Annotated in this window: 52 protein-coding genes, 1 pseudogene and 1 riboswitch (2 of these 54 only partly in view); of the genes and pseudogenes, 24 read left to right on the top strand and 29 right to left on the bottom strand. The window is 72.4% G+C overall.

The window, feature by feature from the left end; all coding sequences use genetic code 11:
• The 7 genes from AB0B35_RS01380 to AB0B35_RS01350 form a co-directional block, all read left to right on the top strand.
• On the top strand, positions 1-594 hold the 3' portion of the coding sequence (locus tag AB0B35_RS01380) for a maleylpyruvate isomerase N-terminal domain-containing protein (protein WP_361039307.1). The gene continues 45 nt to the left of window position 1, outside the view; the window shows 594 of its 639 coding nt (coding positions 46-639); its start codon lies beyond the left edge, outside the window; the stop codon is at positions 592-594.
• Positions 595-617: 23 nt separating this feature from the next.
• Complete coding sequence (locus tag AB0B35_RS01375; protein ID WP_360535907.1) at positions 618-1,016, top strand: GntR family transcriptional regulator; 399 nt, start codon at positions 618-620, stop codon at positions 1,014-1,016.
• 69 nt (positions 1,017-1,085) lie between these two features.
• Positions 1,086-1,427, top strand: coding sequence for a YciI family protein (locus tag AB0B35_RS01370; protein ID WP_361039304.1), 342 nt, complete (start codon positions 1,086-1,088; stop codon positions 1,425-1,427).
• A gap of 134 nt (positions 1,428-1,561) precedes the next feature.
• Positions 1,562-3,379 (top strand): glycoside hydrolase family 15 protein, encoded by a 1,818-nt coding sequence (locus AB0B35_RS01365; protein WP_361039301.1) that lies wholly within the window; start codon positions 1,562-1,564, stop codon positions 3,377-3,379.
• A 152-nt stretch (positions 3,380-3,531) separates the two neighbouring features.
• A riboswitch (ZMP/ZTP riboswitch) is annotated at positions 3,532-3,622 on the top strand.
• A gap of 20 nt (positions 3,623-3,642) precedes the next feature.
• Positions 3,643-5,085 (top strand): glycine hydroxymethyltransferase, encoded by a 1,443-nt coding sequence (locus AB0B35_RS01360; RefSeq protein ID WP_361039299.1) that lies wholly within the window; start codon positions 3,643-3,645, stop codon positions 5,083-5,085.
• A gap of 82 nt (positions 5,086-5,167) precedes the next feature.
• Entirely contained in the window at positions 5,168-5,401 is a 234-nt protein-coding gene (locus AB0B35_RS01355; protein WP_361039297.1) for a hypothetical protein, read from the top strand.
• Positions 5,402-5,440: 39 nt separating this feature from the next.
• Positions 5,441-5,809, top strand: a complete 369-nt coding sequence (locus AB0B35_RS01350) for a hypothetical protein (protein WP_361039293.1) — start codon at positions 5,441-5,443, stop codon at positions 5,807-5,809.
• 65 nt (positions 5,810-5,874) lie between these two features.
• Here AB0B35_RS01350 and AB0B35_RS01345 read toward each other — a convergent pair whose 3' ends face one another.
• The 3 genes from AB0B35_RS01345 to AB0B35_RS01335 form a co-directional block, all read right to left on the bottom strand.
• The gene (locus AB0B35_RS01345) at positions 5,875-8,649 is read right to left on the bottom strand and encodes a PQQ-dependent sugar dehydrogenase (protein ID WP_361039290.1); all 2,775 of its coding nucleotides are present in this window, start codon (positions 8,647-8,649) and stop codon (positions 5,875-5,877) included.
• 187 nt (positions 8,650-8,836) lie between these two features.
• Positions 8,837-9,526, bottom strand: a complete 690-nt coding sequence (locus AB0B35_RS01340; RefSeq protein WP_361039288.1) for a hypothetical protein — start codon at positions 9,524-9,526, stop codon at positions 8,837-8,839.
• Entirely contained in the window at positions 9,523-10,137 is a 615-nt protein-coding gene (locus AB0B35_RS01335) for a sigma-70 family RNA polymerase sigma factor (RefSeq protein WP_361039286.1), read from the bottom strand. Before AB0B35_RS01335 ends, AB0B35_RS01340 begins: the two co-directional genes overlap by 4 nt.
• Before the next feature lie 202 nt (positions 10,138-10,339).
• Here AB0B35_RS01335 and AB0B35_RS01330 point away from each other — a divergent pair, with 202 nt between their 5' ends.
• Positions 10,340-10,723, top strand: coding sequence for a hypothetical protein (locus AB0B35_RS01330; RefSeq protein WP_361039283.1), 384 nt, complete (start codon positions 10,340-10,342; stop codon positions 10,721-10,723).
• A 2-nt stretch (positions 10,724-10,725) separates the two neighbouring features.
• Entirely contained in the window at positions 10,726-12,858 is a 2,133-nt protein-coding gene (locus tag AB0B35_RS01325; protein WP_361039281.1) for a bifunctional polysaccharide deacetylase/glycosyltransferase family 2 protein, read from the top strand.
• Positions 12,859-13,085: 227 nt separating this feature from the next.
• Here AB0B35_RS01325 and AB0B35_RS01320 read toward each other — a convergent pair whose 3' ends face one another.
• Positions 13,086-14,033 carry a zinc metalloprotease gene (locus tag AB0B35_RS01320; protein ID WP_361039278.1) on the bottom strand — a complete coding sequence of 316 codons (948 nt, stop codon included), beginning with the start codon at positions 14,031-14,033 and terminating at the stop codon, positions 13,086-13,088.
• A gap of 191 nt (positions 14,034-14,224) precedes the next feature.
• Positions 14,225-15,277 (bottom strand): DUF6348 family protein, encoded by a 1,053-nt coding sequence (locus tag AB0B35_RS01315; protein WP_361039276.1) that lies wholly within the window; start codon positions 15,275-15,277, stop codon positions 14,225-14,227.
• 334 nt (positions 15,278-15,611) lie between these two features.
• Here AB0B35_RS01315 and ligD point away from each other — a divergent pair, with 334 nt between their 5' ends.
• Complete coding sequence (gene ligD, locus AB0B35_RS01310) at positions 15,612-17,051, top strand: non-homologous end-joining DNA ligase (protein ID WP_361039274.1); 1,440 nt, start codon at positions 15,612-15,614, stop codon at positions 17,049-17,051.
• Between the two features lie 229 nt (positions 17,052-17,280).
• Here ligD and AB0B35_RS01305 read toward each other — a convergent pair whose 3' ends face one another.
• Entirely contained in the window at positions 17,281-17,814 is a 534-nt protein-coding gene (locus AB0B35_RS01305) for an EF-hand domain-containing protein (protein WP_191841069.1), read from the bottom strand.
• A 210-nt stretch (positions 17,815-18,024) separates the two neighbouring features.
• On the opposite strand from AB0B35_RS01305, the pseudogene AB0B35_RS01300 reads away from it, so the two are divergent.
• Positions 18,025-19,269: pseudogene (locus AB0B35_RS01300) on the top strand (NAD(P)/FAD-dependent oxidoreductase); the annotation flags it as partial.
• A gap of 220 nt (positions 19,270-19,489) precedes the next feature.
• On the opposite strand, the gene AB0B35_RS01295 reads toward AB0B35_RS01300, so the two are convergent.
• The 3 genes from AB0B35_RS01295 to AB0B35_RS01285 all read right to left on the bottom strand — a co-directional run bounded on the left by AB0B35_RS01295 (position 19,490) and on the right by AB0B35_RS01285 (position 22,217).
• A complete protein-coding gene (locus tag AB0B35_RS01295; protein WP_361039271.1) occupies positions 19,490-20,947 on the bottom strand; it encodes an MFS transporter in 1,458 nt (485 codons plus the stop codon).
• Positions 20,948-21,030: 83 nt separating this feature from the next.
• Positions 21,031-21,510, bottom strand: a complete 480-nt coding sequence (locus AB0B35_RS01290) for a MarR family winged helix-turn-helix transcriptional regulator (protein WP_361039269.1) — start codon at positions 21,508-21,510, stop codon at positions 21,031-21,033.
• A 35-nt stretch (positions 21,511-21,545) separates the two neighbouring features.
• Complete coding sequence (locus AB0B35_RS01285) at positions 21,546-22,217, bottom strand: nucleoside monophosphate kinase (RefSeq protein WP_361039267.1); 672 nt, start codon at positions 22,215-22,217, stop codon at positions 21,546-21,548.
• An 80-nt stretch (positions 22,218-22,297) separates the two neighbouring features.
• On the opposite strand from AB0B35_RS01285, the gene AB0B35_RS01280 reads away from it, so the two are divergent.
• Entirely contained in the window at positions 22,298-23,659 is a 1,362-nt protein-coding gene (locus tag AB0B35_RS01280) for an FAD-binding oxidoreductase (protein WP_361039265.1), read from the top strand.
• Between the two features lie 7 nt (positions 23,660-23,666).
• Positions 23,667-24,902, top strand: a complete 1,236-nt coding sequence (locus tag AB0B35_RS01275; protein WP_361039262.1) for a cyclopropane-fatty-acyl-phospholipid synthase family protein — start codon at positions 23,667-23,669, stop codon at positions 24,900-24,902.
• A 1-nt stretch (position 24,903) separates the two neighbouring features.
• Here the strand turns inward: AB0B35_RS01275 and AB0B35_RS01270 are convergent, their stop codons facing one another.
• The 4 genes from AB0B35_RS01270 to AB0B35_RS01255 form a co-directional block, all read right to left on the bottom strand.
• Positions 24,904-25,368 carry an ATP-binding protein gene (locus tag AB0B35_RS01270; RefSeq protein ID WP_361039259.1) on the bottom strand — a complete coding sequence of 155 codons (465 nt, stop codon included), beginning with the start codon at positions 25,366-25,368 and terminating at the stop codon, positions 24,904-24,906.
• Between the two features lie 192 nt (positions 25,369-25,560).
• Positions 25,561-26,667 carry an amidohydrolase family protein gene (locus AB0B35_RS01265; protein WP_361039256.1) on the bottom strand — a complete coding sequence of 369 codons (1,107 nt, stop codon included), beginning with the start codon at positions 26,665-26,667 and terminating at the stop codon, positions 25,561-25,563.
• On the bottom strand, positions 26,655-28,016 hold the full coding sequence (locus AB0B35_RS01260; RefSeq protein WP_361039254.1) for a glutamine synthetase family protein: 1,362 nt from the start codon (positions 28,014-28,016) through the stop codon (positions 26,655-26,657). The genes AB0B35_RS01265 and AB0B35_RS01260 overlap by 13 nt, the downstream gene beginning before the upstream one ends.
• 153 nt (positions 28,017-28,169) lie before the next feature.
• Entirely contained in the window at positions 28,170-30,113 is a 1,944-nt protein-coding gene (locus tag AB0B35_RS01255; RefSeq protein WP_361039251.1) for a hypothetical protein, read from the bottom strand.
• 211 nt (positions 30,114-30,324) lie between these two features.
• Here AB0B35_RS01255 and AB0B35_RS01250 point away from each other — a divergent pair, with 211 nt between their 5' ends.
• The 3 genes from AB0B35_RS01250 to AB0B35_RS01240 all read left to right on the top strand — a co-directional run bounded on the left by AB0B35_RS01250 (position 30,325) and on the right by AB0B35_RS01240 (position 34,143).
• Complete coding sequence (locus tag AB0B35_RS01250) at positions 30,325-32,403, top strand: PQQ-dependent sugar dehydrogenase (RefSeq protein WP_361039249.1); 2,079 nt, start codon at positions 30,325-30,327, stop codon at positions 32,401-32,403.
• A 208-nt stretch (positions 32,404-32,611) separates the two neighbouring features.
• Positions 32,612-33,673: an N-acetylmuramoyl-L-alanine amidase gene (locus tag AB0B35_RS01245; protein WP_361039246.1), complete on the top strand. Its 1,062-nt coding sequence runs from the start codon at positions 32,612-32,614 to the stop codon at positions 33,671-33,673.
• Between the two features lie 68 nt (positions 33,674-33,741).
• A complete protein-coding gene (locus AB0B35_RS01240; RefSeq protein ID WP_361039244.1) occupies positions 33,742-34,143 on the top strand; it encodes a PPOX class F420-dependent oxidoreductase in 402 nt (133 codons plus the stop codon).
• 4 nt (positions 34,144-34,147) lie between these two features.
• Here the strand turns inward: AB0B35_RS01240 and AB0B35_RS01235 are convergent, their stop codons facing one another.
• A complete protein-coding gene (locus AB0B35_RS01235; RefSeq protein ID WP_361039241.1) occupies positions 34,148-34,549 on the bottom strand; it encodes an ATP-binding protein in 402 nt (133 codons plus the stop codon).
• A gap of 104 nt (positions 34,550-34,653) precedes the next feature.
• Here AB0B35_RS01235 and AB0B35_RS01230 point away from each other — a divergent pair, with 104 nt between their 5' ends.
• Together AB0B35_RS01230 and AB0B35_RS01225 are read left to right on the top strand one after the other, a co-directional pair.
• Positions 34,654-35,652, top strand: a complete 999-nt coding sequence (locus AB0B35_RS01230) for a chlorophyllase (RefSeq protein WP_361039239.1) — start codon at positions 34,654-34,656, stop codon at positions 35,650-35,652.
• Positions 35,649-36,359: a 4'-phosphopantetheinyl transferase superfamily protein gene (locus tag AB0B35_RS01225; RefSeq protein WP_361039236.1), complete on the top strand. Its 711-nt coding sequence runs from the start codon at positions 35,649-35,651 to the stop codon at positions 36,357-36,359. The genes AB0B35_RS01230 and AB0B35_RS01225 overlap by 4 nt, the downstream gene beginning before the upstream one ends.
• Here AB0B35_RS01225 and AB0B35_RS01220 read toward each other — a convergent pair.
• The 6 genes from AB0B35_RS01220 to AB0B35_RS01195 form a co-directional block, all read right to left on the bottom strand.
• Positions 36,338-37,789 (bottom strand): SDR family NAD(P)-dependent oxidoreductase, encoded by a 1,452-nt coding sequence (locus AB0B35_RS01220; RefSeq protein WP_361039233.1) that lies wholly within the window; start codon positions 37,787-37,789, stop codon positions 36,338-36,340. The genes AB0B35_RS01225 and AB0B35_RS01220 overlap by 22 nt on opposite strands.
• A gap of 169 nt (positions 37,790-37,958) precedes the next feature.
• Positions 37,959-38,183 carry a ferredoxin gene (locus AB0B35_RS01215; RefSeq protein ID WP_361039231.1) on the bottom strand — a complete coding sequence of 75 codons (225 nt, stop codon included), beginning with the start codon at positions 38,181-38,183 and terminating at the stop codon, positions 37,959-37,961.
• On the bottom strand, positions 38,180-39,418 hold the full coding sequence (locus AB0B35_RS01210; protein WP_361039229.1) for a cytochrome P450: 1,239 nt from the start codon (positions 39,416-39,418) through the stop codon (positions 38,180-38,182). The genes AB0B35_RS01215 and AB0B35_RS01210 overlap by 4 nt, the downstream gene beginning before the upstream one ends.
• 85 nt (positions 39,419-39,503) lie before the next feature.
• Positions 39,504-40,637 (bottom strand): serine hydrolase domain-containing protein, encoded by a 1,134-nt coding sequence (locus tag AB0B35_RS01205; protein WP_361039226.1) that lies wholly within the window; start codon positions 40,635-40,637, stop codon positions 39,504-39,506.
• Positions 40,634-41,245 (bottom strand): TetR-like C-terminal domain-containing protein, encoded by a 612-nt coding sequence (locus tag AB0B35_RS01200; protein WP_361039224.1) that lies wholly within the window; start codon positions 41,243-41,245, stop codon positions 40,634-40,636. The genes AB0B35_RS01205 and AB0B35_RS01200 overlap by 4 nt, the downstream gene beginning before the upstream one ends.
• Before the next feature lie 43 nt (positions 41,246-41,288).
• The gene (locus AB0B35_RS01195) at positions 41,289-41,462 is read right to left on the bottom strand and encodes a hypothetical protein (RefSeq protein WP_203696223.1); all 174 of its coding nucleotides are present in this window, start codon (positions 41,460-41,462) and stop codon (positions 41,289-41,291) included.
• A gap of 210 nt (positions 41,463-41,672) precedes the next feature.
• On the opposite strand from AB0B35_RS01195, the gene AB0B35_RS01190 reads away from it, so the two are divergent.
• On the top strand, positions 41,673-42,434 hold the full coding sequence (locus AB0B35_RS01190; RefSeq protein ID WP_361039221.1) for a class I SAM-dependent methyltransferase: 762 nt from the start codon (positions 41,673-41,675) through the stop codon (positions 42,432-42,434).
• A 133-nt stretch (positions 42,435-42,567) separates the two neighbouring features.
• Here AB0B35_RS01190 and AB0B35_RS01185 read toward each other — a convergent pair whose 3' ends face one another.
• Positions 42,568-43,137 (bottom strand): XRE family transcriptional regulator, encoded by a 570-nt coding sequence (locus AB0B35_RS01185; RefSeq protein WP_361039219.1) that lies wholly within the window; start codon positions 43,135-43,137, stop codon positions 42,568-42,570.
• A 65-nt stretch (positions 43,138-43,202) separates the two neighbouring features.
• Here AB0B35_RS01185 and AB0B35_RS01180 point away from each other — a divergent pair, with 65 nt between their 5' ends.
• The gene (locus AB0B35_RS01180; protein WP_361039217.1) at positions 43,203-44,438 is read left to right on the top strand and encodes a benzoate/H(+) symporter BenE family transporter; all 1,236 of its coding nucleotides are present in this window, start codon (positions 43,203-43,205) and stop codon (positions 44,436-44,438) included.
• Here the strand turns inward: AB0B35_RS01180 and AB0B35_RS01175 are convergent.
• From AB0B35_RS01175 to AB0B35_RS01165, 3 genes are all read right to left on the bottom strand, one after another.
• On the bottom strand, positions 44,326-45,075 hold the full coding sequence (locus AB0B35_RS01175; protein WP_361039657.1) for an alpha/beta hydrolase: 750 nt from the start codon (positions 45,073-45,075) through the stop codon (positions 44,326-44,328). The genes AB0B35_RS01180 and AB0B35_RS01175 overlap by 113 nt on opposite strands.
• Positions 45,076-45,277: 202 nt before the next feature.
• Positions 45,278-45,961, bottom strand: a complete 684-nt coding sequence (locus tag AB0B35_RS01170) for a hypothetical protein (protein WP_361039214.1) — start codon at positions 45,959-45,961, stop codon at positions 45,278-45,280.
• Positions 45,958-46,695: an ABC transporter ATP-binding protein gene (locus AB0B35_RS01165; protein ID WP_361039212.1), complete on the bottom strand. Its 738-nt coding sequence runs from the start codon at positions 46,693-46,695 to the stop codon at positions 45,958-45,960. The genes AB0B35_RS01170 and AB0B35_RS01165 overlap by 4 nt, the downstream gene beginning before the upstream one ends.
• Positions 46,696-46,842: 147 nt before the next feature.
• Between AB0B35_RS01165 and AB0B35_RS01160 the strand changes: the two genes are divergently transcribed.
• A complete protein-coding gene (locus AB0B35_RS01160) occupies positions 46,843-47,736 on the top strand; it encodes an LLM class F420-dependent oxidoreductase (protein WP_361039210.1) in 894 nt (297 codons plus the stop codon).
• 4 nt (positions 47,737-47,740) lie between these two features.
• On the opposite strand, the gene AB0B35_RS01155 is transcribed toward AB0B35_RS01160, so the two are convergent.
• Positions 47,741-48,391, bottom strand: coding sequence for an HAD family phosphatase (locus AB0B35_RS01155; RefSeq protein WP_361039208.1), 651 nt, complete (start codon positions 48,389-48,391; stop codon positions 47,741-47,743).
• A gap of 138 nt (positions 48,392-48,529) precedes the next feature.
• Between AB0B35_RS01155 and AB0B35_RS01150 the strand changes: the two genes are divergently transcribed.
• The 3 genes from AB0B35_RS01150 to AB0B35_RS01140 all read left to right on the top strand — a co-directional run bounded on the left by AB0B35_RS01150 (position 48,530) and on the right by AB0B35_RS01140 (position 51,652).
• Entirely contained in the window at positions 48,530-49,684 is a 1,155-nt protein-coding gene (locus AB0B35_RS01150; RefSeq protein WP_361039206.1) for an ABC transporter substrate-binding protein, read from the top strand.
• Between the two features lie 41 nt (positions 49,685-49,725).
• Positions 49,726-50,181 (top strand): HIT family protein, encoded by a 456-nt coding sequence (locus AB0B35_RS01145; protein WP_361039204.1) that lies wholly within the window; start codon positions 49,726-49,728, stop codon positions 50,179-50,181.
• Between the two features lie 250 nt (positions 50,182-50,431).
• Positions 50,432-51,652: a hypothetical protein gene (locus tag AB0B35_RS01140; RefSeq protein ID WP_361039202.1), complete on the top strand. Its 1,221-nt coding sequence runs from the start codon at positions 50,432-50,434 to the stop codon at positions 51,650-51,652.
• Between the two features lie 48 nt (positions 51,653-51,700).
• On the opposite strand, the gene AB0B35_RS01135 is transcribed toward AB0B35_RS01140, so the two are convergent.
• The 4 genes from AB0B35_RS01135 to AB0B35_RS01120 form a co-directional block, all read right to left on the bottom strand.
• On the bottom strand, positions 51,701-52,039 hold the full coding sequence (locus AB0B35_RS01135) for a nuclear transport factor 2 family protein (protein WP_361039200.1): 339 nt from the start codon (positions 52,037-52,039) through the stop codon (positions 51,701-51,703).
• A 125-nt stretch (positions 52,040-52,164) separates the two neighbouring features.
• Complete coding sequence (locus AB0B35_RS01130; RefSeq protein WP_361039197.1) at positions 52,165-53,289, bottom strand: putative sulfate exporter family transporter; 1,125 nt, start codon at positions 53,287-53,289, stop codon at positions 52,165-52,167.
• Positions 53,289-53,447, bottom strand: a complete 159-nt coding sequence (locus AB0B35_RS01125) for a hypothetical protein (protein ID WP_360536006.1) — start codon at positions 53,445-53,447, stop codon at positions 53,289-53,291. Before AB0B35_RS01125 ends, AB0B35_RS01130 begins: the two co-directional genes overlap by 1 nt.
• A gap of 156 nt (positions 53,448-53,603) precedes the next feature.
• A protein-coding gene (locus AB0B35_RS01120) for a family 16 glycoside hydrolase (protein WP_361039195.1) crosses the window boundary here: on the bottom strand, positions 53,604-56,364 show its 3' portion. The gene runs 614 nt beyond the window's last position; only the last 2,761 of its 3,375 coding nucleotides appear in the window; its start codon lies beyond the right edge, outside the window — the gene reads right to left on this strand; its stop codon occupies positions 53,604-53,606.

Genomic DNA, 56,364 nt, shown 5'->3' with positions numbered 1-56,364 from the left:
GCCGCCCTGGTCGGCGACCCCGCCGTCGCGGCCGCCTGGGCGAAGCCGAGCGCGCTGGCGGCCTTCACCGTCGCCGGGCTGGCCGGACACCTCGCCTCGCAGGTGGTGAACGTGCCGCGGGTGCTGGCCGCGCCCGCCCCGGACGGGCCGCCGGTCGCCCTCGCCGACCACTACAGCCGGGTGACCTGGATCGACGCCCCCATCGACGCCGAGACCAACGTGCGGGTCCGCAAGGGCGGCGAGGCGCTCGCCGAGGCCGGTCCGCGCGAGCTGGCGGAGCAGACTGATCGCGCCGTGTCCGAGCTGCGTACGCTGCTCGCCGAGGAGCACGTCGACCGCCTGGTCAGCCCGCCTGCCGGGCCGTGGGCGATGCGGCTGGACGACTTCCTGGTCACCCGGCTGATGGAGATCACCGTGCACTCCGACGACCTGGCGTACAGCGTCGGTGTGCCCACCCCCGACCAGCCGCGCGAGGTGCTCGACCCGGTGCTCGCGCTGCTGAGCGAGCTCGCCGTGCGCCGCCACGGGCAGGCCGCGGTGATCCGCGCGCTGAGCCGCGCCGAGCGCGCCCCGGCGAGCATCACCGCATTCTGACCGCGCGACCGGGAGAGCGTCCGATGCGACTGGAGATCGACACCGACAGTGCCGTGCCGCCGTACGAGCAGGTGCGGGCGGGCATCGCCACGCAGATCGCCGAGGGGACACTGGCCCCGGGTGCGCACCTGCCGACGATCCGGCAGCTCGCCGCGGACATCGGCCTGGCCGTGAACACGGTGGCCCGCGCCTACCGGGAGCTGGAGGCCGCGGGCCTGGTGGTGAGCCGGGTCCGGCACGGCACCACGGTCGCCGAGCGCCGCCCCGACCTGCCGCCCGCCGAGGCGATGGCCCGGCTCGACGAGGCGGCCCGTGCCTACCGCGCCGCGGCCCGGGCGCTAGGGGTCAGCCTGGACGGCGCGATCCAGGCACTGCGCCGGGTCGAGGCGGAACAGCCGGGGCCCGAGCGCACCCGCGCCTGAGCCCGTCTGAGCCCGTCCGCCGCTCAGGCCGCTGCCGGACGGGTCCGGCGGCCGGGCACACTGTGCCGCATGGAACTTGAGTCCTTCGAGCTGGTCATGCTGCGCCGTCCGGCGAACCCGCCCGAGTACGACGACGCGGAGTCCGCGCGCATCCAGGCGGAGCACCTGGCGTACCTGTCCGGGCTGCGCGCGTCGGGCCACGTGGTCACCAACGGCCCGGTGGTCGAGCCCGCCGACGAGTCGCTGCGCGGCCTGGTCTTCTTCCGCACCGGCTCCCTGGACGAGGCCCGCCGCCTGGCCGAGCAGGACCCCGCGGTCCGCGCCGGCCGCCTCGTGGCCGACGTGATGACCTGGTGGTGCCCGCCCGGCACGATGGCCGCCCCCGGCAAGACGATCACCCTGCCGTCCTGACTCGTGCAGTTTCCGGGAAACTGCGCGAATCCCGCCGCCCGAACCTGCACTTCCCCGAAACCGCAGCCGGCCCTCCCGTGGCCCGGTGCGGTTGACGGGGGGCGAGTGGGGCATTCCGGTCATATGCTGGCGGTGTGGGGGACGGGGGAACCGACGGCCGCTACCTGGCGATCGCCGATCACGGGTTGATCGGCGACATGCGCAGCGTGGCGCTGGTCGGCATGAACGGGACCATCGACTGGTACTGCTGCCCGCGGTTCGACTCGCCCAGCGTCTTCGGCGCGCTGCTGGACGCCGACCGCGGCGGGCGGTTCGAGCTGGCCGCCGCCGTCCCGGCGCAGACCAAGCAGTTCTACTTCCCGGACACCAACGTCCTGATCACCCGCTTCTACGCCTACGACGGGGTGGGGGAGATCCAGGACTTCATGCCGATCGTCGGCGACCCCACCGAGGCGGACCGGCACCGGCTGATCCGGCGCGTGATCTGCGTACGCGGCAAACTGCCCTTCACGGCGCTGGTCGCGCCCCGTTTCGATTACGGCCGCCGGGCGCACACGCTGCGGCGCGAGGGCGACCGGGTGCTGTTCAGCTGCGACGTGCTGTCGCTGGCCCTGACCAGCAGCGTCGAGGTCGCCATCGAGGACGGCGACGCGCGGGCGGAGTTCACCCTCGGCGAGGGCGAGACGGCCGTGTTCGCGCTGGACCGGGTCTCCGACCGGGTGCGGCCCCGGTCGTGCCCGCTGGCGGAGGCGGAGGAGCAGTTCACCGAGACCGTGCGCTACTGGCGGCGGTGGCTGTCGACCTCGCACTACCGGGGCCGGTGGCGGGAGATGGTGAACCGCTCGGTGCTCACCCTGAAGCTGCTGACCTACGCGCCGACGGGGGCGATCGTCGCGGCCGCCACGACCAGCCTGCCGGAGCAGATCGGCGGGGAGCGTAACTGGGACTACCGCTACGTGTGGATCCGCGACGCCGCGTTCTGCCTGTACGGGATGCTGCGGCTCGGGTTCACCGAGGAGGCCGGGGCGTTCATGGACTTCCTGGACCGCCACGTGGCGCTGCGCGGTGACGGCCCCGACGGCCCGCTGCAGATCATGTACGGCATCGACGGCCGCACCGAGCTGCCCGAGGAGGAACTGCCGCACCTGGAGGGATACCGCTGCTCGGGTCCGGTGCGCATCGGCAACAACGCGGTCGGCCAGCTGCAGCTGGACATCTACGGCGCCCTGATCGACTCGATCTACCTGTACGACAAGTGGGCGCACCCGATCTCCAGCGACCGCTGGGAGGAGGTGACCGGGCTGGTCGACTGGGTGTGCGGCAACTGGGACCGGCCCGACGAGGGCATCTGGGAGACCCGCGGCGGCCGCCGGAACTTCCTCTACTCGCGGCTGATGTGCTGGGTGGCCATCGAACGGGCGATCCGCATGGCCACGCACCGCGGCCTGCCGGCGGACCTGCCCCACTGGCGGCAGACCCGCGACGACATCTACCACCAGATCATGCGCAAGGGCTTCTCGACGGACCGGCAGGCGTTCGTGCAGCACGAGGACGCCGAGGTGCTGGACGCGGCGCTGCTGATGATGCCGATGGCGAAGTTCGTCTCGCCGACCGACCCCAAGTGGCTGTCCACCCTGGACGCCCTCGCCGAGGACCTGGTGTCGGACTCCCTGGTCTACCGCTACGACCCCGCGGTCAGCCCCGACGGCCTGCGCGGTGCGGAAGGCACCTTCTCCATGTGCTCCTTCTGGTACGTCGAGGCCCTGTCCCGCGCCGGCCGCCTCGACGAGGCCCGCCTCGCCTTCGAGAAGATGCTCACCTACGCCAACCACGTCGGCCTGTTCGCCGAGCAGATCGGCAAAACGGGAGAGCAATTGGGCAACTTCCCCCAGGCCTTCACCCACCTCTCCCTCATCTCCGCCGCCTACAACCTCGACCGCGCCCTCGGCTGACCCACCCCACCCCGCCGCGCTGATCATGAACTTATGGCACGGCTCGTCGGCGTGTCCCTGCCACAACTTCATGATCAACATGGGTGTGGTGCCCGGGATGTGGGCGTGGCGGGTGCGGTGGCGGGCGCGGCGGCGGTCGGGTTGTTAGGCTGGCCCTGGGCCGTGACTGGCGCGCTGGGATGGGTCACCATCGGGGAGCGGCTCCGTCATCGTGACGCTGTGCCGTGCGCCTGGGCCTCTTCCGTATCGTCCAGGAGGTCCGCATGTCTGACGCGTCCCTGTCCAGCGAGTCTCTGGCCTACCGCCACGCGCTGGATGCCATCCGTGCCGTCGAACCGGCCGTCGCCGCGGCGATCGGCGCGGAGCTGCACGACCAGCGCGAGTCGCTCAAGCTGATCGCCAGTGAGAACTACGCCTCGCCCGCGACGCTGCTGGCCATGGGCAACTGGTTCAGCGACAAGTACGCCGAGGGCACCGTCGGCCGCCGCTTCTACGCCGGCTGCAAGAACGTCGACACGGTCGAGGCGCTGGCCGCCGAGCACGCCCGGGAGCTGTTCGGCGCGCAGCACGCGTACGTGCAGCCGCATTCGGGCATCGACGCCAACCTCGTCGCCTTCTGGGCCGTGCTGGCACAGCGGGTGGAGAGCCCGGCGCTGGCCAAGGCGCAGGCCCGCCACGTGAATGACCTCAACGAGGCCGACTGGGCGGCGCTGCGCCGCGAGCTGGGCGACCAGCGCATGCTGGGCATGTCCCTCGACGCGGGCGGCCACCTCACGCACGGCTTCCGCCCGAACATCTCCGGCAAGATGTTCGAGCAGCGCAGCTACGGCACCGACCCGGCGACGGGCCTGGTCGACTACGACGCGCTGGCCAAGTCGGCGCGCGAGTTCCGGCCGCTGATCATCGTCGCGGGCTACTCGGCGTACCCGCGGCTGGTGAACTTCCGGATCATGCGGGAGATCGCCGACGAGGTCGGCGCGACCCTGATGGTCGACATGGCGCACTTCGCGGGCCTGGTCGCGGGCAAGGTGCTGACCGGCGACTTCGACCCGATCCCGCACGCGCAGATCGTCACCACCACCACGCACAAGTCGCTGCGCGGCCCGCGCGGCGGCATGGTGCTGTGCCAGTCCGAGCTGGCCGAGCAGGTCGACCGCGGCTGCCCGATGGTGCTCGGCGGCCCGCTGCCGCACGTCATGGCGGCCAAGGCGGTCGCGCTGGCCGAGGCCCGCCGCCCGGAGTTCCGCGACTACGCGCAGCGCATCGTCGACAACGCCAACGCGTTGGCCGAGGGCCTGCTGCGGCGCGGCGCGAAGCTGGTCACCGGCGGCACCGACAACCACCTCGTGCTGCTCGACGTGTCGTCGTACGGCATCACCGGCCGGCAGGCCGAGTCGGCGCTGCTCGACTCGAACATCGTCACCAACCGCAACGCGGTGCCGCAGGACCCGAACGGCGCCTGGTACACCTCGGGCATCCGGCTGGGCACCCCCGCGCTGACCACGCGCGGCCTGGGCACGGCCGAGATGGACCAGATCGCCGAGCTGATCCACGCCGTGCTCGCGGGCACGACACCCGGCACCACGAACGGCAAGCCGTCCCAGGCCGCGTACGTGCTGGCCGACGGCGTCGCCGACCGGGTCGCCGGGCAGACCACCGACCTGCTCAAGGGCTTCCCGCTCTACCCGACGATCGACCTGGGCTGAGCATCGCGAGAAGGCGCGGGGGCGACCCCGCGCCTTCTCCGTGCCCGGGACGCGATTGCCGGGTGACCCTACCCTCGGGCGGATGGAGATCTGGGTCGTCCTCATCCTCGCCGGGCTGCTGATGCTGCTGGTCTACGGCCTGTGGGCCGACCATCGCAGGATCGACCGAGCCGAGCGGCACGAGGAGACCCGTGAAGGGCACAGCGCGCGCAGCGCGGGGACGGTGGAGTTCGACAGCCGCACCGGGGAAGGCTGGGGCGGCGGCTCGGGTAACAGCGGTGGCGGAGACTCCGGCAGCGGCGGGGGCGGCTCCTGACGGTGTGCGGCGCTGGCGCGCCACGTCTACATTGACCCGATGGAGTCAATGATCCTTCTCTTTGTCGTGCTGGCGTGCATCGTCCTGGTCGTGGTCGGCATCGCCGCCGCGGTCATCGCGGCGACGCGCGGCGCGAACCGGGGGCAGGCAACCAAGCGCCGTCCCGGTGGGTACCACGGCCCCGTGCACACCTCGTCCGGCGACCCGGTGTGGACGGACGAGCACACCTGGCAGCACAACGTCGGCAGCGGCAGCTCGTCGAGCGACTCCGGCAGCGGCTGGTCGGGTGGCGGCTCGGACTCCGGTGGTGGCGGCGGCTGGTCCGGCGGCGGCTCCGATTCGAGCGGCAGCTCGTTCGGCGGTGGCGGCGGCGGCAGCGATTCGTCCAGCAGCAGCAGCAGTTCCTGATCCGGTACGCGGAAAGGCCCCGTCCCCGCCTCGCGGCGGGAACGGGGCCTTCGTTCTGCGGGGCTTCAGCGTTTGGCCGGTGCCCCGCCGACCTTGTCGACCGCGATCAGCGAGAACTTGTCGTTGACGTCCGCGCCGACGAAGGTGACGTCACCTGCCTTGTAGTAGCGGCAGATGCCCACGTCGAGCACGACCGGCTTGGTGCCGTGCTCGCAGGCGACCGCCCGGTGCCCCGGGGCGACCTGCAGCGAGCTGATGTTGTCGTTGCCGGCCCCGTCGAGGTCGTCGCGCGACGCCTCGAAGATGCCCAGGCCCAGCGCGGACTTGCCGCCCTTGAAGGCCTGGTCGGCGTACGCGGTGGCGTTCGCGCCCTTGACCGGCTCACCCGAGACGAGCAGCAGCGAGATGTTCTCGTCGAGGTCGGTGCCGGTCAGCGTGTGCTCGCCCGGCGGGAACGACCGGCAGCGGCCCAGGGTGGCCAGGCCGGTCCCGGTGCTGCCGTCACCGGCGCAGGCCACGGCCCGGTAGCCGGGTTCCAGGCGCAGCGAGGTGATCGCGTTGTCGCCGACCTCGGCCAGCTCGCCGCGGGTGCCCTCGTACACCCCCGTCTCGAAGCTCTGGCTCTTGCCCTTGGCCTTGGCCTCGGAGAACACGGTCAGCGGCGGCCCGACGACACCGATCAGCGAGATCTTGTCGTTGAGCGCGCCGACGGTGGCGTGCTCGCCGCTGCCCAGGATGCGGCAGACGCCGAGAGCGCCGCCCGCGGCGGACCGGTCCTTGTCGCAGGCGATCAGCCGGTATCCCGCGCCGACCTTCAGCGAGCTGATCGACGTGTTCTCACCGCCGGTGAGCTCACCCGCGACCGACTCGTGCATGCCCGCGCCGAGCGGCTGGGCCGTGCCCTTGAGGCCGGTCTCGCCGTAGCCGAGCACCCCCTTGCCCTCGACCGGCGCGCCGAAGACCGCCAGCGACGAGAGCTTGTCGTTGAAGTCGCCGAGCGAGCCGTGCTCACCGGGCCCGAAGTAGCGGCAGCTGCCCAGGTCGGGCGCGGTCGCCGGGCTGTCGCAGGCGACGACCCGGTAGCCGCCGGCCACCCGCAGGGAGCTGGCCGTGTTGTCCTTGACCTTGCCGAACGCGGTGGCGTCGAAGATCCCGGTGCCCAGGCCCTTCGAGTCGCCCTTGAAGCCGCTGTCGGAGTACAGCGTCACCGGCGAGCCGGTGTCCTTGCGCACGTAGCGCACGCGCAGGATCTTCGCCCCGGAGTCGGTGGCGTCGCCGATCTTCGTGTACAGCGTGGTGAAGTAGAGGCCGTCCGGCCCCGGGGCGAGGCCGCCGACGCTGGTCTTGCCGCTGCCGGTGTACTCGATCAGGGTCTTCGGGTCGTCGACGGAACCGTCCTCGTTGAACGAGAACTCGACGATCTTCTTACCGCGCCGCTGCGGGCCGCTGGCGTACGTCGGGCCGCTCAGCGACACGAACGCGTTGCCGTACTTCTCCTGTGGGAAGCCCGCCGCGTGGTAGACGCTCGGCTCGGTGAAGGTGATGCCGACCGGGCCCTGGGTCTCCTTCCAGTTGTAGAGGGCGTTCTTGGTCAGGCCGCTCGCGCCGCCGGTCCAGTGGTAGCGCCCGCCCTTGGTGATCCGGGCCAGCCGGTCGTTGACCGACGGGCCGTTCTCCACCGAGTAGTGCTGGCCGTCGGCCTGCCGCCAGGCGCCGCCGAACGGGTTGCGCAGGCCGTACGCGTAGATGTAGTCCTTGGCCTGGAACTTGCCCGTGCCCTTGTAGAACGGGTTGTCGCTGGGCGCGGTGCCGTCCAGGTTCATCCGCAGCACCTTGCCGCGGAACGAGTCCATGTCCTCGGCGGTGTCGGCGATGAAGCCGTCGCCCATGTGCACGTAGAGCTTGCCGTCCGGGCCGATGGTCAGGTTCGAGATCTGGTGCGAGGTCGACTGCTCCTCGCCCGGCGCCTTGAAGATCGTGGTCTTGGTCGCGGCGGTCAGGCCGCCGTCCTCGCTGTGGAAGCGCACGATCTTGGGCAGCAGGTCGCCGTCGTCCTTGTACAGCATCGACACGAACAGGTCGCCGGTCTTCGGCTCGATCACGATGCCGGTCACGCCCATCTCGCCGGTGCCCGGGAACTGGGCGCTCGGGTCGAAGTCGAGCAGGTCGTCGGCGTACGTGTGCTTCTTGAAGTCACCGGTGACCACGCGGACGCGGCCGTACAGCTCGGTGACGTAGAACAGCGGCTTGCTCAGGTCGCCCGAGTAGTTGGGCACCATGGCGATGTTCACCGGCAGCGCCATGTCGCCGGTGACCTCCTCGACCACGAAACCGGGCTGGTGGATCTTCCAGTCGCCCGCGCCGGGCAGCGGCTTGCGCTCGACGTCGGTCTTGAACGGCCGGCTGGAGTACGCGCTCCACGCGCCGCTCGCGTCGCGGTGCCGCACCCGCAGTGTGTAGTTCTTGTCCGGGATCAGGTCCTTGCGGCCGGTGAACGAGTTCTCGAACACCCCGTCGCCCAGGTGCACGTGCACCCGGCCGGTGCCGCTGGCGCAGGAGTCGAACCAGACCCGCTCGCCGGAGCCGGCGTTGCCGGCCCAGATCTCCCAGTCGGTGCACAGGTGGGCGTCGCCGGCGTCGTTGTTCTGCATCGCCCGCGTCTCCATGTGCACGTCGGCGGCGCTGAGCAGTCGGTTGTCCTTCTCCGGTTCGGTGATGACCGGGGCCGCGGGACCGGCGGCGCGGGCGGCGACCGGGGCCGGGGCGGCCGCGGTGCCGAACATCAGGACGGCCGACAGCAGCGAAGTGCCGAGCGCGCCTGCTCTCCATCCGTTATTCATGCTGGATATGCCTCCTGATATGTCAACAAATGCGACAAACCAGGTCAGGCTACCTATAGCGCAGAGTGGTATAAAGCGCACGCGCCGTGCGGGGCGGCCCCGGACATGCGATGGGACCAGCAGGGGTGCGTCCTGCTGGTCCCACTCAGATAGCGCCGGGCTTCGCCCGCGTGTCACGCGCCCGCCGTCAGCTGTCCTTCGTCTTCTTCGCCGAGGGGGCGGGATGGGCCTTGCTCGGCTTCGGCGAGGGCCCGTTGCCGGGATTGGCGCTGGGCCGCCCGGCCTCCGCCTCGACCAGCGCGGCGCAGTACGCGCTCAGGTCCTGCCCGCCCGCCGCGGCGACCAGCGGGGCGTAGACCGGGCTGTCCGTCGCCTTCGGCTTGTCGCGCTCGGCGGTGGCCAGGAACGAGCGGCACAGGCCGTGCAGATTCGCCGCGGCGGAGGGGGAGACCGAGGGCAGCGGTGATGCCGAGCCGCTCGGCGACGGCGAGGTGCGCTGGTCCGGGGAGCCGCCCGGCGGGGAGTCCGACGGCGACACCGGAGACTGCGGGCCGATCGGGAACGGGTTGGGCAGCACGCCCGAGTGGGCCGCGAACGCCACGCCGCCGACCGTCAGTGCGGCCACGACCGCCCCGACCTTGAGCGCGACCGCCCGCCGCAGCGTGCGGCCCGTACGGGCCACCGGCTGCGGATACGCGGCACGGAAGGCGGCCATCACCGCGGCCGCCCCGGCGACTTCCTCGGGGCGGCCGGGTGCGGCGGCGCGGGCCAGCAGATCGCCGACCGGTCCGTGGTCGGCGGCCTGGTGGCGGGCGCCGTCGAGCAGCCGCTCGCTCGTGCCGGGGTCGAAGCCGCCGGAAGTCGAAAACTCGCTCATGTCACCTCGTTGAGCGTCGGATCCGCGCCGGGCGTCACTGTTCCGCGACCGTGACGCTCGACACCCAGCACCTCGGCGAGGCGGCGCAGGCCCCGGTGCGCGGCCATGCGTACGGCGCCCGGCCGCTTGCCCAGCACGTCGGCCGCGGACTGCGCGTCCAGGCCCATCACCGCCCGCAGCAGCACCGCCTCGGCCTGGTCGGTGGGCAGCGAGGCGATGAGCGACAGCGCGCCGTCCGTCGTCATCAGCTGCTCGGCCGAGGCCGCGGTGTCGTCGGCGGCGGGCAGGTCCGCCATCGCCTCGACCGGGAACGGCACCGACGGGCGGCGCTGATGGTGGCGCAGGTGGTCCATTGCCCGATGCCGGCCCACGGTCGCCGCCCAGCGCCGGAAGCCGGCCTCGTCGCCACGGAACGTATGCAGGTCACGCACGATCTGCAGCCAGGTCTCGGAGGCGACGTCCTCGGCGTCCGAGCCGACGAGCATGCGCAGGTAGCGCAGCAAACTGGGCTGAACCGCCAGGTAGAGCCTGTTGAACGCCGCCTCGTCGCCGTGCCGGGCCGCATCCACGGCCGCCGTCAGATCGGCGGCATGGGGTCGCAGCTCGGTCACCGGCAGCTCCCCTTCCCACGCGTCCCTGAGCGCTTGATTGTGCACACATCTCCTCCGTCTGTGCGAACCGGCTGCCCCCCACCCGGAGACACGCGTCACTCGGTGTGACGTTCGAGAGGTGGGCGGCGCTCTACCGGTGGCGCATGTGGTGCGCGATGGCAGGCCTCCTCGGAGGCGACGGGCTAGGTCAGGGCTGTTGGGGATGAGCAGAAGAAAAGGTGCGAACCGGCCGGTGTTCGTGGACCGTACTGGTCGCCGGCGACGCCTGTTCACCGTGCTGGCCGCCGGTGGCGGGGTGGCGCTCACGCTGATGCTGGGCATCGTGGTCGCGGGCTTCCTCGGGGTGGAGGGGGCAGGGCTGCCCGGCCTGCCCCAGTTGCTGCCCGACCGTCCCGTGGCCGAGGAGTCGGCCGAACCGTCGCCGTCCCCCTCGACGCCGGAGCCGCTGCCGCAGCCCGGCGCGACGGCTTCCCCGTCGCCGACGAAGACCACCGGCGAGCCGAGCACGGCGCCCACCGCCGCGCCGTCCACCCGCGGCAACCGGCCCACCGACCGGCCGCACCCGACCGCGTCGAAGAAGAAGTAGCGATGTCGCGACACGCGAGACGCGGCGTGCCCCAGCGCCGCGAGCCGAGAGCGCACTGGCTGCTGCTGGCGCTGTCCCTGGCGCTCGCCCTGGCCGGGCTGTGCCTCAACGGGTACGTCGAGCACGTCGGCGCGGAGGGCAGCGGCCCGCACCCCGTCGCCGAGGAGCGCCCCGCCCCGGACGAGGTGGTCGGCGGCGGCCCGGTGCAGCGCCTGGCCCCGGACGGCACGGTCACCACCCGGGCGATGCCCGCCAAGACGATCGCGCTGACCTTCGACGACGGCCCCGACCCGCGCTGGACCCCGGCGATCCTCGACGTGCTGCGCCGCCACGACGCGGCTGGCACCTTCTTCACCGTCGGCGCGCAGGTCAACCGGCACCCCGACATCGCGCGGCAGATCGTGGACAGCGGCAGCGAGGTCGCCGCGCACACCTTCACCCACGTCGACCTGTCCGCCGCGCCCGGCTGGCAGCGCACGGCCGAGACGACGCTGACCGGCAACGCCATCGCCGCCGCGACCGGCCTGCGCCCGACGCTGATGCGCCCGCCCTACTCGGCGACCCCGGACGCGGTGACCGTGCCCGCGTACGAGGCGATGCGGCAGGCCGCCGACGAGGGATACCTCACCGTGCTGGCCGACCTCGACACCAGGGACTGGAGCCGGCCCGGCGTCGACGCCATCGTCGCCGCGGCCACGCCGGAAGGCGGTGCCGGCGCGATCGTGATGATGCACGACGCCGGCGGCGACCGCTCGCAGACCGTCGCCGCGCTGGAGATCCTCATTCCGCGGCTGCAGGAGCAGGGCTACCGCTTCACCACCGTGTCGCAGGCCCTGGAGCTGCCTGACACCCCCGCCGCGGCCACCGGGCAGCGGGTGCGCGGGCACGCGCTGCGCTTCGCGCAGCTCGGCGCGGGCTGGCTGGCCGGCGCGATGACCTGGCTCATGCTCGCCGCGGTGGTGCTCGCCGTGCTGCGGCTGATCGTGCAGGTGTGGTGCGCCCGCGTGCACGTGCGCCGGGTGCGCAAGCAGGCCCGCAGGCGCAAGCGGTACGTCGGCGCGGTGTCGGTGATCGTGCCCGCCTACAACGAGTCGGCCAACATCGAGGCGACCGTGCGCTCCCTGATCGGCGGTGACTACCCGAACGTCGAGGTCATCGTCGTCGACGACGGCTCCAGCGACGGCACCGCCGAGCTGGTGCGCCGGCTGCGGCTGCCGAACGTGTACGTCGTGGAGCAGGAGAACGCGGGCAAGCCGACCGCGCTGAACACCGGCGTCATGTTCGCCCGCGGCGACATCCTGGTGATGGTCGACGGCGACACGGTCTTCGAACCCGACGCGATCGGCGAGCTGGTGCAGCCGCTGGCCGATCCGTTCGTCGGCGCGGTCTCCGGCAACACGAAGGTGGCCAACCGCGGCGGGCTGCTGGGCCGCTGGCAGCACCTGGAGTACGTGATCGGCTTCAACCTCGACCGCCGCATGTTCGACATCCTGCAGTGCATGCCGACCGTGCCCGGGGCGATCGGCGCGTTCCGCCGGGAGGCGGTCGTCGACGTCGGCGGCGTGTCCACGCAGACGCTGGCCGAGGACACCGACTTCACCATGGCGATCATCCGGGCCGGCTGGCGCGTGGTGTACGCGCCGGACGCCATCGCCTGGACCGAGGCCCCTGCCTCGCTGCGCCAGCTGTGGCGGCAGCGCTACCGCTGGTGCTACGGCACCATGCAGGCGATGTGGAAGCACCGCCGCGCGCTGACCGAGCGCGGGGCGTCGGGCCGGCTGGGCCGCCGCGGCCTGTCCTACCTGACGCTGTTCCAGGTGCTGCTGCCGCTGTCCGCGCCGATGGTCGACGTCTACGGGGTGTACGGCGCGATCTTCCTGCCACCGGCGCAGGTCGCGGCGGTGTGGCTGGGCTTCACGCTGGTCCAGGTGCTGACCGCGGCGTACGCCCTCAAGCTCGACGGGGAACGCTACGGCCCGCTGTGGAGCCTGCCGCTGCAGCAGATCGTGTACCGGCAGCTGATGTACCTCGTGGTCATCCAGTCCACGGTCATGGCGCTGGTCGGCGACCGGCTGCGCTGGCACCGCATGACCCGCACCGGCGCCGCCACCGCCCACGCCCGCACCAACGCCTGACCCACCGCCTTCCTTACGTTGATCGTTCGACTTGCCAGGCACCTGTGCGTATCTTGACCCCGCATTCGCCCACCTGCCTGGCAAGTCGAACGATCATGGTGCGTTGCGTCCCCGTGCCGATGCCGGCGCTGCGGCAGAGCTGACGGACACCGGGTCCCGGCACCCACCTGTCGCCGGGACCCGGAGATCAGCGGCGGGGCCCGGCGCGCGCCGGGCCCCGCCTGTCGTCACGCGCGGTACGCGTTCCAGGCGTCGAGCATGCGGGTCGCCTGGCCCGCGGTGAACTCGTACATGCAGGAGTCGTCGGTGTAGTCCATGAAGTTGTGGATCGGGTCCAGGCCCGGCTTGCTCTTGCAGGTGTCCAGGTTGGTCGGGCACCCGAAGGCGGCGGTCTTCTCCGCCGGGGTGTCGGCGACCTGGTCGCCCTGGCCGTTACAGCCGCCCTGGAAGGTGTGGTAGAGGTTCAGCCAGTGGCCGATCTCGTGGGTGGCCGTGTCGCCCAGGTTGTACGGGCTGGCGTTGCCGCCGGGCAGCGACTCGGCGAGGATCACCGCGCCGTCGTACGAGGTGATGTTCGACTGGGGGAAGGTGGCCCAGCCGAGCAGGTCCTGGCTGAGCAGGCCGGTGTAGATGTTCAGGGTGCCGTCGCCGCCGACGCGCAGCGCCGCCTTCATCGCCTTCTCCGCGTTGGAGTTGTAGACGATCGGGTACCAGGCCGCGTTGGTGACCCGGTTGATCGACTGCAACTGGAACGCGAACGCGGTCGCCGCGCCTCCGGTGCCACCGGAGTACGCCTGGTTGAGCACGTTGATCTGGTTGTTGATCATCGAGTCCGGGATGTTGCCGTTGGCCCGGGTGCCGTCCTCGGAGATCACGTGTACGACCACCGGGATGGTGACGGTCGCCGCCGCCACGGCGGCCGTGCCCGCGCGGGCCTTGCCCTTGGCCTTGAGGGCGGCTTCGAGCGCCTTCTCGTTGGCGGTCACCTGCTCGGCGGTGAGCTCATTGGGGTCTTGCTTGGCGGAACCGCCCGGCTTGGCCTTGGCCGCCGCGGCCGGCTCCACGCACACCGGCGCGGGCGCCGCGGCCACACCGACCGCCGCCCCTCCGGTGAGCGTGGACGCCGCGACGAGCGCGGTCAGTCCGAGTGTGCTGAGGGAGCGCCTCAGGTCCATCGATTCACCTCTCCTGCCCCTGGCGCGGTGGGGTTGTCCGCGCCGTTCCCATGCATGTGGGAGGGACGCTAGAGATGATCGATGGAGATCGAAATCATGTGTACGGATGGTGGCACTGTCACGGGCCGTGTCACGGATACGCCATGACACTCCGATGGGGACGGACGACTCAGCGTCACGTGCCGCGCGTGCTAGGCGGGCACGAGCATCGCGAAGATGCGGAACGCGGCCATCTGCTGCGGCAGGTCGTCGCGCTGCTCGGGGACCGTCGCCATGCCGGCCGGGCAGGGCTCGTTGTCGAGCAGCACCTCGTTGGTGATCAACCGGCCGTTCTGGTAGCACAGGAACACCCGCAGTCCGTGTGCCTGCCGGCTGAGCGGCACGGCGTGCAGTGCGGTCAGCACGGCACCGAAGGCGTCACCGGCCGGCGGGATGTCCTGTGCGAAGAAGCTGATCTGCGGGCCGACGCAGACGTCGAACGGGCCGGAAGGGTGCTCGTACCGCTCCCACTCGACCTGGTCGGTGTGGGCGGCGCGGTCCACCAGGGCGGCGAGCAGGACATGCAGGCTGCTTTCGGCGAACATCGCCGTGCCGCGATCGATGGACGCCCGCCAGGTGTCCCCGTGCGCGGCGACGCTCTCCACCAGCCGGTCGACGGCGAGCGCGGGGTGCTGTACCGCGAAGTCGAGCTGGCCCAGCACCATGGGCGCCGGGTGGGTGATCAGGCTCGCGCCGAAGCGCAGCTCGCCCGCGTACCAGCCGTGTGCGTCGTGGCCGGTGGTCAGGCCATGGCCGTCGAGCAGCTGGGCGAACCGCACACCTGGCGAGGGCACACCGCCGTCGCCCGGCTCCGCGGGCGGGAGCGGGCTCGGCAGGTGAGTCGCGCTGAAGACGAGGTCTTCGAGCTTCGAGTCGGGCATCTGGTTCACGGCGTTGACCTCGGCGCTGCGCAGCCCGATCTGCTTCAGCTCCTCGTGGGTCGGGTGCTGAGCGCGGGCGTGGGCCGCCCGGAAGACGGGGTCGCTGTCGAGCGGCCGACGCCCCTCGCCGTCGACGACGTCCGGATCGAAGGTGCAGGCCCGCAGCAGGTACCGCCCGAACACGATCGGCAGGTACGTCACCAGGCGCTCGGCAAGCCAGTCGGCCACCCCCTGCTCGCGCAGCACGGCGACGATCTGGTCCTCGTCGTGGTCGGGGTGGTTGAGGAAGGCGGCGATCCCGGCGGCCACGGCGGCGTCGAACATCACGCGAGGATACAAGCCAGTCTCGGGTACGCGGCTATCCGCGTCGATCATGAACTTATGGCACGGCTCGACGGTGTGTCCCTGCCCCAAGTTCATGATCGACCGTGGCGCATGCGCTGGACGACATGGCGCGGTGACGGGTCACATCTTTTTTGATGTGACCACATCAAAAAAGATGTAGCTGCGCACGTGAGCGGTGCCGGTCCGCCCGTGGCGGCGAGTTCACGTGCCAACCGGGCCGGCTGCGCATGCAGGGCGTCTTCGGGCCGGAGAAATACCGGCCGCATGGGCAAACCCGGCCCACGCGGCGACAGCGCCGAGGTAGAACTGCACTGTGGCCGACAAGCTCGCGCCGTACCGGGGGAAGCGGTCGGCGGCGCGTACGCCCGAGCCGGTGCCCGCGGCCGGGCCGCTGCCGCGCGGGCACGACGACACCTTCGTCATCCAGGAGCACCACGCCCGAGCGCTGCACTGGGACTTCCGCCTGGAGCACGGCGGTGTGCTCGTCTCCTGGGCCGTCCCCAAGGGCCTGCCCCTGGATCCGAAGGACAACCGCCTGGCGGTCCACACCGAAGATCATCCGCTCGAATACGCGAACTTCGCCGGTCACATCCCCGAGGGCGAGTACGGCGGGGGCGAGGTCGCCATCTGGGACCGGGGCACCTACGACCTGGAGAAGTGGAGCGATCGCGAGGTCAAGGTGGTGCTGCACGGGCACCGCGTGCAGGGGCGCTACGTGCTCATCCGTACCAGGGGCACCCAGTGGTTGATGCACCGCATGGACCCGCCGCCGGCCGACCGGACCGCGCCACCCGATCTGGTCCGGCCCATGACGGCGACGCTGGGGGAGCTGCCGTCGAAGGCGCAGGACGGCCGCTATGGCTACGAGCTGAAGTGGGACGGGGTGCGGGCGGTCGTCTACGTGGAGGGTGGCCGGGTGCGCGCCATGAGCCGCAACGACCTCGACGTCACGGCGGCGTACCCGGAGCTGCGGGCGTTCGGGGAGGCGCTCGGGTCGACGACTGCAGTGTTCGACGGGGAGCTGGTGGCTTTCGACAGCTCCGGCCGCATCTCGTTCGGCGCGCTGCAGCCCCGGATGCACGTGCAGGACGCGGCTCGGGTGCGGCTGCTGGCCGCGCGGACGCCGGTCACGTACGTCCTCTTCGACCTGCTGCACCTGGACGGGCGGGACACCACGAAGCTGCCCTACCGGCAGCGGCGCGAGCTGCTGGAGGGCCTGGGTCTGTCGGGGGCGCACTGGGACACGCCGCCGTACACCGAGGGCGGCGGGACGCGGCTGCTGGAGACCTCGCGCGAGCAGGGTCTGGAGGGCGTCGTCGCGAAGCTGCTGGACTCGGCGTACGAGCCGGGCCGGCGGTCACGGGCGTGGATCAAGGTGAAGAACCTGCGTACGCAGGAGGTGGTCATCGCCGGGTGGCGGCCGGGGCAGGGCAATCGCGCGGACACGATCGGGGCGCTGCTGCTGGGGATTCCGGGGCCGGACGGGTTGCGCTACGTCGGCTCGGTCGGCACCGGTTTCACCCGGCAGATGCTCGACGATCTGCGGCAGCGGCTGTCCATGCTGGAGCGCAAGACGTCGCCGTTCGCGGCCGGGCCACCGATCCGTGAGGCGCGCGGCGCGCACTGGGCGACGCCGAAGCTGGTCGGCGAGGTCCGCTTCACCGAGTGGACCCGCGACGGCCGGCTGCGCCACCCGGCCTGGCGCGGCCTGCGCCCGGACAAGTCCGCGTCCGATGTGGCGGCCGAGTCCTGACCATGCCGCACACCGTCGCCCGAGCGGCCGCGGCAGCGGGCTGCTCGGGCGACGCCGGATCGGCCCGCTGCCGCGGCGGCCGCGGGCCGGACGACGAGCTGCCGACCCGCCCTCGCGCCGCCTGCCCGCTGACGGCTTTATCGCCGCAGGTCGGAGCCCTGCGGTGTTAACAAGGTGCCCTTCCTCTACGCATAGCGATAAGAAGGTGCCCTTCCTTCGTGGGCCTTTGTCAGCGGCCTAGGAGGGGGATGTCGAGGAGGCCGGCGTGGTAGTCGCGGACGGCCTGGGCCAGTTCGTCGATGCTGAGCTGGCCGTCGTGGTTCTCGTCGATCTGGTCGAAGGCTTCCTCGGCGTGGGGCTTGGTGACGCCGATGGCCTCGATCCAGCGGCGGAACTCGGCCGGGTTGACCTGGCCGTCGCCGTCGGTGTCGCACAGGTCGAGGGTGGCGCTGATGGTGGGGCGCAGCACGGTGCTGAAACCGGTGTTGCCCATCAGGATGATCTCGGTCTGCGCGATGCGGTCGAACTGCTTGGCCGACAGCGTGTCCTCGGGGGCCAGGCTCGCCTTGGCGGCCAGGTACTCCCACATCGCCAGGTATGAGTCGAGCACGGCCCGGCCGCGTGGGGACTGCTCGTCCTCGCCGAAGGCCGCCACGATGCGCCGGCCCTCGGCCTCGAAGTCCGACCGGTCGACGTGGCCGTTGCCGTCGGTGTCCCACAGCCGGAACCGCCGCGCGAGCCGTTCGCTCCGAACGTCCAACATGTGTCGCACCCCCTGCTCTGCCGGCGCGAGCGCCGATCCAAAACCGAAGGCCGTATGGGAACCGGGTGAGCCACGCGGAACCCGAGGCCTGTCAGGACATTACCAAGCGCGAGGAACCGGCGGCGGAGCGTTGCCATTCTGTGACAGAGTGTGCGCGAGAGCTGGTCAGGGCAGGTTTGCCGAACGCCGTCCCGGGGAATGGAGTCAGCCATGGCCCGGCCTCGCATCGTCATCGTCGGAGCGGGATTCGCGGGCTTCCACGCTGCCCGCAGCCTGTCGCGCAGCTCCCGCGGCCACGCCGACATCACCCTGATAAACCCGGCGGACTACCTGCTCTACGTGCCGCTGCTGCCCGAGGTGATGGCGGGCCTGCTGGAGCCGAGGCGGATCACGGTCTCGCTCGCCGCGACACTACGCCACGTGCGGCAGGTGCCCGGCATGGTCACCGCCGTCGACCTGGCGAACCGGCGGCTCGCCTACACGGGTCCCGAGGGCGCGCGCAACGCGCTCGACTACGACCGGCTGCTGCTCACTCCGGGCAGCGTCAACCGGCTGCTGCCCATCCCGGGCGTCGGCATGTACGCCCACGGGTTGCGCGGCATGGCCGAGGCGATGTTCCTGCGCGACCACATCACGCTGCAGGTGGAGCTGGCCGCGCAGGCCACCGACCCGGAGGAGCGCCGCGCCCGCTGCACCTTCGTCGTGGTCGGCGCGGGCTACACCGGCACCGAGGTGGCCGCGCACGGGCAGCTGTTCACCGACGCGCTGGCCAGGTCGCTGCCCCGGCTGCGGGAACGGCCCCGCTGGCTGCTGCTGGACACCGCCGAGCGGGTGCTGCCCGAGCTGGATCCGCGGCTGTCGCGCACCGCGGCGCGGGTGCTGGCCCGGCGCGGCGTCGACGTGCGCACACGCACCTCGGTGCGCCAGGCCGAGGCCGAGGGTGTGCAGCTCACCGACGACTCGTACGTGCCTACGCGCTCGCTGATCTGGTGCGTCGGCGTACGCCCCGACCCGCTGGTCGACGGCCTCGGGCTGCCGTCGGTGGACGGCCGCCTGATCGTCGACGAGTACCTCGCCGTGCCGGGCCACCCCGAGGTGTTCTCCTGCGGCGACGCCGCCGCCGTGCCCGACCTGACCCGCCCCGGCCACCACACCCCGATGACCGCCCAGCACGCCGTACGGCAGGGCCGGGTCGCCGCGCACAACATCGCCGCCTCGTGCGGGGTCGGCGCCCGCAAGCCGTACCGCCACCACGACCTGGGTTTCCTGGTGGACCTCGGCGGCTGGGACGCGGCCGCGAACCCGTTCGGCGTGCCGCTGTCCGGCCTGCCCGCGATGGCCGTGACCCGCGGCTACCACCTGCTCTCGCTGCCCGGCAATCGCGCCCGGGTCGCCGCCGACTGGCTGCTCGACGCGATCCTGCCCACCCCGTCCGTGCGCCTCGGCCTGGTCCCGCCCCAGACCGCCGAACTGGACATGGCCTGCGAGCCCGTCCCCGACCCCGGCCGCCACGCCGCGCAGCCGTCCCCCCAGATCCCCGCCGGCTTCATCCCCGCAAACGACGACCGGCGCCCACCCCGCTCGTCATAGACTTTGCCCTATCTCACCCAACCCGGGCGAGTAATTTCGATGAGCTAGGCCAACGTCTATGGAAAAACGTTCATGGAAACCGGAGTCAGGCGGTGGCGGGCAGGGTGGAGTGGTCCGGTAGCGGCTGGGTGGTGTGGTGCGGGTTGCGGAGCAGGGCATACGCGACGAGGAAGGCGGCCGTCAACAGCCCCGCGCCGACGGTGTACGCGAGCCGGTAGCCGCCCGTCAGCGCCTCGGCCTGGCTCGCGCCCCCGGCCAGCGCGTGCCCGGTGTGGCCCGCGGCCAGCGTGGACAGCACCGCCACGCCGACCGCCATGCCGATCTGCTGGGTCGTGTTGAACAGCCCCGAGGCGAGTCCCGCGTCGTCCGGACCGGCCCCGGACATGCCGAGCGTGGTCAGCGCGGGCAGCGCGAGCCCGAACCCGGCGGCCAGCAGCATCGCCGGGAGCAGGTCGATGACGTACGACGCGTGCACCGGGATGCGTGCCAGCAGCCCCAGCAGCACGATCAGCAGCGCGAGGCCGGTCAGCAGTACGCGGCGCTCGCCGAAGCGGGTGTTGAGCCGGGCCGAGACACCCAGCGACACCGCGCCGATGATCAGTGCGGCCGGCAGCATCGCCAGCCCGGTCTCGCCCGCGCCGTAGCCGAGCACCTTCTGCAGGTAGAGGGCGGTGATGATCTGGAAGGAGAACAGCGCGGCGACCATCAGCATCTGCACCAGGTTCGCCCCCGTGACGCTGCGCGAGCGCAGGACCCGCGGCGGCATCAGCGGCCGCCGCGCGGTGGCCTGCCGGACCGCGAACGCCGCCAGCAGCAGCGCCGCGACCGCGCCGGTGGTCAGCGTCGGCGCCGACGTCCAGCCGTTCTCCTCGACCTTGACCACGGTGTAGATGCCCAGCATCAGGCCGGCGGTGACCAGCAGCGCTCCGATCACGTCGGCTCCGGCGGCCAGGCCGAGTCCGCGGTCGGCGGGCAGCACCGCGACGGCGACGGCGAGGGCGGCCACGCCGATGGGCAGGTTGATGAAGAAGATCCAGTGCCAGTCGAGGGCGTCGGTGAGCACACCACCGAGCACCTGGCCGAGTGAGGCCCCGGCCGCGCCGGTGAAGCTGAACACCGCGATCGCCTTGGCCCGCTCCGCCGGGGCCGGGAACAGGCTGACCAGGATGCCCAGGCCGACGGCCGCGGCCATGGCACTGCCGACGCCCTGCAGGAAGCGGGCGGTGATGAGCAGGGCCGGGGTGTCGGCGACGCCCGCGAGCAGCGACGCCGCCGTGAACACGGCGGTGCCGGCCAGGAAGAGGCGGCGGCGGCCGATGAGGTCACCGAGCCGCCCGGCCAGCAGCAGCAGGCTGCCGAAGGCGATCAGGTACGCGTTGACGACCCAGCTCAGGCCGGCGGGGGTGAACCCCAGGTCCTGCTGGATGGCGGGCATCGCGACGGTGACGATGCTGCCGTCGAGGACGGTCATCAGCAGCCCGGTCGCGATCACCCCCAGGGCGATCCAGCGGGAGCGGGACGGGGCGGACGTGGACGTGGACATGCGGTCCTCCTGTGGACGGTGCCGTTAGGAGAGACCGTAGCGGATAGTTTCGTTGCAGACAATCTTTTACGGAACTGGACTGGCTACTGGCGGGCCCGCCGCACCGGTGCGGAGGACTCGGCCGGGGCGGACAGATGTCCCGTGACCAGGCTTTCCAGGGCGCGCAGCAGGGTCTCACGCTGGGTCGCGGGCAGGGCGGAGAGGGCCTGCTCGTGTACCCGGTCGACGATCTCCTGGCTGCGGGCGGCCACCTTCGCGCCCTCCGGGGTCACCGCGATGATCCGGGCGCGCCGGTCGATGCTCGACGGGCGGCGCTCGGCCAGGCCCGCCTTCTCCAGCGCGTCGACGGTGACCACCATCGTGGTCTTGTCCATGTCCCCGATCGCGGCGAGCTGGATCTGGGTGCGCTCCTCCTCCAGGGCGTGCACCAGCACGCAGTGCATCCGCGCGGTCAGCCCGATCTCGGCCAGCTCGGCGGCCATCCGGGTGCGCAGCACGTGGCTCGTGTGGTCGAGCAGGAAGGACAGGTCGGGGCTGGTGCGGGTGGGCGCCATCGCGGTCATGCCCGCCAGTGTACGCCGAATAGATCCGTAGCAGATTATCTGCGCCGGTCAGCCTGCGGTTTGCGTACCGGCTGGGGCAGGCCGAGCTGCTCGCGGATGGCCCGCTGCACCGCGCTCTTGGCCGCCGTGGCGTCCACGCTGATCACCAGCTCCTTGCCGCGGAACAGCTCCAGCGCCGGATCGGTCTTGGCGTGGTAGTCGGCCAGCCGGGCGGCCAGCGCCTCCTCGGTGTCGTCGGCCCGGGTGACCAGCTCGCCGCCGCACGCGTCGCAGCGGCCCTCGCGGGCCGGGCGGTGCTCGATGAGGTTGTAGTCCATGCCGCAGTTCGAGCACAGCCGGCGGGCCAGCACGCGGCGGCGCACCTCGCTGTCGGGCAGGTCGAGGTGGATCACCGCGTCGACGTCGTAGCTCTCCAGGAAGAACTGGGCCTGGCGGCGGTTGCGGGGGAAGCCGTCGAGGATGAAGCCGTAGTTCCAGTCGTGCAGCGCCAGCCGGTCGCGGACCACGGTCTCGGTGGTGCTGTCGTCGACCAGCTCACCGGCGTTCATCGCCCGGCGGACCTGTGCGCCGAGCTTGGTGTGGTACTGCACGTGCCAGCGGTAGACGTCGCCGACGCTGATGTGCACGAGGTCGAAGTCGGCGGCCAGCTGCTTGGCCTGGGTGCCCTTGCCGCTGCCCTGAACGCCCATGATCACGTACTTGCGCACACCTGAAGTCAATCACGGGCGGGCATCGGAGTTGAGTGATTTATGACGCCCGGCACACCGGGCGGCGGTACGTTGCGAGCGTGGGGCCATCCGTTGAGGACCATGCCGGTGCGGTACGCGCGCTGAAGGCGCAGTACCAGGCCCTGCCCCGCACGGAACCGGTGCGGCTGGCCAAGCGCACGTCCAACCTGTTCCGTTTCGGCCGCCCGGAAGCCGGGCCGGGGCTGGACGTCAGCGCGTTCGACTCGGTGATCTACGTGGACGAGACCGAGCGCACCGCCCAGGTGCAGGGCATGGTCACCTACGAGCGGTTGGTCGACGAGACGCTGCGCTTCGGGCTGATGCCGCTGGTCGTGCCGCAGCTCAAGACCATCACCATCGGCGGGGCGGTGGCGGGGCTGGGCATCGAGTCGTCGTCGTTCCGCAACGGCCTGCCGCACGAGTCGGTGCTGGAGATGGAGATCCTCACCGGCGACGGGCGGGTGGTCACCGCCCGGCCCGACAACGAGCACGCCGAGCTGTTCCGCGCCTTCCCCAACTCGTACGGAACGCTCGGTTACACGCTGCGGCTGACCATCGAACTGGAACCGGTGCAGCCGTACGTGCGGCTGCGGCACCGGCGCTTCGACAACGCCGCGGCCTGCTTCGCCGCCCTCGACGAGCTGTGCACGTCCGGCCGCGACGGCGACGCGCGGGTCGACTTCCTCGACGGCACCGTCTTCCACGGCCGCCAGATGTACCTGACCATCGGCACCTTCACCGACACCGCGCCGTGGACCAGCGACTACACCGGCCAGGAGATCTACTACCGGTCGCCGTCCCGGCGGCCCATCGACTACCTGGGCGTCCGCGACTACCTGTGGCGCTGGGACACCGACTGGTTCTGGTGCTCGCGCGCGTTCGGCGCGCAGCATCCGCTGGTACGCCGCGTGTGGCCGCGCCGCTACCGGCGCTCCGACGTCTACCACCGCATGGTCGCGTTCGATCGCCGCCACGGCCTCAGCGCGCGGCTGGACAAGGTGCGCGGGCGCCCGGCACAGGAGGCGGTGGTGCAGGACGTCGAGGTGCCGGTGCGCCAGGGCCCGGAGTTCCTGGACTTCTTCCTCGACGAGGTCGGCATCACCCCGGTGTGGCTGTGCCCGCTGCGGCTGCGCGATCCCGTGCCGTGGCCGCTGTACCCGCTCAAGCCCGATGACCTGTACGTCAACTTCGGCTTCTGGTCCAGCGTCGCGCGGCGGCCGGGCCAGGCCGCGGACTTCCACAACCGGCTCATCGAGGCGCGCGTCGACGCGCTCGGCGGGCACAAGTCCCTCTACTCCACGGTGCACTACCCCCGCGAGGAGTTCTGGGAGCTCTACAACGGCCCCGCGTACGCGGCGGTGAAGGGCGAGTACGACCCCGACGGTCGGCTGCCAGACCTGTACGACAAGTGCGTTCGGTGAGGTCGAGATGAGCATTGCGAAGGTGGTCCAGGGGCTCGTCACGGGCCCGGTCCCGGTGCGGTTCTCCGCGTTCGACGGCAGCGAGGCGGGCCCGTCCGACGCCGCCGTCGGTTTCGAGGTGCGCAGCGAGCGCGCGCTGTCCTACCTGGTCACCGGCCGCCACGAGCTGGGCCTGGCCCGCGCGTACGTCTCCGGCGACCTGGAGGTGCACGGCGACATGTACGAGGCGCTGGTCGCCGTCAACGGGCTCAAGCTGGACCAGTCCTGGTCCGGGCGGTATCAGGCGCTGCGCGACCTGGGCGGGCTGCGGCTGCTGAACCCGCCGCCCCGGCCGCCGATGGAGGCGCGGCTGCATGGCCGGCGGCACTCCAAGGAGCGCGATCAGGCCGCGATCTCGCACCACTACGACGTGTCGAACAGGTTCTACGAGTGGCTGCTCGGCCCGTCCATGGCGTACACCTGCGCGGTCTTCCCCGACGCGGCCGCGACCCTGGAGCAGGCCCAGTTCGCCAAGCACGACCTGGTCGCGAAGAAGCTCGATCTCCAGCCCGGTATGCGCCTGCTCGATGTGGGCTGCGGCTGGGGCGGCATGGTCATGCACGCCGCCCGCGAGTACGGCGTGAAGGCGCTCGGGGTGACCCTGTCCCGGCGGCAGGCCGAGTGGGCGGCCAAGGAGATCGCCGAGGCGGGCCTGTCCGACCTCGCCGAGGTGCGCCACCTGGACTACCGCGACGTGCCGGTCAGCCACTACGACGCGATCAGCTCGATCGGGCTCACCGAGCACATCGGCCGGGCCCAGTTGCCCGGCTACTTCCGGTTCCTGCAGCAGCGGCTGCGCTACGGCGGCAGGCTGCTCAACCACTGCATCACCCGGCCCGACAACCGCGACCCGGGACGCTACCGGCGCACGTTCATCAACCAGTACGTGTTCCCCGACGGGGAGCTGGAGGGCGTCGGGCACCTGATCGGCGTGATGAACGCCAACGGCTTCGAGATCCGCCACGAGGAGAACTTCCGCGAGCACTACGCGCTGACGCTGGCCCAGTGGTCGGCGAACCTGGAGCGGCACTGGGCCGAGTCCGTCGAGGAGATCGGGCAGAGCCGGGCCCGGGTGTGGCGGCTCTACCTGGCCGGCTGCCGGCTCGGCTTCGAGCGCGACCAGGTGCAGCTGCACCAGGTGCTGGGCGTACGCCTCGACCCGAAGGGCGCCGGCGGCATGCCGCTGCGGCCGAGCTGGCCCTGAGTCAGCGCGGCCCGGACGGGGCCCAGATCTTCGCGGTGACCGTGGTGCCCAGCGTGCTGGAGTCGATGGTCAGCCGCTCCGAGAAGCACCGGGCGATCCACAGCCCCCGGCCGGAGGTCTGCGTGCCGGTCGGCGGCTGCCAGCCCGCCGTGTAGGGCCGGCTGACCCCCGGGCCGACATCACTGACCTGGCAGAACACCCAGCCGGGGTAGCGCGACAGCCGCAGCCTGCCGCGCCCGTCGGCGTGCATCACGACGTTGACGACCAGCTCGGTGGTGACCAGCTCCAGCGCCCAGCCGACCGGTTCCGGCAGCCGCCACGCCTCGCCCAGCTCGTGGATGCGCTGCCGGATGCCGCGCAGGTCGACGCGGTTGAACGGCCCCTCCACGAGCACCTGGTCGTGCGGCGTCATCGGGGTCGGGCCGGTGGCCGTCTCGTGCCCGGCCGCCTCCTCGTGCTCCGGCACGGGCGGGGCGGGAGGGGGCAGCAGGTTCCGCCGGGGCCTACGGTACGGAGCGGTACCAGCGGGGGTGCCGTAGCGCGTTCTGGCGGCGGGGTTCATGTGTCACCTCGATCCGGTGGGTGCGGCTGACCTCTGGCCCATACCCATTCCCTCACGTTTTGATCGTCTACCCGGTGGCCGGTGTGCCGGGCCCGATCAGCCCAGCCGGTAGACGCGGGCGGCGTTGCCCGCGCCGATCTGCTCGGCGATGCGCCGCGCGTCGGCCGCGCTCGCCGCGCCGTCGTCGACCGCCTCCGCCAGCACCAGCCCGAGGCTGTGCCGCAGTTGCGCGGCGGCGATCAGGTACAGCTCCGGCAGGCCGTACGCGTCGGAAGAGTAGAGCAGCTTGCCGAACGGGGCCAGCTCCAGGAACTCGCCCAGCACCGCCGTGGCCCGCGCGCCCAGGTGCGGCACGGTCAGGCCCAGGTCGGCGTGCACGTGCGGGTACACCTGGGCCAGCCAGCCGGCCTGGCGGTGGTACGGGTAGCAGTGCAGCAGCACCAGCGGCACCCCGTGCGGCAGGGTGGCCTCGCAGAACGGCTGCAGCAGCGCCGGGTCGGCGCGGGCCAGCGCCGCGTCCCGGTCGCCGAAGCCCGTGTGCACCTGGATCGGCAGCCCGGCGTCCACCGCGCTCCACAGCAGGTGCCGCAGCAGCACCGGGTCGGTGAGCCGCCCGCCGTCGCGCAGCCAGCGGGCCGCGGCGGCGGTCACCTCGTGCGGCTCCGGGCGCGCCGGGTCCAGGTCGAGGCCGTGCCGGTACGCCGCGATCGACTTCGTCGCCACCGCCTCCAGCCGGGCCTCGTCGAGCGCGACGGCGAACGCGGCCGCGAACCCGGCAGCGTCCGTGCCGGGCGCGACCTGCTCGGCCAGCAGCTCCAGGCGTACCACGGCGTGGGTCGGCGCTGCTGCCAGCGTGCCCAGCACGTGGCGGTCCACCAGCCCGCCCGTGACCGGACCGGTGTCCACCAGCAGCGCGGACAGGTTCGCGGCCCGCAGCAGCCGCGTCGAGACCTCGTCCGGCCCGAGCCTGCGCCGCCGTCGCAAATACTCCGCGACCGGGGCGTGCGCGGGCAGGTCCAGCACCGGCGCGCACCAGCGCCGCAGTGCCAGGCCCACCCGGCTGTCCAGGTAGGACGTGCCCGGTGCGGGCGGCTCGTCGGCCTCCGTGCACCACAGCTCGAACGCCGCGTCGTCCAGCGGAGCCACGGTGATCGCGTGGCAGTGCCCGTCGATCAGCGGCAGGTCCGCGGTCAGTAGCGCCATCGCACCGCCGCCACCAGGTCGGACGGGCTGAGCCTGCCGAGCGTGTCGGCCTCGGCGCGGTGCACCGCGCCGAACGCGTCCAGCAGCGGCTCGCCCAGCATCGCGACCAGGCCCGCGTCGGCTCGCAGCCGCTCGGCCGCCAGCGCGGGAGAGTCCGGCAGCCGGGGCGGGCGGCGCGCCTCGGCCAGCGTGAACGGATCGACCCGCACCTCGTCGGGCAGCCGCATCCCGGCGCCGGCGGCGTCGGTGGCCAGCGCGCACACCGCCCCCGCCACCAGGTACGGGTTCGCCGAGGCGTCCACGCACTTGATCTCGGCGTTGGCGGCGGTGTCCCGGCCACCGCTCGCGCCGGTGACGAAGCGCAGCGCCGCCTCCCGGTTCTCGTGCCCCCAGCACTGGTAGGCCCCGGCCCAGCGCTGCGGAGCCTGGCGCAGGGCGCTGGCCGGGCTCGGCGCGCCCAGCCCGGCCAGCGCGGGCAGCCGCTGCAGCACCCCGGCCAGCACCGACTCGCCGCGCCGCGTCATCCCGTACGGGCCGTCGCCGCCCGCGAACAGGTTCAGCCCGCCGGCCCAGACCGAGAAGTGCAGGTGCATACCGTTGCCGACCTGCTCCACCACGGCCACCGGGGCGAACGAGGCACGAAACCCGTGGCGGAACGCCAGCGCCCGGATCGTCTCGCGCACCAGCACCACACGGTCGGCGGCGGTGACCGGGTCCGCGTGCGCGACCGACACCTCCAGCTGCCCAGGGCCGTACTCGGGATGGAACTGCTCCACCGCCACCCCCTGCGCGGCCAGCGCCGCGAGCAGGTCCCGGCCGAAGTCCGCCAGCTCCGCCAGCCGCGCCATGCCGTACGCCGGACCGTCGCCCGCGGGCGTGCCGTCGGGCCGAGCCAGGTACCACTCGATCTCGAAGGCCATCCGCAGGTGCAGTCCCGCCGCGTGGCCGCGCTCGACCATGCGCTTGGCGAACAGCCGCTGGTCCACCGGGTACGGCTCGCCGTCCTGGGTCCACCGGTCCACCGGGGCCCAGGCCCAGCCGGGCATCGCGCCGAGCACGGTCAGCGCGTCCAGGTCGGGATGCAGCCGCAGGTCGCCGACCGGGCCGCCGATCAGGTCCCCGGCGGTGATCGCGTCATCGACGCAGAACACGTCGTGCACCGGCGACATGCCCACGCCCCACGCGGCGGCGTGGTCGAGGCGCTCGGTCGGCACCGACTTGACCCGGGTCACCCCGGCGTTGTCGACCCAGGTCAGGGCGACGGCGTGGATGCCCGAGGAGGCCAGCCGGGCGGCGGCGGCCCGTGCGGCGGCGGCGCGCGCGTCGCGGTCCAGCACCGGCTCCCACATGCCTGAATTCTCGCTGCCCGGCCCGGACCCCGCGCCGTGGACGGCCGAAATCGACCGTCCCGTTCGGCCACCGCGAGCCGGTGGGCATGATCGCCGTTCCGGGTCACGACGTGCGGGTGGCCCGCACTTGTCGTCCCGAAACGGCGATCGTCATCAGGGCCGGCGTGCGGGCGGCCAGTCGAAGCCGAGTGCCTCGGCCGCCTCGGCGCTGCCGCCGGAGAGCCACTCGGGGCGGCGCGGGTCGGTCTCGGCGAGCTGCCGGACCAGCTCGTCGGCGACCGCGTCCGGCTCGCCCGGCGGCACGTCGAGGACCGCGACGAACTGCAGCCACGGCTCGTCGTCCAGGGCCGGGCGGCGGGGGTGGAGGTACGACACCTGCACCCGGCCACAGTCGCGCGGCCAGGTCGATATCCAGCCGAGATCGCAGTCCCACCGGCCGAGCAGGTCCGGGTCCGCCCGCAGCCGGGCCCGCAGCAGCCGGGCGACGGTCCGGTCGGGCCACTCCCAGGAGTGGTCGTTCTCGGCCCGGTGCACCTCGGCGTCGTAGTCGGCGGCGGCGAAGCGGAAGACTGGCAGGTCGAGGCCGGTCCGATCGGGGTCGCGCCAGTCGCGCCAGACGACCTCGCCGCCCCGGCGTTCGACGGTGACGTAGAGCGCCCCGCAGCAGCCCTCGGTGCAGTCCGCCTCGGCCAGCCGCACCTCGTGCGGCTCGTCGGCCGCCCGCAGCCGGTGCTCCGGCCCGAGCAGGTATTCGGGCTGCTCCGACGGTCCCTTGTCGAACGCCTCCCTGATGATCGGGCGACCGTCGATGAAGACCCTTGTCTCGACGCCGCCGTTGCGCCCGGGGTCGCCCACGTGCACCCGGATCGCGAAGGTGCTCCGTCCGCTGTCGGGTCGCGTCATCTCGGTCTCCTCAGCAGTGGCCGATCCGGCCGGTAACGGAGTCTGTCGGCAGTTGATGCGGGTGGCCAGCGCCCACTGCGCCCGCCGGCGGCTCATCGGGTCTGCCGACTGCTCGGCATCCGCCCGAACGGCGGCCCAGGCGGGCTCGTCGAGCAACCCGTCGAGCGTCGCCCGCATCGCTGCCGGTTCCCCCTCGGGCAGGTCGAGCGTGGCCGCCTGACCAGCGTGGAGATCGGCGAGCACGGTCACGACCAGCGCATACCGGTCCAGATCCGGCCGCATTCTCCCGGCCGCGCCCGCGAACCCGGCCAGCGCCGCCGCCGCGCCCGCGTACCGCCGCAGCTCAGCACTCCCGGCCTCATGCCCCATCAGCGCCACCAACACCCTGCCCACCTGTGCGACGACCTCCCCCTCCCCACCCGAGCGAAGGAAGGGCACCTTCCCATCGCCATCTGTAGAGGAAGGGCACCTTGCCATCGGCGTATCGGCGTTGAGCAGGGCGGCGAGGTCGACGGTTTCGGCGACTGCTCGAGCGTGGACGACGGAGGGCCCGTCGGGGCGTACGCCTTCGCGCAGCAGCCAGGCGAAGGTGGCCGGCTCGGCCAAGGTGCACAGCGCTTCGACGGCTCGCGCGTGGTTCATCGGGTCGGATCGTTCGGCCAGCCAGATCAGGTCGTCGGCGGTGCCGGGGATCTGCCGGAGCACACGGATCGCCGACTCGCCGAAGTGCCTGCCCAGCAGGCCGAGCAAGCGTACCGGCAGCACGTCGTCCGGACCGGCCGCTCCGGCGAGCAGGATCAGCCCGACCAGGACCTGGCCGCGCTCGGTGCCCGTGCAGGCCAGATGTCGTCCGACCCGGTGCCGCCAGCGCGGGTCGAAGGAGGCGACCGCCTCCAGCAGCGGCCCGTGGCCGCGGGACGGGGCGACCACCGACCGCAGCGCCTCGGCCAGCGGGAACCGTGCCCGGGCGGGGGACGGTTCGGCCCGATAGGCGGAGGTGAGCAGGTCGACGATCGCCTGGTTGCTCTCCGCGGTCCGTCGCTCGGTGCGGGGCAGCGCGCGGTAGCGGTCCTCGTCCGGATACGGCCGGCCGGCTTGGGGCAGCGGGCCGTCGGGATGGGTGAAGTGCAGGAGTTCGGCGTGTTCGAGAATCGTCCGGGGTGCGAGCGCCTCGCGCTCGTCCACCTGGGTCATCGGACCGGGGACAGCTCGATTCCGTGTGTCATGGCGAGCACCCTGCCACAGCCGGAGCATCCCTCGCCAGTCGATTGTGCCGTTCCGCTTAAACGGACAAACAGGCCGTAATTTGTAACAATGGGCGTGTAATACACAACAGCCCCCAAAAGTCTCTGTACCCTCGCCCGAGTTGCGTGAGGTGACGACACGACCCCGGGGGACAGCCCGCATGAACGCTCGCAAGATCGCGCTCGCCGGCGAGTCCATCCTGGTCGCGGTCCTGCTCACCATCATGGGTGTGGTCGCCGCGTGTGAGCACGTCGGCGGCCCCGTGCTGCCCGCCACGTCGGCCCCGCTCGGCCCGGTCATCACCGAGCCCGAGACCGACGGCGCGCTGCTCAGCGGCGCGGACGTGCACATGGAGACCAGCCCCATGCAGGACGTCGACGCGGGCAGCGAGCACGTCTGCACCGACTGGGAGATCTGGACCGCGCAGCCGCACGAGCGGGTCTGGTTCGCCGGCTGCATCGGCGGCGTGCAGAAGACGCACACCCACTTCGGCGACGGCGTCTTCGAGAACTCCTTCGCACAGCGCCGTGACCTGCCCGGCGACCGCGACTACGAGCTGCGGGTGCGGCACAAGGACAGCAGCGGCAACCCGGCGACGGAGTGGAGCCCGTACACCAGCCGGCCGTTCCGGACCGACAAGGAGCGAAAGCCGCTGCCCGGCGCTCCGCAGTGGGTGGTGGCCCAGCCCGGGTACAAGGTCGAGGAGGTGGCGTCGGGGTTCGAGCTGCCGGTGAACATCGCCATGGTGCCCTCGCATGCCGTCGCCCCCGACAAGCCGATGTTCTACGTCACCGAGCTGTACGGCACCATCAAGGTGGTGCGCGGCGACCTGAAGGTCGGGGTGTACGCCAAGAACCTGCTGAACTGGAACCCGTACGCGGACTTCCCCGGCACCGGCGAGATCGGCCTGACCGGGGTGGTCGTGGAACCGACGACCGGGGACCTGTTCGCCAGTATGCTGTACCAGGCCGGGGCGGAGTTCTTCCCGAAGGTCGTGCGCATCCACAGCGAGGACGGCGGCCTGACCGGCAAGACCGTCACCACGATCCTGGACCTGAAGGACGACCCGCTGGTCGCCTCGCACCAGATCTCCAACCTGACCATCGGGCCGGACGGCAAGCTGTACATCCACATCGGCGACGGGTTCGTGCCCAAGAGCGCCCGCGATCTCACCGACGCCCGCGGCAAGGTGCTGCGGGTCAACCTGGACGGCTCCGCGCCCGAGGACAACCCGTTCTACGACCCGGCGGACAAGAGCAAGGTCAAGGATCTGGTCTTCGCGTCGGGCTTCCGCAACCCGTTCGGCGGGGCGTGGCGAGCCGCCGACGGCCAGCACTACTCGGTGGAGAACGGCTCGACCAACAACGACCGGCTGGCCCGGATCGTCAAGGGCGGCGACTACGGCTGGAACTCGAACACGTCGAGCCTGAAGAAGAAGGCGCTCTACAACTGGGCACCGACGCACGCGCCGGTGGGCATCACCTTCATCCAGAAGGAGGGCAACCAGACCGCCGGCTTCCCGGACACGAAACTCGGCAACGCCTTCGTGTCGGAGAGCGGCCCGACCTATGGCACCGGCCCGCAGCTGCGCGGCAAGCGCATCGTCGAGTTCACGTTCAACCAGGACGGCTCCGTCTCCAAGCCGAAGACCCTGGTCGAATACAACGGGTACGGCAAGACGACGGTCGCCGGGATCGCGGCCGGCCCGGACGGGCTGTACTTCTCCGGGCTCTATCCCGACCAGGGTTACAACCCGATCCTGTCGACCGCGAAGATCTACCGCGTGCGGTACGCGCCGCAGGCCGCCGGGGCCAAGCCGAAGCCGGTCGCCGCGAAGGAGTCCTGCACCGACGGCGACCTTCAGGTGATCGCGCGGGCGTCGAAGACCGAGGTCAAGGGTGGCACCCCGATCGGCTTCACATTGGTGATCAAGAACCTGTCCAAGCACACCTGCAACCGCGACATCGGGGCCGACGCGCAGGAGCTGTTCCTGATGCACGGCACCGACAAGGTCTGGTCCTCGGACCACTGCGGCGCGCCGAAGGGCAAGCAGGTCACCGCGCTGGCCGCGGGCCGCGAGATGGTGTTCACCGTGCAGTGGAACGGCAAGTCGAGCAGCGCCTGCGCGAAGAACCAGGTGCGGGTGGCCACCGGGCCGGTGCCCGCGGCGGGGTCATACCAGCTGTTCGCCAGGGTCGGCACTGATCGCAGCGTGCCGGTCTCGATCAAGATCAAGTGATTCGCCCGACCCGCTGACCCCTCCCGCGTCCGGCCTGCCGCCGGTGACGACACCCTGCGCCGCTTCCCGGCCGTGTCGTCACCGGCGGTGGTGTATCCGAGGTAGGAAAACTACGGAGATCCAAAGAGTTCGGTAGACATCTTTCTTTGATCTATCGAACGTCGTTATAGTCGCGCCGAGCCGACCCCCACCACCCTGAGAGGTGCTCATGCTCGGTAACCCCTCCGTGCGCCGCCGCACCCTGCTGGCCGCCGCGGCCGGTCTCGCGGCCGCCCCGTTCGCGGCGAGCCCCGCCTTCGCCGCCAACCCGAAGGTCTACCTCGATCCCGGACACGGCGGCACCGACCCCGGTGCGGTCGCCAACGGGCTGCAGGAGAAGACGCTCACCCTGAACATCGCCCTGCAGATCCGCAACATCCTGCAGGCCAACTACGCCGTCGACGTGCGGATGTCGCGCACCACCGACGCCACCGTCAGCCTCGCCCAGCGCACCGACGACGCCAACGCCTGGGGCGCGGGCATCTTCGTCAGCGTCCACATCAACTCCGGCGGCGGCACGGGCTTCGAGAGCTACCGCTACCTGACCTCCGACACGGCCACCGTCAACCTGCACAACGCCATGCACTCGCGGGTGCTCTCGGGCATGCGCACCGCCGGTTCGGTCACCGACCGGGGCCTGAAGACGGCCAACTTCCACGTGCTGCGCGAGTCGAACATGCCCGCGGTGCTCACCGAGAACCTGTTCATCGACACCGTCGCCGACGCCAACCTGCTCAAGAGCGCCGCGTTCCTCACCGCGACCGCGCAGGGCCACGCCAACGGCATCGCGTCGTACCTGGGCCTGACCGCGCCGCCGCCGGCCTTCAGCACCATCGTGGACAACGCCACCGCGGGCCGGTTCACGGCCAGCGCCAACTGGGGCACCTCGACGTTCTCAGGCCAGCGGTACGGCGCCGACTACCGCTTCGCCAACCCGGTGCTGGCCAGCGACTCCGCCTGGTTCAAGGTGAACATCCCGGCCACCGCCAACTACCGGGTCGACGTCTGGCACGCCGCCGACCCCGGCTACAGCAGCTCCGCGCCGCACGTCGTGGTGACCACGGGCGGCAACCAGACCGTTCACCTCGACCAGCGCACCGGCGGCGGCGCGTGGCGCTCGCTGGGCACGTTCAACCTCGCCGCGGGCGACTACAACGCCGTCGGCGTCAGCCGGTGGACCAGCGCCACCGGCTACGTCATCGCCGACGCGGTGCGGGTCACCCGCGTGTAGGCGCGCCCGAAGCTCCGTCCATGCTGTTGGATCGGTGTGGACGGAGCTTGCGACGGCGGGGGAGTGCAATGGACGGCGGCGGACGGGACCTCTCCAGCGCGGGACTGCTCTTCCTCGCGGAGCGGCGGCTGGCGACGCTGACCACCCTGCGGCCCGACGGCAGCCCGCACGTCACCCCGGTCGGCTTCACCTACGACCCGGCGACCGGCCTGGCCCGGGTCATCTGCGACGGGGCCAGCCGCAAGGCCGCCAACGCCCGCCGCAACCCGGCCGTGGCGCTGTGCCAGTTCGAGGGCCGCTTCTGGCTCACCCTGCAGGGCGAGGCGACGGTCACCGGCGACCCGGAGCGGGTCGCCGACGCCGTCGCCCGGTACACCGCCCGCTACCGCGAACCCCGGGTCAACCCGAACCGCGTCGCGATCGAGATCGCCGTGACCCGCCTGCTCGGCGACGCCTCCTTACTGGCCTAGCGGCTCAGCGCAGGCGGCACTCCAGCCAGACCACCTTGCCGGTGCGGCCGGTCACCACTCCCCAGCGGGCCGACAGGCCGTCGACGAGGCCGAGGCCGAAGCCGCCGTCCACCCCCGGCGAGCGCTGCTCCGGTGGTCGCGGGCTGCGGTCGGTCACCTCGATGCGCAGCCCCGCGGCGGTGCGGGCCAGCCGGATCGCGACCGCCCCGCCGCCGTGCAGCACGGCGTTGCTCACCAGCTCGGAGGCGAGGATGAGCGCGTCCCCGTCCGGGTCGCGCAGGTTCCACGCGCCGAGCTGGGTGCTGACGAACTGCCGGGCGAGGACGTTGCTGGCCCGGCCGCCCGGCAGCCGGATCGACGCGGCCGCCCCGGGCGTCCCGCCCCGGCCGTGCTTCGCTGATTTCACGGTCCACCCCCTGGTCTCGGCTTGGTCTCGGCAGGGATTCGGGGCCGGAGCGCATCCGGATGGGCGGCCTTGCCCGACCGGCTCGCGCCGGTAGAGTCGGCGGCGTGCCGGACCGTCGTGCCCCCCTCCGCCTGCTCGCGCTGTGCCTGGTGCTGAGCGTCGCCGCGTGCTCCTCGCCCGCTCCCGCAACGCCCGTGTTCACCCCGCCCAGCGGCACCGCCGCGGCGTCGGGCGCGCAGTCCGCCGCGCCGTCGGCGAGCGCGAGCGTGCGCCCGTCCGCGTCGCCGGTGGTGCGGGCCGCGCCGAAGAGCGCGCTGGCGGTGGGCGTACGCACGCTGAAGTTCACCCGCGGCGACCGCGCACTGCCCACCACGGTCTGGTATCCGGCGACTGGCAAGGCGGGCGGCTCGCCGCGCAAGGACGCCGCCGTCGCCGCCGGGCGCTTCCCGGTGGTGCTGTTCAGCCACGGCCTGCGCGGGCTGCCGACCTACTACCAGCAGCTCACCACCCGGTTCGCGGCGGCGGGTTTCGTGGTGGCCGCCCCGGCGTACCCGTTCACCAACCACAACGCGGACCCGTTCAAGCAGCTCGACATGGCCAACCAGCCCGCCGACGGGTCCGCGGTGCTCACCGCGCTGCTCAAGCTCGACGCGAAGTCGGGCGACCTGTTCGCTGGGCACCTCGACGGGGCCCACATCGGCGTCGCGGGCCACTCCGCGGGCGGGTACACGTCGGCGGGCATGCTGGCCAACAACCGCGACGCCCGGGTGGACGCGGCGATCGTGATCTCGGGCGGTTCGATGGGCGCGTTCAAGGGCGCCCGCACCCCCGTGCTGTGGGTGCACGGCGACGCCGACGCGGTGGTGCGCTACCAGGCCGGGCGGGACGCGTACAACGCGACGTCCTGGCCGCGGGCCTTCCTGACGCTGCTCGGCGGCGACCACGGCACGTTCCTCGGGCCCGGCGCGAAAGGCTTCGACCAGACCATCAAGACCATGACGGACTTCCTGCGCTGGGCGCTGTGGGGCGACGCCGCGGCCAAGGGCCGGCTGTCGGCCGACGGCAGCCGCGCGGGCGTGGCCAAGTTCGAGGCGAAACTGTGAACCTTCCGGGCGAGTGCCTGGTCTACTGGGCGGACCCGGCCGACGAGCAGCCCTGGCACCAGGGGCTGCTGAGCGAGGGCGAGCGCGCCCGGCGCGAGTCGCTGCGCCGGCCCGAGGACCGCGCCCGGCAGACGGTGGCCGCGGCGCTGCTGCGCCTGCTGGTCGGCCGGCACCTGGGCGAGAGACCCGCTGCGGTACGCGTCGAGCGCGCGTGCACCACCTGCGCGGTCCCGCACGGCCGGCCCACCGTGCCGGGCGGCCCGGACGTGTCGGTGTCGCACTCGGGCGACCGGATCGCCGTCGTGCTGAGCCTGGCCGGGCCGGTCGGCGTCGACGTGGAGCAGGCCCAGCCGCAGCGCGACATCCTCGGCGTGGCCCGGCTGGCGCTGTCCGAGGCCGAGCTGGCCGCCTGCTCGCCGCTCGATCAGGACGGCTTCTACACGTACTGGACGCGCAAGGAGTCGGTGCTCAAGGCCACCGGCGACGGCCTGCGCGTGGCGATGACGAAGATCGAGGTGTCGGCTCCGGCGCAGGCCCCGCGCCTGCACCGCTTCGACGGGCGGCCCGAGGTCGTCGAGGCCGCCCGCATGTTCACCCTCGCGCCGGGCGCGGGCTACCAGGGGGCGCTGACCGTGCTCGGCACGCCGTCGGCGGTCACCGAGCACGACGCCGCCGAGCTGCTACGTCACCAGGGCGAGGGCTTGTAGTCCTTCAGGAAGCAGCCGAACAGGTCCTCGCCGAGCTCGCCGCGCACGATCGGGTCGTACACCCGGGCGGCGCCGTCGACCAGGTCGAGCGGGGCGTGGAAACCCGCGTCCGCCAGCCGGATCTTGGTCGGGTGCGGGCGCTCGTCGGTGATCCAGCCGGTGTCGACCGCGGTCATCAGGATGCCGTCGTCGAGCATCTCCCCGGCGCTGGTGCGGGTCAGCATGTTCAGCGCGGCCTTGGCCATGTTGGTGTGCGGGTGGCCCGGCCCCTTGTACTTGCGGCTGAACTGCCCCTCCATCGCCGACACGTTCACCACGTACTTGCGGCGCGCCGGGGACGCGGCCATCGCCGCCCGCAGCCGGCTGACCAGCACGAACGGAGCGGTGACGTTGCACAGCTGCACTTCGAGCAGCTCGATCGGGTCGACCTCCTGCACCACCTGCACCCAGCTGTTGCTGGGGTCGAGGTCGGGCACCAGGCCACCCGCGTCGATCGCGGAGCCGTCGGCGATGCGCTCCAGGCTCGCCCCGCCCGTGGTCAGCGCCAGCGACGTGATCATTTCCGGGCTCAGCTGCTGGTGCGGCATGGCCTGGATCGCCGCGGCGGCCGGGCTCGACCCGGTGTAGTGGCCGAAACTGATCAGCTCGGGCAGCGGCCCGTCCGGCAGCGGGGCCGACTCGGCCGCCAGTAGCTGCCCGTACGCCTGCGGCGACCGGCGCACCGTCTGCGCCGCGTTGTTGATCAGGATGTCCAGCGGGCCCTGCGCGGCGACGGAGTCGGCCAGGGCGACCACCTGGGCGGGGTCGCGCAGGTCGATGCCGACCACCCGCAGCCGGTGCAGCCACTCGGCGCTGTCCGGCATCGCCGTGAACCGGCGCACCGCGTCCGACGGGAACCGGGTGGTGATCGTCGTGTGCGCGCCGTCGCGCAGCAGCCGCAGCGCGATGTACATGCCGATCTTGGCGCGGCCGCCGGTGAGCAGCGCGCGGCGGCCGGTCAGGTCGGTGCGGGCGTCGCGGCGGGCGTGGTTCAGCTCCGCACACGGCGGGCACAGCTGGTGGTAGAACGCGTCCACCTGCGTGTAGCGGTCCTTGCAGATGTAGCAGGCCCGCGGCTGGCGCAGGTGGCCGGCGACGTCGCCCTTGGTGGGGGAGGTCAGCCCGAACACGCCCGCAGTCTCGTCGTCGATGCGCCCCGGCGCGCCGGTCGCGGTCGCCGCGGTCACCGCCTCGTCGGCGGCGAGGACCTCCTCGCGCTTGTCCCGGCGGCGCTGCTGCTTGACGGTCTTGAACAGCCGCCCCACGGCGCGGCGCACCGCCACGGCGTCGGGGTGCTCGGTCGGCAGGTTCTCGACCTCCGCCAGCACGCTCAGGCACGCCTCCAGGCGCGCGGCATCGATCCCGGTGCGCTCCTGCTCAGTGATCGTCATCCCGCTGCCCGTTCCGTGCTCGCCTGCAACCTCGCCCGGAAACTGTACGCAAACGCCCGCACGATGACCGAATCAGCCGCCGAACGCACCCCGTACTGTCGCCCATCTCACCGCTGGGCACCGTTCAGCCCGGCGGGGCCGGGCCGCCGGGCTGAACGGTGCGGATGGGTCAGACAGGGGCGACGGTGTCGCCGGTGGCGGGGTCGGTGACGAGGATGGCCTCGACGGGGCAGCAGTCGGCGGCGTCGCTGACCGCCTCGTCGGGGTCCACGAGGTCACGCAGCGGCCGGGACTTCTTGTCGGCCAGCTCGAAGTGCTCGGGCGCGGTGCCCGCGCACAGGCCCGACCCGATGCACCGGTCGCGGTCGACGGTGACCTTCCACTGCCCGCTCACCAGCGCACCGGCAGTTCCTTGAGTCCCCGGACCAGCATGCCCTTCTTCCACGGGAGCTGCTCCTCGGCGACGGCCAGTTCGAGCTTCGGGAAACGGGTGATCAGGGTGTGCAGCGCGACCTGCAGCTCCATCCGGGCCAGTTGCGCGCCGACGCAGTGGTGCGGGCCGTGCCCGAAACCGATGTGCGGGTTGCTCTCGCGGTGGAAGTCGAGCTCGTCGGGGTGGTCGAAGACCTTCTCGTCGCGGTTGGCGGAGGCGAGCGCGCCGAGCACCGGCTCCCCGGCGCGGACCAGCACGTCGCCGAGCATGACGTCCTCGGTGGCGTAGCGGGCGAACGCGGCGGCGGTGCCCAGCGGGATGTACCGCATCAGCTCGTCGACGGCCGCCGGGATCAGCGACGGGTCGGCGCGCAGCTCGGCCAGCCGGTCGGGGTTGGTGAGCAGCACGTACACGAAGTTGGGCAGCTGGGTGACCGTCGTCTCGTGCCCGGCGGCCAGCAGGCCGGCCGACAGTTGCACGAGTTCGGCCTCGGTGAGCCGGTCCTCGTCCTCGTCGCGGGCCTTGACCATGGCGCCGAGCAGGTCGTCGGTCTCCTGGACCCGGCGCTGGGCGATCAGCCCGGCGATGTAGGCGTGCAGGTTGCCCAGGTACTCCATGATCTGCTGCGGGGTGAGCGAGGTGGTCGAGATGATGGCCTCGGACCACAGCTGGAACCGGTCGCGGTCGGCGAAGGGCACGCCGAGCAGCTCGCAGATGACGGTGACGGGCAGTGGGGTGGCGAAGTGCTCGACCAGGTCGGCGGGAGAGCCGAGCCGCTCCATGTCGTCGAGCAGCTGGTTGGCGATCTCCTGGGTGCGCGGGCGCAGCGTCTCGACCCGGCGGGCCGTGAACGCCTTGGCGATGAGCTTGCGCAGCCGGGTGTGCTCGGGCGGGTCCATCGCGAGCATCCCGGACTCGCCCTGGTGCGGGTGGGTGCGCGGCTCGTCGCGCCCGACACTGGCGGCCCGGCTGAACCGGGCGTCGCCGAGGACCATGCGCACGTCGTCGTAGCGGGTGGCGAGCCAGGCCTCCTCGCCGTACGGCAGACGCACCCTGGTCAGCGGCTCGCTGCGGCGCAGTTGCTCGTAGAGCGGGTTGAGGTTGAGCCGGTCAGGGTCCCCGAACGGATAGGTGCGGGCCGCCATGACTTCACTGCCGGTCGACATCGTCGCCCCCTCGTGTGCGTACGAATTCAACTCTATGGATGGTAGTGTGGGTCAGTCCCGAAGTCGATGCCCATTCTATGAAAAAGCCGGATATTCAAGGCGGTTCTGGGCGCGTTCACTCGCGGCTGATCCGGGACGGCAGCGTCGCCGGTGTCTCCTCCCGGACCGCCGAGATGATCATTTCGCGGAGCTGCTCCATCGGGTCGCCGTCGCCGACGGCCAGCGAGTTCTTCGTCGCCGCGATGGTCAGCCCCAGCTCGGGCAGGGCTCCGGCCAGGCTGCCGCCGATCCCGCCCACCTCGATCATCGGACCGTCCACCGCGTAGCCGAGCGTCCACCGCACCGGCATGCCGAACGTCCACTCCGGACCCCGGGTGACCGGTCGGGTCGCCTCGCGCAGCCGCGCCGGGGAGATCAGACGGACCCCGTCCACCTCGCCGAGCAGCGCCGCGAACATGCGGGCCGCCGCGCGGGCGGTGATGGTGCCGACGGCGGGCACCTCCGCGCGCAGGAAGGCGCGGTCGTTGCCCAGGTCGGCGTCCGGCCGCGCGCCGTGCGGCACCGCCCGGTCGAAGTTCGGCAGCTGCGCGCTGAGCTGCTTGAGCGCGTCCGACCAGCTCCGGTCGTCGAGCACGGCGAGCCGGTCAAGATCTTCATCGGGTACGCGGAGCAGCAGCTCGCCGGGCACGCCCAGCGGTGCGGCCACCTCGGTGGCGAGCACCTGCGACAGGGTGCGGCCGGTGGCCCGCCGGACCGTCTCGCCGACCAGCCAGCCGTACGTCCACACGTGGTAGCCGTGCGCCGTGCCCGGCTCCCACTCCGGCGCCGTGTCGGCGAGGATCGCGCACATGCGGCCCCAGTCGGCGAGGTCGGCGGTGGTCACGTCGGGCGGCAGCGCGGGCAGGCCCGCGGTGTGCGTGAGCACATGCCGCAGCGTCACGCCCGACTTGCCGTGGCGCGCGAACTCCGGCCACACCTCGGCCAGGCGCAGGTCGTAGTCGAGCCGCCCCTGCTCGGCCAGCACGTGAACCACGGTCGAGGTGAGCGCCTTGCCGGTGGAGAAGCTGAAGAACGGCGTGCCCGGGGTGACCGGCCGTCCCGTCGCGGGGTCGGCCACCCCGGCGACGGCGTCGACGATCGGCTCGCCGTGCAGGTACGCGGCGACCTGCACGCCGGTCTCCTGCCCCGAGCCGACGAGCTCGTCGACGCGCTGCTGCACACGCTGCTGGAGGAGGTGGTGCCGGTTCATGGTGCGGGGGTTTCCTCTCGGGGGGTGTCGCCGGGCGTCGCGGCCGGCCAGTGTTCGAGCAGCACGTGCAGCGCCTCGACGGACCGCCGCCACGACAGCTCCACATCGCGCGGGTGGCCGAAGCCGCCGGTCGCCTCCAGGCTCACGAACCCGTGGAACGTGCTGCGCAGCAGGCGCACCGCGTCGGTGAGATCGGGTTCGGACAGACCGTACCCGCGCAGCATGCCGTAGGTCAGCTCGTAGGTGCGCCGGAACGCCACCGGGTCGGCGGCCACGAGTTCCGGTGGCACGGGGAGTTGGGTGGCGGCGTACCGGCCGGGGTGGGCCAGGGCGTAGGCCCGGTAGGCGTCGGCGAAGGCGAGCAGCGCGTCGCGGCCCGATCGGCCCGCCACGGCCGCGCCGATGCGGTCGACGAGCTCGCCGCCGGCCAGCAGGGCGATGCGGTGCCGCAGGTCCTGCAGGTTGCGGACGTGGGAGTAGAGGCTCGCGTCCTTCACGCCGAAGCCGCGCGCCACCGCGGAGATGGTGACGCCGTCGAGCCCGGCGGTGTCCGCCAGGTCGGCCGCCGCCAGCGTCACCCGGTGCGCCGAAAGCCCTGCCCGTGCCATGAACCTAAGGATACTAGGTTTTAGCCTAGGATGGCTAGGTGATTCAGTCGACGTATGGCCGGACCAGGCCCGGGGCCGGCAGGTACGGCTCCCAGTAGACGATCTGCCAGGCCGCCTGCAGCGCGTCCTCGCACGGGTAGGTGTGCCCGCACCGGTCGCAGATGCCCTGCACCTGCATGTGGTGCTCGTTCCAGCGCTGGCGTCCCTCGGTGACCATGGTCAGGGCGCGGCTCTGAATCGCCGTCCGGCCGACGTAAGTCGTGCCGTGGGACGTGCGCCGGGCGTCGCTAGAGGATCTGGGTCGTGGCTGGGGCCTTGACATCAATCGTCTCCTGCCGTCATCCCGCATAACGCGCTACGGCACGTTAAGGTGCCGAGCTGTCGTAAACCCGTTGCCGGGGCAGGCGCCCTGCGATGGACTGGCCCCGTGAGATCGTTCGAAGAGTTGCTGGTGGAGGGCGCGAACGCGCCTGTCGACGGGTGGGACTTCGGCTGGTTCGCCGGGCGGGCCACCGAGCAGCGCCCGTCCTGGGGCTACGCGAGGCTGCTGGCCGAACGCGCCGGGACCGCGACCGCCGTGCTCGACGTGCAGACCGGCGGCGGCGAGGTGTACGCCGAAGTGCTGGCGCGCGCCCCGCGCCGACCGGCCACCGCCGCCGCGACCGAGTCCTGGCCGCCGAACCTCGCGCTGGCCCGCCGGGTCCTCGCCCCGCTCGGCGTGACCGTGGCCGAGGCCGCCGACGGGGCGGCACTGCCGTTCCCGGACGCGTCCTTCGACCTGGTGGCCAGTCGGCATCCGACGGTCACCAACTGGGCCGAGACGGCCCGGGTGCTCGCCCCCGGCGGGCAGTACCTGTCCCAGCAGATCGGCGCGGGCTCGATGCGGGAGCTGAGCGAGTTCTTCCTCGGCCCCGTCGACCCGGGCACCGGCCGCCTGCCGCAGACCCTGGCAGCTGAGGCGGAGTCCGCCGGGCTCGTCGTGACTGATCTGCGGCCGCAGGCGCTGCGCACCGAGTTCTACGACGTCGCGGCGGTGATCGTGTTCCTGCGCAAGGTGATCTGGACGGTGCCGGGCTTCTCCGTGGACAAGCACCACGACCGGCTGGCGGCCATGGACGCGCGGATCCGCGCCGACGGCCCGTTCGTCGCCCATTCTCAGCGGTTCCTGCTCGCCGCTCATCGGCCGTGATGCGCGGTCTTGTCCGGTGCGGGCAAGATCGCTGTTTCCGGTCGGAAAGTGAGGCCTGACCTCAGGTCCTGACCCGCAACAGCGATCGTCATCGCCGCGCCGCGCCGCGCCGCGTCGGGCGGGCGGGTGGGGGTCAGGGGCGCGGGTAGCGGATGAGGAGGCTCGCGTGGACGGGGTGGGCGCCGACGGCCTCGTAGAGGTGGGGGACGTCGGACCGCCAGGAGATGTGCTCGCCGGGGTGGGCGGTGAGGGGGGCGTCGGCGGGGCCGGCGCGCAGGACGCCGTCGAAGACGGTGATGTGCTCGGTCACCCCGGCGTGGTGCGCGGGTGAGTGCTGGACGGCGCCGGGCGGGACGACCATGCGGTACAGCTCGTAGGTGACCGCGTCGTCGTCGAAGACCTGCAGCAGTGTGGCTTCGACGGCGGTGCCGCGGACCACGCCCGCCTGCTGCCCGGACAGCAGCGCGGTGATCGGCACGCCGAGCGCGGCGGTCACCGACCACAGGGTGTCCAGGGTCGGGTTGCGGGTGCCGTTCTCCAGCCCCGACAGCGTCGCCTTGCCCACGTTCGCCCGCCGGGCCAGCTCGGACAGCGAGATGCCGGCGGCCTCCCGCAGCTGGCGCAGCCGCGGGCCGACGCCCTCGGCACCGGGCTCCAGGGCCGAGGGCGGGCTGCTGCGGACGGTTGCCGGACGCGCGCTCATGGGGCTATCGTGCACCACGGACGTCCGTTCCGTTTGCGGAACGATGATGGGAGCGAGGAGCACACGTGGGCAGAGGAGTGCTGCAGCCGGTGCTGGCCGGGGTGGTCACGGCGGTGGTCGGGTTCGCGAGCACGTTCGCCGTGGTGCTGGCCGGGTTGCGGGCGGTCGGCGCGGACTCGGCCCAGGCCGCGTCGGGCCTGCTGGCGGTATGTGTGGCCGGCGGCGCGACGGCGATCGTGCTGGGCCTGCGGCACCGCATCCCGATCAGCATCGCCTGGTCCACCCCGGGCGCGGCGCTGCTGGCCGCCACCGGCGCGGTCGACGGCGGGTTCGCCGCCGCCGTCGGCGCGTTCGGAGTCACCGGCGCGCTGATCATCGCGGCGGGGCTGTTCCCTGCGCTGGGCCGGGCGATCGCGGCGATTCCGCGGCCGATCGCGGCGGCGATGTTGGCGGGCGTACTGCTCGACCTGTGCATCGCCCCGGTGCGCGCGCTGGTCGACGTGCCGCTGCTCGCCGCGCCGATCGTGCTGGTGTGGCTGGTACTGAACCGCTTCGCGCGGGCCTGGGCGGTGCCCGCCGCGCTGGCCACGGCCGCGGTCGTGATCGTGCTGGACTCCCCGGGCGCGCTGCGCGGAGCCGCCGCCGCGCCGCAGGTCGTGCTCACCGCGCCGGTGTTCACCTGGCAGGCGCTGGTGAGCCTGGCCGTGCCGCTGTTCCTGGTCACCATGGCCTCGCAGAACGTGCCGGGCATGGCCGTGCTGCAGGGGTACGGCTACACCCCGCCGCTGCGCGGCGTCCTGCTCGGCACCGGGGCGGCGACGGCGGTGGCCGCGCCGTTCGGCTCGCACGCGGTGAACCTGGCGGCCATCACCGCCGCGCTGGCCGCGGGCCCCGACGCGCACCCGGATCCGCGGCGGCGCTGGATCGCCTCGGTGACCGCGGGCGCCGGCATGATCGTGCTCGGGCTGGGCGCGAGCGCCGCGACGGCGTTCGTGCTCAGTTCGCCGCCGCTGCTGATCGAGGCGGTGGCGGGCCTGGCCCTGCTCGGCGCGCTCGGCGCGGCGCTCGCGTCGGCGACGGAGCAGGAGCGGGGGCGGGAGGCCGCGGTGGTCACCTTCGTGGTGACGGCGTCGGGCGTGGCGCTGCTCGGGATCGGGGCGGCCTTCTGGGGCCTGCTGGCCGGCGGTCTCATGCTGCTGCTGCGCCCAGGAACGACTCCACCGTCGCCGCGAACACCGCCGGATCGTCCACCCACGGAAAGTGACCAGACGCCGGCTGCACCGTCAGCCGTGCCGAGCTGAGCCGCTCGGCCAGCGCGCGTACGGCGTGGCGGGTGGGCCAGATGTCGTGCTCGCCGACCACCAGCAGCATCGGCGCGGCGAGCCTGGCCAGCCGGTCCACCAGCGCCGGATCGGGCTCGTAGCCGGCGTAGAAGCCGTCGGTGGCGGGCTTGGCGAACTCGGCCGGCTCGGCGGCGGCCTGCGCCTTCGCGGCGTCGTTCCACTGTCCGTACAGCAGCGGGGCGGACAGCCACCGCAGCCGTTCGAGGTCCTCGTCGTCGGCTGCTTCGGCGGTAAGTGCGGCGGCGGCGTCGTCGATCCACGGCTCGTGCGAGCGCTCGGCCAGCACGTGCGCCAGGTCCAGATCGGACGGCAGCCCGAGCACCCGCAGCGACGGGTCGACGACGACCAGGCGGCGCAGGCGGTGCGGATGCCTGTCGGCGTACAGGAAGCACACGCCGCCGCTGGCGGAGTGGCCGAACAGGTCCATGGTGGGAAGGCCCAGGTGGGCGCGCAGCGCCTCGACGTCGTCGGCGATGCGGTCCACCCGGTAGCTCGCCGGGTCGGCGGGCACGGCCGAGTCCCCGGTGCCCCGGTTGTCGAGCAGGATCAGTGTCCGCGTGGCCGACAGCCCGCCGAGTTCCCCGAGATACCGCACCGCCTGCCCCGGCCCGCCCGGCACACACATCAGCGGCGGCCCGTCCCCGCACACCCGGTAAGCGAGCTCGGTCCCATCCCATGATCGAAAGCGCTCCACCCACCCCATCCTGCCAGCCCACCCCTGCCGCAACTTTTAAGGAGTCGCGCCTTGGGCGGCGGGCTGATGCCGCGACTCTTCAAGAGTCGCGGCAGGTGGCGGGTCAGGGGCGGGTGTGGCGGAGGTGGGTGTAGGCGCAGGCGGTGGCGGTGGTCCAGAGGAGGGCGTGGGTGGTGAGGGTCAGGGCGGTGAGGGTGGGGCCGCCGGAGGCGGTGTAGCGGGCGGCCGCCATCAGCGGGGGCACCAGCCAGGGGACGGGGGAGCCGTGCAGGCCCAGGACGACGGCCAGGACGGAGCCTGTGACCAGGACCGCCGCACCCATTCCGGCGGTACGGGTGACCGCCCGGCTTGCCAGCGCGCCCAGGGCCACGGCCGGTCCCAGTGCCAGCAGGTGCACGCCGAGTCCGATGAGGACGGCGCGGCCGACGGTGCCGTCGGGGTCGACCTCGACGGCTTGGAACACCCAGGGCGCGGCGAGCGCGACGGCGATGGTGCCGAGCCCGGCCACGGCGGCGGTCAGCAGCCCGGCGACGGTCTCGCGCGCGGCGGAGCCGATGGCCACCCGGGCCAGCCGGCGCTGCACGTCCGGCTCGACGTCGAGCAGGATCTTCGTCTGCCAGGCCAGCACGGGGAAGGCGACCAGGGCGGAGACGCCGTACGCCTCACCGGGCTCGGCCTGCCCGCCGCCGTAGAGGATCGACAGCGCGGCGAGGGCGGCGATCAGGGGCGCGACGGCCCGGCCGGTGCGGACGAAGCCGTTCAGCCGCATCCGGGTCAGTGCGATCACGAGCCGACCTCCTCGCGTACCCGCAGCACGTGGTGGCCCTGTTCGCGCAGGCGCGCGACGGCGCCGGCCAGGTCGGCGGCGCTGACCGCCACCTCCACGACGCAGCGCGGGCCGGTGTCGGCGGCGGCGGTGCTCAGCGTGCCGTCGGCGACGGTCCACGTCGCCGCGCCCGGCAGCCGCACGGTCTCCCCGCGGTGGTCGCTGACCAGCACCGACCCGCCCCGCGCGGCGACCTCCAGCACGATTCCGGGGACCAGGTCGCGGGTCGCGGCGTCCAGGCCCTCCCACGGCTCATCGAGGATCAGCAGGTCCGGCGGGACGAGCAGGGCCTGCGCCAGGCCGACCTTCTGCGCGGTGCCCTTGGACAGCTCGGGCAGCTTGACGTCGCGGAACTCGCCGAGCCCGAACCGCTGGACCCACTCGTCGACGGCCCGCCCGGTCGCTGCAGGGCCGAGCCCGCGCACCGCGGCCATGGCGCGCAGGTAACCGTCGACGGTGCTCGGCTGGTCGGCGGGGAAGCGCTCCGGGACCCAGCCCACCACGGCGGGACGGTCGCGCACCCGGCCCTTGGCCGGGCGTAGCACCCCGGCGACGAGCTGGAGCAATGTGGACTTGCCTGCGCCGTTGCGGCCCAGCACCACCACGATGCCGCCGGGCTCCACCCGGGCCGTGACGTTGCGCAGGACCCACGGGCCGCCGCGGCGGTAGCGCAGCCACACGTCGTCGAGATGCACCGGGCGATTGTGCCACCGGCGGCGGCGTACCAGCCATGAGTGATCTTCGCGCGATGCCGCGGGAGCGGACATAGGATGGTGCTTTCGTGCATGTTCGCGTGGTGCCGCGGTGTGGCGGGCCGGGCGGCCGTCGGCAGGAGGATCGTCATGGATCTCGGAGTGCACCTGGTCAGCTTCACGTTCCCGGGCGGGACGGCGGCGATCGGCCCGACGCTGGCCGCGGCGGGCCGGGCGGCCGAGGACGCCGGGGTGGCCAACCTGTCGGTGATGGACCACTACCTGCAGATGGAGGGCATGGACCTGGGCGGTCCGCTGATGCCCATGCTGGAGGGGTACACCACGCTGGGGTTCCTGGCCGCCAGCACCCGCACCCCCGCGCTGCAACTGCTGGTCACCGGCGTGACGTACCGCCACCCGGGGCTGCTTGCGAAGATCGTGACCACGCTGGACGTGCTGTCCGGCGGCCGGGCCGTGCTCGGCATCGGCGCGGCCTGGTACGACCGCGAGCACGCCGCCTACGGGGTGCCCTTCCCGCCGGTCGCCGAGCGCTTCGAGCGGCTGGAGGAGACGCTGCGCATCGTGCGCCAGATGTGGAGCGACGACGACGGCCCGTTCGAGGGGCGGCACTACCGGCTCGCGGAGACGGTCAATTCGCCGCAGGCGCTGTCCGCCCCGCACCCGCCCATCATGATCGGCGGAGGGGGAGAGAAGAAGACACTGCGCCTGGTCGCGAAGTATGCCGACGCCTGCAACCTGTTCGCCGGGCCGGGCAGCGCCCCGGAGGAGATCGCGGCGAAGCTCGACGTGCTCAAGCGGCACTGCGAGCGCGAGGGCACCGACTACGACCGCATCCGCAAGACGATCGCCTGGTCGGCCCCGGTGACCCCGGACGCGGCCGGCGGAGCCGAGTTCGTCGCGTCGCTGGAGCCGTATGCGAAGCTGGGCGTCACACAGGTGCACGTCATGCCGTACACGGCCGAGCCGGTGGCCTTCCTGGACGGGCTCGGCGAGCACGTGGTGGGCCGGCTGAAGCAGCTGTGAGCCCTCAGCCGAGGCCGAGCAGCGGCGGGACCTGCGCCATCGCGGTGACCACGTGCTCGGCCCCGGCGGCGCGCAGCGTGTCCGCGGCGGCCAGCGCGGCGAGCCCGATCACGGTCATGCCCGCCGCCCGGCCGCCGCGCACCCCGAACGGGCTGTCCTCGATCAGCACGCAGTCCGCGGGGTCGACCCCGATCCGGTCGGCGGCCAGCAGGAACAGGTCGGGCTCGGGCTTGCCCCGGGCGACCATCGACGCGCTGTAGAGGTGCTCGCCGAAGTAGCCGGTCAGCCCGGTGACCCGCAGCCGGAAGGCGATCTCCGGCGGCGTGCCGCTGGACGCCACGCACACCGGCACCGCCGCCGCGCGCAGCAGGTCCAGCAGCTCGCGTACGCCGTCGACGGCGGTCAGCTCGGTGTGCTGGCGGGCCAGCACCTCCCGCTCGTACTCGGCGGGCAGGTCGAAGCCGATCGGGCGGCCGAGTTCGCGCTCGACGTCGGCGACGCACTCGACCGTGGCCCGGCCCATGTAGCGCTCGATGCTCTGCTCCAGCGTCGTGGGCAGGCCCGCCCGGGTGACCAGCTCCGCGAAGACCGCGTTGTTGATGATCTCCGAGTCCACCAGCACGCCGTCGCAGTCGAACACCACCGCTTTGATCACCCGTACAGGCTGCCACGGTCGGGTGTGCTGTTGCTCCCCGGGTGTGATCGCGGTGTCGTCAAATGGACAAATCGGATGTTATGCCTGCGCGGTCCGGTGGATCATCCACGGCAACGACCCAGTGCGCGGAGGTACGCCATGTCCCGTCAGCTGACCCGCAGATCCGTGCTCGCCGCCGGGCTGGGCCTGGCCGCCGCGCCGCTGCTGCCCGCACACCGGTCGGCCGCCGCCGAACCCCCGCTGCGCGTCGGCGTGCTGGCCGCGCGCACCGGCGGCCTCGTCGAGTACGGCCGCCAGCACCTGCTCGGTGTGCAGCGGCGGGCCGACGGGATCAACGGCGCGACCGGGCACGGCGGCGCGCACCCCGCAGCGCAACTCGAACTGCTGCTCCAAGACGTCGGCGACACCCAGGCGACCGCGCGCGAAGCCGTGTCCCGGCTGCTCGACCGGGGCGTGCACGCCATCGTCGGGCCGCCCGCCGGCTGGCTCGACGACGCCGTCACCGGCACCGCGCAGGCCGCCTGCACCCCGCTCGTGCTCCCGGCCACCGGCGCCGCCCCGTCGTCGCCGTACGCCTTCCGCAGTGCGCCCACCGACGCGCAGGTGCACCGGGCGCTGCTCGCCGCGATGACGGCAGGCGGCCAGCGCACCGCCGGGGTGCTCCGCCTCGACGCGCGCGACACCCCGGCACTGCGGGAGGCGCTCGCCGCAGAGGCGGCCGGGCAGGGTGCGCGCATCGGGTCCACCGAGACGGTGCCGCTCGACGGCACGGGCCTCGCGGACAAGGTGAAGGCGCTGCTGGCGGCGACCCCCGAGGCGCTGCTGCTGGACCTGCCCGCGCCCCTGGCCGCCGCGGCCGCCGCAGCCGCGAAGACCGCCGGCTGGACCGGACCCGTGCTGTCCACACCGGACGCCGCGTCGGCGACGTTCCACCAGCTCGCGGGCGAGGCGGCGGCGGGGGCGCGGGCCGTGAGCCCGTGGCTGCCGGTGGCCGCCGAGGCTCCGGAGGTGCTGGCGAACTGGTCGAGCGTGCGCCGGTTCGCCGCCGAGCTGGGCACGGCTCCAGCCCCGTCCGCCGGGTACGCCGCCGACGCGGTGACCCTGCTGCACCAGGCATTCCTCGGCCACCGCGACAAGATGGCCGCCCGCGACCAGCTCGAACGCGCCTGCTGCGTGGGCGTCACCGGCGTGTTCAACCTGACCGCCGACGACCACGCGGGCCTGGCCCCCGACGCCCTCACCGTGCTCACCTCCCGCGCGGGAGCCTGGACGACCCTGCCACCGGCACCGTGACCACGCCCGTGGGTGGCCTGCGCCTGGCGCACAATAGCGGCATGCCGGATGACTCCGCTGCGCCCGCAGCCGTCGAGGAGGACTGCCTGCTGTGCCGGCCCGCCGACGCGGACAGGTTCTTCGAACGCCGGCGGGTGTGGGAGGACGAGCACTGGCGGCTGTCGGTGGTGCTCCGAGGCGCGGTCGCGGGGTTCGCGCACCTGGAGCCGCGCAGGCACATCCCGTACATCACCGACCTGGCCGGGCCTGAGGCGGCGACGCTCGGGCCGGTGCTGGCCCGCGCCACCGCGGCGGTGCGCGAGGCGACCGGAGCGGACAAGGTCTACGTGTCCGTCTTCGGCGACCGGGTGCCGCACCTGCACTTCAACCTGGCCCCGTTCCACCCGGGCGGCCCGCTGGTCGGCGGTGCGGGTCAGGTGCGGGCCGACGCGCCCAGGCTCGACCGGGGCACGCACGAGGCCGCTGCGGCGTCGGTGCGCCGAGTGCTCGGCGGCTGAGGGGCGCGCCGTCTCGCCTGCGCCCCGCATGACGCCGGCACCGGCCGGTTGCGGATGAAGATCTGTTTTTGTGGACGCTAGCTGCCCCTATCGCGGCACCTAGCGTCCACAAAAACAGATCTTGTGGTTGCCGGCGGCGGCGCTCGGTGACCAATGGGGCATTTCGGCAATTTTGCGAATTCTTGTCCGGTTTACGCTGTTTGTCGGTAGCGTCAGGGCAGCCCGACCTTCCCCTAGCAGTGGAGAACCCATGCGCCGCACCGTGCGACGTGGTCTCTTGTTGCTGACCACGGCCACCGTCCTCGTCCTCGGCTGGCCCGGCGTCAGTGCGCAGGCCGCCGCCTACCTGAGCCACCGCACCACCGTCGACATCTTCCGCGACGCCGGGATCTCGATCTGGTCCAGCGGCAAGTGCTCCGACCGCGACAACCCGAACTGCACCTCGTTCGAGCGCATCCGCCGCAGCACCGTCGACGGCCTGCTCACCCTGCGCAAAGCAAGCAAGTGCGACCTGCGGGTCACCGGCGGCACCGAGACCGGCCACGGCTCCGGCACGTACACCCACTGGAACGGCTGGAAGATCGACATCAGCAAGTACGACTGCGTCGGCCGCTACATCAAGCGGTACTTCCGCTACGTCGGCTACATCAAGGGCTGGGGTTACCAGTACAAGGCCCCGTCCGGGAACGTCTACACCGACGAGGGCAACCACTGGGACATCCTGTACTACAGCTGCGGCGGCTGCTCCGACGACGACGCCGACCTGGCCCCGAGCCCGTCGGCGAAACCGAGCCCGAGCCCGTCGCCCTCGCCGAAGCCCAGCCCGTCGGCATCGGCATCGGCGAAGCCGAGTCCGTCGGCGTTCTCGAGCCCGTCCACGCCAGCGCCCTCGGCTGTCCCCGCCGTGCCGCCCTCGGCCGCTGCGTCCGCGGCCGCCCCGCCGAGCCCGTCGGGAGCAGCCCGGCCCAGCTCGTCGGCATCGGCCCCGCCGAGCGCGTCCGCTTCGGCGCAGCCGGTGGTCGCTCCCGCGGTCTCGCCTGGTGTCACGCCTTCGGTGAGCCTGAGCGCCGGTCCGCCGGTGACGGGCACAACTGCGCAGCCCGGCACAACTGGGCAACCCGGCATGACCGCACAGCCCAGCGCTTCGGCGCAGCTCAGCGTCGCCGCGCAGCCCAGTGCGACCGCTGCCCAGCCGGGCCTGGCACCGCCGATCCTGGCTCCATCGGCGACTCCTTCGGCCACGCCGTCCGCGACGCCGTCGGCGGGACCGTCGGCATCGGATGGAGGCGTCCCGGTCGCACCGCCCGGCGCCGCGGGTCAGGCGGCGCAGGAGTCACCGCTGGCACTGCCGCCGCCTCCGCTGCGCGAGCCGGTGCCGGAGCCGACGAAGCTGCTGCGGGCCGTGGACCCGGAGCCGCGTACGCCGCCCGCGACCATGAACCCGGCAGAGGTCGACGCCCCGCTCGGCTGAGCAGGCACCGGGCCGTCCGCGCGGGAGAGCCGCCCGCGGACGGCCCGGTCAGCCCTTGACGTAGGAGAACTTCTCCGCGATCCGGCCGTCGCGGACCCGGATGACGTCGACGCCGCGCACGTGCCCGGTGCCCCAGCCGTAGCGCCACCGCTGCACCACCAGGTCACCGGCGACGGTCAGCTCCTCGATGTCGAACCGGCCTTCGAGCTGCTCGAACACCGGCCGCCAGGCCTCACGCACCTCATCGCGCCCCTCGTGCCGGCGGCCGTCCGGGGCGGGGTTCGTGCTCTCGAACACCACGTCGGCCGTGCACAGGTCGAGCGCGGCTTCGAGGTCGTGGTCGTTCCAGGCGTCGTTGAACGCGCCGACCAGTGCAGGGGTGTCCATGGAAGGACGATAGGGCCGCGCGTGTCCGGCGGACGCAAGGCCGGGCCGCGCGCCGGTGCCGGGTTCCGGACATGGGCCGCGCGCCGGTCCTGTGGCCCAGCGACCGGCGCGCGGAGTTCGGGTCGTCAGGCGGTGAAGCCCGCGAACAGGATCGACGCCAGGCCGAGGCCGATAGCGAGGTTGGCCAGGGTCGCGCCGCCGAACACGGCGACCGGGCGCCAGCCCGCCTCGCGCAGGGCGCTGACGCGCAACTGCAGGCCGATGCTGACGAAGGCGAGGATCAGGAACCAGGTGCGCAGGTCGTTGATGACGCCGATGTGGGCCTTGGCCTCGGCGGCGCTGACGGTGCCGGCGTACCAGGAGCCGATGGCGGAGGCGGCGATGAAGCCGAGCACGAACTTGGGGAAGCGGTCCCACAGCTGGCGCAGGCCGGGGCGCTGCGCGTCGGCGTCCTTCTCCACCTTGAACGCGAAGTAGGCCGTCAGCGCGACCGCGACGATGCCGATCAGCGCGTTCTGGGTGGCCTTGACGATGGTGGCGATCTGCAGGGTCTGCTCGCCCGCGATCGCTCCGGCGGCGGTGACCGCGGCGGTGGTGTCGATGTTGCCGCCGATCCAGGCTCCGGCGACGGCGGGGCTGAGCCCGAACACGTCGGCGAGCCACGGCAGCAGGAAGATCGAGGGCAGCGCGAAGATGATGACCAGGCTGGCCGCGTACGCGAGCTGCTCGCGCCTGGCCCGCACGGCTCCGGCGGCGGCGATGGCGGCGCTGACGCCGCAGATCGACACGGCGGCCGACAGCAGGGCGCGCAGCTTCTCGTCGAGGCCGAGCAGGCCGCCGAGATACCAGGTGATCAGGAAGACGCTGCTGATCAGCAGCACGGCCTGCAGGATCGCCGGCCCGGCGGCCTTGACGATCAGGCTGAGGTTGATGGACGCGCCGAGCAGCACCAGGCCGGTCTTGATGAAGAACTCGGTGCGCACCGCGTCGGCGATGCGCTCGCGCAGCCCCGCGTAGTAGACGATCACGTTGCCGATCAGGCCGAGCGCGATCGCGTAGATCGGGTATTCGACGGCGGCGGCGAACTTCTCCAGGCTGGTGCCCTTGGCCGCGGCCGGGACCGTGTCCTCCAGGTAGCGGGCCACCGAACCGAGGACGAGCACGATGAGCACGCCGAGGACGAGCCACGGCCAGGTGCGGGCGGTGCGCTCGGCGGTCGCGGGCGCGAGGTCCTCCTCGGTGGCGACCATCAGGGCACCAGGCCCGTCGGGATGACGCCGGTCAGCACGAGCGCGACCAGGAGCAGGCCGACGGCGGTGGCCAGCCAGTCCTCGTTGAGCGCGGCGCGCAGGGCGCGGGCGACGGCGTTGGAGTCGGTGGCGGTCTGCTGCGGGGTCAGGTCACTCATGGCGTACGCCTTTCGGGGCTGGAGGTGGCGGACGGTGCTTATTCTATACAAGGCCGGTAGGATTAGTCGAGATTAGATTTCTTGCCTGGTCACAGGGCTGCGCCCCTGCTGTTGTAGCAGCAGGGGCGCAGCTTTCGTCCTATTTGCGGGCGGTGGCTACAGCGGTTCGAGCCAGATGTTGCGGAACCGCGGGTTCGCTCCCGCGTCCCCGTGGTCCTGCAGCCGGAGCGGGCCACCGGACGCGCCCTCCGGCGCACCGGCACCGGTCGGCCCGTTGATCGTGATGTCGTTGTGCACCACGAACCCGTTCCACACCACGGTCACCCGGGCGTCGGCGATCTTGTTGCCGGAGCCGTCGAACCGGGCCGCCCGGAACACGATGTCGTACGACTGCCAGGTCTCCGGCGCGCCCGCCGCGTTCACGGTGGCGGCCGCCTTGGTGTAGATCGCGCCCGCCTCGGTGTTGTCGAGCGCGGTGTCGCCGTACGAGTCCAGCACCTGCAGCTCGTACCGGTCCTGCAGGTAGATGCCGCTGTTGCCGCGCTGCTGGCCGGTGACGTTGGCCGGGTAGAGCGGCTCGTACCACTCGACGTGCAGCTTGAAGTCGCCGAACGCCTGCCGGGAGCGGATGTCGCCGCCCAGCGACTCCAGCGAGCCGCCGGAGAACGGCCACGTCGCCGCGCCGCCGCTGGAGTTCTGCCACGAGGCCACGTCGTCGCCGTCGAACAGCTGGATGCGCTGCCCGCTGCCGGCCGCCGCCCAGCGCTGGCTGAGCACCCCGGCCGCCTGCCAGATGTGCAGCTGGGTGCCGTTGGCCGAGCTGCCGCCCAGCGCGTCGAGCACCTTGCCCGACTGCGGGTTGAGCAGCGTGCCGTCCGGCTGCGGCTGCCAGACCTGCGAGCCGGTGCCGTTGCAGGTCCACAGCTGCACCTTCGTGCCGTTGGCGGTGCCCGCGTTGTCGACGTCCAGGCACTTGCCCAGCACCTGGTACGCGCTGCCGACCCGGCTGAAACGCTGCGCGTTGCTGCCGTTGCACGTGTACAGCTGGATCTTCGTGCCGTCGGCGGTGCCCGCGTTGTCGACGTCGACGCACTTGCCGCCGATGCCGACGATCGCCCCGGCCCCGCCGGACACCGTCAGCGCGTCCAGGTTGACGTGCCCGGTGTCGCCGCTGTCGTACTTGATCGCGATCGTGTTCGCGCCCGCGTTGAGCACGACGCTCTCGGTGATCGTCGACCAGGTGTCCCAGTTGCCGGTGTTACCGAGGGTGACCTGCCGCTGCTTGACGTTGTTGACGTACAGGCTGACGGTCTTCGGGCCGACGAACGGGTTCGGGCCGTTGCTGAAGCGCAGCGCCGCCTGGTAGGTCCCGGCCGTGCCCGCCGTCACGGTGAACGTCGTGGTCGCGCCGAGGGTGCCGTACCCGGCCACGAAGCCGGTGCCGGTGTAGCCGGTGTGGTCGGTGGCGACCGTCGCGCCGCCGCTGCGGGCCGCCGACTCGGCCTGGTAGATCCCGTCCGCCGGGGGCGGGGTCTGGCCGGGGACGGCGTTGAGGGTGTACCACGCCTCGGTGCTCCACAGCGAAGCGCCGGTGCTGGAGGTGAACGGGCGCGGCGAGCGGATGTGCACCACGCGCCCGGCCAGCCGGCCGTCGACCGCCAGGGTCACCTTCCTGCCGTCGGCGGACAGCGTCGCCGAGGTCACGGTCAGCGTCTGCTCGTCGAGCTTCGGGCCGCCGTAGTCGGCCGTGGCCTGGTAGCGCCACTGCTTGAGCTTGTACGCCGAGGCCAGGCTCGCCGCCGTCGCCGCCGACAGGGGCTGGGTGTACTCGATCTCGAACCCGGCCCCGGTGGCCCGCACGGCCAGGATGTCGAACACCGACGTGCCGTTCGGGGTCAGCTTCTGCAGGCCGTAGGTCAGCTTGCCGGACTGGCCCCAGTTGCCGCCCGCGCCCAGGCCGCCGAGGTAGATCGCCCCGTCCGGGCCGATGTTGACCTCGGAGACACCGGCCTCCAGGCCCTGCGTCATCCGGAACAGCGCGCCCTGGTACTCCCCGTTGACCTTCTCCACGAACGCCCGCTGCAGGCCGCCGTAGGTCACGTCGCCGATCACGAACTGCCCGGCGTACACGCCGCTGAGCAGCAGGATCGGGGTGCTCGGCGAGTTGGCGATCTCGTTCTGCGGCATCCACAGCACCGGCGGGGTCACCGGCGCGGTGTCGAACGGTCCGGCCGGGGTGGTGTAGTGGTTGAAGAAGCGGCCCTGCTTGATGTGCAGCAGCTTCGACGAGGGCAGCCAGCCGCCCTGGTTGTCGGTGACGAAGACGCCGTTCTCCGGACCCCACCCGATGCCGTGCGGGGTGCGCAGGCCGCCGGCGATGTAGGACACCGCGCCGGTCGCCTTGTTCACCTTGATCGTGGTGCCCCGGTTGGTCGCGGGCTGCGGCACCGTGGTCGCGCCGCCGTAGTTGATGGACACCGACAGGTTCAGGTAGAAGAACCCGTCCTGATACAGCAGGCCGAAGGCGAACTCGTGGAAGTTGCCGCCGAACGGCCAGGTCGCGATGGTGTTGTACTGGTCGGCCACGTCGTCGCCGTTGGTATCGAGCAGCTGCGTCAGCCGCTGCTTCTCGGTGACGTAGACGACGCCGTCGACCACCTTGAGACCCATCGGCTCCTTGAGGTTGCCCGCGATCTTCTTCGTGGTCACGTTGCCGGGGCTGGTCGCCCCGCCGGTGTTGCCCAGCACGTAGACCTCACCGGCCTGCGACGTTCCCGACTGGTCGGTGCCGCCCCAGGTGCAGATGACCAGCCGCCCGTCGGGCAGCCAGTCCATGCCGGTGACCTTCGGCTGGAACGTGCCCGGCCGCAGGTTGGTCAGCGTGTACCCGGGGTGCACGCCGGTCAGCGGCAGGCCG

The organism is Catellatospora sp. NPDC049133 (genome assembly GCF_040648455.1).
Lineage (GTDB): Bacteria > Actinomycetota > Actinomycetes > Mycobacteriales > Micromonosporaceae > Catellatospora > Catellatospora aurea.
Note: the sequence above shows the minus strand (reverse complement) of the source record. Positions and strands in the feature narration are given on the sequence as shown.

Bases quoted from the DNA above. Each gene is read 5' to 3' on its own strand.
- AB0B35_RS01375 (WP_360535907.1), top strand. From the start codon at position 618: ATGCGACTGGAGATCGACACCGACAGTGCCGTGCCGCCGTACGAGCAG.
- AB0B35_RS01370 (WP_361039304.1), top strand. From the start codon at position 1,086: ATGGAACTTGAGTCCTTCGAGCTGGTCATGCTGCGCCGTCCGGCGAAC.
- AB0B35_RS01360 (WP_361039299.1), top strand. From the start codon at position 3,643: ATGTCTGACGCGTCCCTGTCCAGCGAGTCTCTGGCCTACCGCCACGCG.
- AB0B35_RS01355 (WP_361039297.1), top strand. From the start codon at position 5,168: ATGGAGATCTGGGTCGTCCTCATCCTCGCCGGGCTGCTGATGCTGCTG.
- AB0B35_RS01350 (WP_361039293.1), top strand. From the start codon at position 5,441: ATGGAGTCAATGATCCTTCTCTTTGTCGTGCTGGCGTGCATCGTCCTG.
- AB0B35_RS01345 (WP_361039290.1), bottom strand. From the start codon at position 8,649: ATGAATAACGGATGGAGAGCAGGCGCGCTCGGCACTTCGCTGCTGTCG.
- AB0B35_RS01340 (WP_361039288.1), bottom strand. From the start codon at position 9,526: ATGAGCGAGTTTTCGACTTCCGGCGGCTTCGACCCCGGCACGAGCGAG.
- AB0B35_RS01330 (WP_361039283.1), top strand. From the start codon at position 10,340: ATGAGCAGAAGAAAAGGTGCGAACCGGCCGGTGTTCGTGGACCGTACT.
- AB0B35_RS01325 (WP_361039281.1), top strand. From the start codon at position 10,726: ATGTCGCGACACGCGAGACGCGGCGTGCCCCAGCGCCGCGAGCCGAGA.
- AB0B35_RS01320 (WP_361039278.1), bottom strand. From the start codon at position 14,033: ATGGACCTGAGGCGCTCCCTCAGCACACTCGGACTGACCGCGCTCGTC.
- AB0B35_RS01315 (WP_361039276.1), bottom strand. From the start codon at position 15,277: ATGTTCGACGCCGCCGTGGCCGCCGGGATCGCCGCCTTCCTCAACCAC.
- AB0B35_RS01305 (WP_191841069.1), bottom strand. From the start codon at position 17,814: ATGTTGGACGTTCGGAGCGAACGGCTCGCGCGGCGGTTCCGGCTGTGG.
- AB0B35_RS01295 (WP_361039271.1), bottom strand. From the start codon at position 20,947: ATGTCCACGTCCACGTCCGCCCCGTCCCGCTCCCGCTGGATCGCCCTG.
- AB0B35_RS01290 (WP_361039269.1), bottom strand. From the start codon at position 21,510: ATGACCGCGATGGCGCCCACCCGCACCAGCCCCGACCTGTCCTTCCTG.
- AB0B35_RS01275 (WP_361039262.1), top strand. From the start codon at position 23,667: ATGAGCATTGCGAAGGTGGTCCAGGGGCTCGTCACGGGCCCGGTCCCG.
- AB0B35_RS01265 (WP_361039256.1), bottom strand. From the start codon at position 26,667: ATGGCGCTACTGACCGCGGACCTGCCGCTGATCGACGGGCACTGCCAC.
- AB0B35_RS01260 (WP_361039254.1), bottom strand. From the start codon at position 28,016: ATGTGGGAGCCGGTGCTGGACCGCGACGCGCGCGCCGCCGCCGCACGG.
- AB0B35_RS01255 (WP_361039251.1), bottom strand. From the start codon at position 30,113: ATGACCCAGGTGGACGAGCGCGAGGCGCTCGCACCCCGGACGATTCTC.
- AB0B35_RS01250 (WP_361039249.1), top strand. From the start codon at position 30,325: ATGAACGCTCGCAAGATCGCGCTCGCCGGCGAGTCCATCCTGGTCGCG.
- AB0B35_RS01245 (WP_361039246.1), top strand. From the start codon at position 32,612: ATGCTCGGTAACCCCTCCGTGCGCCGCCGCACCCTGCTGGCCGCCGCG.
- AB0B35_RS01240 (WP_361039244.1), top strand. From the start codon at position 33,742: ATGGACGGCGGCGGACGGGACCTCTCCAGCGCGGGACTGCTCTTCCTC.
- AB0B35_RS01220 (WP_361039233.1), bottom strand. From the start codon at position 37,789: ATGACGATCACTGAGCAGGAGCGCACCGGGATCGATGCCGCGCGCCTG.
- AB0B35_RS01205 (WP_361039226.1), bottom strand. From the start codon at position 40,637: ATGAACCGGCACCACCTCCTCCAGCAGCGTGTGCAGCAGCGCGTCGAC.
- AB0B35_RS01200 (WP_361039224.1), bottom strand. From the start codon at position 41,245: ATGGCACGGGCAGGGCTTTCGGCGCACCGGGTGACGCTGGCGGCGGCC.
- AB0B35_RS01195 (WP_203696223.1), bottom strand. From the start codon at position 41,462: ATGGTCACCGAGGGACGCCAGCGCTGGAACGAGCACCACATGCAGGTG.
- AB0B35_RS01185 (WP_361039219.1), bottom strand. From the start codon at position 43,137: ATGAGCGCGCGTCCGGCAACCGTCCGCAGCAGCCCGCCCTCGGCCCTG.
- AB0B35_RS01160 (WP_361039210.1), top strand. From the start codon at position 46,843: ATGGATCTCGGAGTGCACCTGGTCAGCTTCACGTTCCCGGGCGGGACG.
- AB0B35_RS01150 (WP_361039206.1), top strand. From the start codon at position 48,530: ATGTCCCGTCAGCTGACCCGCAGATCCGTGCTCGCCGCCGGGCTGGGC.
- AB0B35_RS01145 (WP_361039204.1), top strand. From the start codon at position 49,726: ATGCCGGATGACTCCGCTGCGCCCGCAGCCGTCGAGGAGGACTGCCTG.
- AB0B35_RS01140 (WP_361039202.1), top strand. From the start codon at position 50,432: ATGCGCCGCACCGTGCGACGTGGTCTCTTGTTGCTGACCACGGCCACC.
- AB0B35_RS01135 (WP_361039200.1), bottom strand. From the start codon at position 52,039: ATGGACACCCCTGCACTGGTCGGCGCGTTCAACGACGCCTGGAACGAC.
- AB0B35_RS01130 (WP_361039197.1), bottom strand. From the start codon at position 53,289: ATGGTCGCCACCGAGGAGGACCTCGCGCCCGCGACCGCCGAGCGCACC.
- AB0B35_RS01125 (WP_360536006.1), bottom strand. From the start codon at position 53,447: ATGAGTGACCTGACCCCGCAGCAGACCGCCACCGACTCCAACGCCGTC.